The organism is Allobosea sp. (assembly GCF_051860145.1).
Lineage (GTDB): Bacteria > Pseudomonadota > Alphaproteobacteria > Rhizobiales > Beijerinckiaceae > Allobosea.
The window spans coordinates 1-55,656 of the sequence record NZ_JBHYEM010000003.1 but is presented as its reverse complement, the minus strand read 5'-3'; the positions used below and the strand labels follow the sequence as shown (position 1 = coordinate 55,656).

At 65.2% G+C, this 55,656-nt stretch carries 55 protein-coding genes (1 of these 55 only partly in view); 31 read left to right on the top strand and 24 right to left on the bottom strand.

Features of this window, described 5'->3' with window-relative positions; translation table 11 throughout:
• From parA to ACTIF2_RS05830, 20 genes are all read left to right on the top strand, one after another.
• Positions 1–112, top strand: the end of a protein-coding gene (gene parA / locus ACTIF2_RS05925; protein ID WP_439496119.1) for a ParA family partition ATPase. The gene continues 527 nt to the left of window position 1, outside the view; 112 of the gene's 639 nt are visible here — the last part of the coding sequence; its start codon lies beyond the left edge, outside the window; the stop codon is at positions 110–112.
• The gene (locus tag ACTIF2_RS05920) at positions 109–363 is read left to right on the top strand and encodes a ribbon-helix-helix protein (RefSeq protein WP_439496118.1); all 255 of its coding nucleotides are present in this window, start codon (positions 109–111) and stop codon (positions 361–363) included. Before parA ends, ACTIF2_RS05920 begins: the two co-directional genes overlap by 4 nt.
• A complete protein-coding gene (locus ACTIF2_RS05915; protein ID WP_439496117.1) occupies positions 360–866 on the top strand; it encodes a DUF2840 domain-containing protein in 507 nt (168 codons plus the stop codon). Before ACTIF2_RS05920 ends, ACTIF2_RS05915 begins: the two co-directional genes overlap by 4 nt.
• Positions 863–1,408 (top strand): S26 family signal peptidase, encoded by a 546-nt coding sequence (locus tag ACTIF2_RS05910; RefSeq protein ID WP_439496116.1) that lies wholly within the window; start codon positions 863–865, stop codon positions 1,406–1,408. The genes ACTIF2_RS05915 and ACTIF2_RS05910 overlap by 4 nt, the downstream gene beginning before the upstream one ends.
• A 45-nt stretch (positions 1,409–1,453) precedes the next feature.
• Positions 1,454–1,789 (top strand): DUF736 domain-containing protein, encoded by a 336-nt coding sequence (locus ACTIF2_RS05905; RefSeq protein WP_439496115.1) that lies wholly within the window; start codon positions 1,454–1,456, stop codon positions 1,787–1,789.
• Positions 1,790–1,792: 3 nt separating this feature from the next.
• Entirely contained in the window at positions 1,793–2,554 is a 762-nt protein-coding gene (locus ACTIF2_RS05900) for a lytic transglycosylase domain-containing protein (protein ID WP_439496114.1), read from the top strand.
• Between the two features lie 244 nt (positions 2,555–2,798).
• Positions 2,799–4,538, top strand: a complete 1,740-nt coding sequence (locus ACTIF2_RS05895) for a relaxase/mobilization nuclease domain-containing protein (RefSeq protein WP_439496113.1) — start codon at positions 2,799–2,801, stop codon at positions 4,536–4,538.
• 31 nt (positions 4,539–4,569) lie between these two features.
• Positions 4,570–6,555 (top strand): conjugal transfer protein TraG, encoded by a 1,986-nt coding sequence (locus ACTIF2_RS05890; protein ID WP_439496112.1) that lies wholly within the window; start codon positions 4,570–4,572, stop codon positions 6,553–6,555.
• Between the two features lie 7 nt (positions 6,556–6,562).
• Positions 6,563–6,997 (top strand): ribbon-helix-helix protein, CopG family, encoded by a 435-nt coding sequence (locus tag ACTIF2_RS05885; protein ID WP_439496494.1) that lies wholly within the window; start codon positions 6,563–6,565, stop codon positions 6,995–6,997.
• A 169-nt stretch (positions 6,998–7,166) separates the two neighbouring features.
• Positions 7,167–8,150: a P-type conjugative transfer ATPase TrbB gene (gene trbB, locus ACTIF2_RS05880; protein ID WP_439496111.1), complete on the top strand. Its 984-nt coding sequence runs from the start codon at positions 7,167–7,169 to the stop codon at positions 8,148–8,150.
• Entirely contained in the window at positions 8,147–8,479 is a 333-nt protein-coding gene (locus ACTIF2_RS05875) for a TrbC/VirB2 family type IV secretion system protein (protein WP_439496110.1), read from the top strand. The genes trbB and ACTIF2_RS05875 overlap by 4 nt, the downstream gene beginning before the upstream one ends.
• On the top strand, positions 8,479–8,760 hold the full coding sequence (locus ACTIF2_RS05870; RefSeq protein WP_150978936.1) for a VirB3 family type IV secretion system protein: 282 nt from the start codon (positions 8,479–8,481) through the stop codon (positions 8,758–8,760). The genes ACTIF2_RS05875 and ACTIF2_RS05870 overlap by 1 nt, the downstream gene beginning before the upstream one ends.
• Before the next feature lie 7 nt (positions 8,761–8,767).
• On the top strand, positions 8,768–11,206 hold the full coding sequence (gene trbE, locus ACTIF2_RS05865) for a conjugal transfer protein TrbE (RefSeq protein ID WP_439496109.1): 2,439 nt from the start codon (positions 8,768–8,770) through the stop codon (positions 11,204–11,206).
• Positions 11,203–11,964 (top strand): P-type conjugative transfer protein TrbJ, encoded by a 762-nt coding sequence (gene trbJ, locus ACTIF2_RS05860; protein WP_439496108.1) that lies wholly within the window; start codon positions 11,203–11,205, stop codon positions 11,962–11,964. Before trbE ends, trbJ begins: the two co-directional genes overlap by 4 nt.
• A gap of 22 nt (positions 11,965–11,986) precedes the next feature.
• Positions 11,987–12,277, top strand: coding sequence for a putative entry exclusion protein TrbK-alt (gene trbK-alt, locus ACTIF2_RS05855; RefSeq protein WP_439496107.1), 291 nt, complete (start codon positions 11,987–11,989; stop codon positions 12,275–12,277).
• A gap of 3 nt (positions 12,278–12,280) precedes the next feature.
• Positions 12,281–13,633 carry a P-type conjugative transfer protein TrbL gene (trbL, locus tag ACTIF2_RS05850; protein ID WP_439496106.1) on the top strand — a complete coding sequence of 451 codons (1,353 nt, stop codon included), beginning with the start codon at positions 12,281–12,283 and terminating at the stop codon, positions 13,631–13,633.
• Positions 13,633–14,316, top strand: a complete 684-nt coding sequence (trbF, locus tag ACTIF2_RS05845) for a conjugal transfer protein TrbF (protein ID WP_439496105.1) — start codon at positions 13,633–13,635, stop codon at positions 14,314–14,316. The genes trbL and trbF overlap by 1 nt, the downstream gene beginning before the upstream one ends.
• Entirely contained in the window at positions 14,313–15,338 is a 1,026-nt protein-coding gene (gene trbG, locus ACTIF2_RS05840) for a P-type conjugative transfer protein TrbG (protein ID WP_439496104.1), read from the top strand. Before trbF ends, trbG begins: the two co-directional genes overlap by 4 nt.
• Entirely contained in the window at positions 15,335–16,540 is a 1,206-nt protein-coding gene (locus tag ACTIF2_RS05835; protein ID WP_439496103.1) for a TraB/TrbI/VirB10 family type IV secretion system protein, read from the top strand. Before trbG ends, ACTIF2_RS05835 begins: the two co-directional genes overlap by 4 nt.
• 3 nt (positions 16,541–16,543) lie before the next feature.
• Complete coding sequence (locus tag ACTIF2_RS05830; RefSeq protein WP_081766895.1) at positions 16,544–16,804, top strand: DUF2274 domain-containing protein; 261 nt, start codon at positions 16,544–16,546, stop codon at positions 16,802–16,804.
• On the opposite strand, the gene ACTIF2_RS05825 is transcribed toward ACTIF2_RS05830, so the two are convergent.
• The 10 genes from ACTIF2_RS05825 to ACTIF2_RS05780 all read right to left on the bottom strand — a co-directional run bounded on the left by ACTIF2_RS05825 (position 16,713) and on the right by ACTIF2_RS05780 (position 29,535).
• On the bottom strand, positions 16,713–17,726 hold the full coding sequence (locus ACTIF2_RS05825; RefSeq protein ID WP_439496102.1) for a LysR family transcriptional regulator: 1,014 nt from the start codon (positions 17,724–17,726) through the stop codon (positions 16,713–16,715). The two genes, ACTIF2_RS05830 and ACTIF2_RS05825, sit on opposite strands and share 92 nt — an antisense overlap.
• A gap of 341 nt (positions 17,727–18,067) precedes the next feature.
• On the bottom strand, positions 18,068–18,982 hold the full coding sequence (locus tag ACTIF2_RS05820; protein WP_439496101.1) for a DUF6671 family protein: 915 nt from the start codon (positions 18,980–18,982) through the stop codon (positions 18,068–18,070).
• Positions 18,983–19,050: 68 nt separating this feature from the next.
• Complete coding sequence (gene cysC, locus ACTIF2_RS05815) at positions 19,051–20,976, bottom strand: adenylyl-sulfate kinase (RefSeq protein ID WP_439496100.1); 1,926 nt, start codon at positions 20,974–20,976, stop codon at positions 19,051–19,053.
• Entirely contained in the window at positions 20,976–21,908 is a 933-nt protein-coding gene (cysD, locus tag ACTIF2_RS05810) for a sulfate adenylyltransferase subunit CysD (protein ID WP_439496099.1), read from the bottom strand. Before cysD ends, cysC begins: the two co-directional genes overlap by 1 nt.
• A 161-nt stretch (positions 21,909–22,069) precedes the next feature.
• Entirely contained in the window at positions 22,070–23,791 is a 1,722-nt protein-coding gene (gene ilvD / locus ACTIF2_RS05805) for a dihydroxy-acid dehydratase (RefSeq protein ID WP_439496098.1), read from the bottom strand.
• 17 nt (positions 23,792–23,808) lie between these two features.
• On the bottom strand, positions 23,809–24,879 hold the full coding sequence (gene pyrC, locus ACTIF2_RS05800) for a dihydroorotase (RefSeq protein ID WP_439496493.1): 1,071 nt from the start codon (positions 24,877–24,879) through the stop codon (positions 23,809–23,811).
• Positions 24,880–24,881: 2 nt separating this feature from the next.
• Positions 24,882–26,309 (bottom strand): pyruvate kinase, encoded by a 1,428-nt coding sequence (locus tag ACTIF2_RS05795; RefSeq protein ID WP_439496097.1) that lies wholly within the window; start codon positions 26,307–26,309, stop codon positions 24,882–24,884.
• Between the two features lie 175 nt (positions 26,310–26,484).
• Positions 26,485–27,243, bottom strand: coding sequence for a tellurite resistance TerB family protein (locus tag ACTIF2_RS05790; RefSeq protein ID WP_439496096.1), 759 nt, complete (start codon positions 27,241–27,243; stop codon positions 26,485–26,487).
• 174 nt (positions 27,244–27,417) lie between these two features.
• Positions 27,418–28,479 (bottom strand): TerC family protein, encoded by a 1,062-nt coding sequence (locus tag ACTIF2_RS05785; RefSeq protein ID WP_439496095.1) that lies wholly within the window; start codon positions 28,477–28,479, stop codon positions 27,418–27,420.
• 207 nt (positions 28,480–28,686) lie between these two features.
• Entirely contained in the window at positions 28,687–29,535 is an 849-nt protein-coding gene (locus ACTIF2_RS05780) for a universal stress protein (protein WP_439496094.1), read from the bottom strand.
• 262 nt (positions 29,536–29,797) lie between these two features.
• On the opposite strand from ACTIF2_RS05780, the gene ACTIF2_RS05775 reads away from it, so the two are divergent.
• Positions 29,798–30,052: a helix-turn-helix domain-containing protein gene (locus ACTIF2_RS05775; protein ID WP_439496492.1), complete on the top strand. Its 255-nt coding sequence runs from the start codon at positions 29,798–29,800 to the stop codon at positions 30,050–30,052.
• A 47-nt stretch (positions 30,053–30,099) separates the two neighbouring features.
• Here the strand turns inward: ACTIF2_RS05775 and ACTIF2_RS05770 are convergent, their stop codons facing one another.
• The 4 genes from ACTIF2_RS05770 to ACTIF2_RS05755 are packed head-to-tail and all read right to left on the bottom strand — an operon-like array spanning position 30,100 to position 32,860.
• Positions 30,100–30,948 (bottom strand): universal stress protein, encoded by an 849-nt coding sequence (locus ACTIF2_RS05770; RefSeq protein WP_439496093.1) that lies wholly within the window; start codon positions 30,946–30,948, stop codon positions 30,100–30,102.
• 30 nt (positions 30,949–30,978) lie between these two features.
• A complete protein-coding gene (gene htpX, locus ACTIF2_RS05765; protein WP_439496092.1) occupies positions 30,979–31,917 on the bottom strand; it encodes a protease HtpX in 939 nt (312 codons plus the stop codon).
• 21 nt (positions 31,918–31,938) lie between these two features.
• Positions 31,939–32,529, bottom strand: a complete 591-nt coding sequence (locus ACTIF2_RS05760) for a hypothetical protein (protein ID WP_439496091.1) — start codon at positions 32,527–32,529, stop codon at positions 31,939–31,941.
• 7 nt (positions 32,530–32,536) lie between these two features.
• Positions 32,537–32,860, bottom strand: coding sequence for an HPF/RaiA family ribosome-associated protein (locus ACTIF2_RS05755; protein ID WP_439496090.1), 324 nt, complete (start codon positions 32,858–32,860; stop codon positions 32,537–32,539).
• Positions 32,861–32,982: 122 nt separating this feature from the next.
• Between ACTIF2_RS05755 and nhaR the strand changes: the two genes are divergently transcribed.
• Complete coding sequence (nhaR, locus tag ACTIF2_RS05750) at positions 32,983–33,897, top strand: transcriptional activator NhaR (RefSeq protein ID WP_439496089.1); 915 nt, start codon at positions 32,983–32,985, stop codon at positions 33,895–33,897.
• A gap of 49 nt (positions 33,898–33,946) precedes the next feature.
• Here the strand turns inward: nhaR and ACTIF2_RS05745 are convergent, their stop codons facing one another.
• Positions 33,947–34,303 carry a helix-turn-helix transcriptional regulator gene (locus ACTIF2_RS05745; RefSeq protein WP_024924672.1) on the bottom strand — a complete coding sequence of 119 codons (357 nt, stop codon included), beginning with the start codon at positions 34,301–34,303 and terminating at the stop codon, positions 33,947–33,949.
• A gap of 784 nt (positions 34,304–35,087) precedes the next feature.
• Between ACTIF2_RS05745 and ACTIF2_RS05740 the strand changes: the two genes are divergently transcribed.
• Complete coding sequence (locus ACTIF2_RS05740; RefSeq protein WP_024924670.1) at positions 35,088–36,083, top strand: sodium-dependent bicarbonate transport family permease; 996 nt, start codon at positions 35,088–35,090, stop codon at positions 36,081–36,083.
• A gap of 16 nt (positions 36,084–36,099) precedes the next feature.
• The gene (locus tag ACTIF2_RS05735; protein WP_210183956.1) at positions 36,100–36,411 is read left to right on the top strand and encodes a DUF190 domain-containing protein; all 312 of its coding nucleotides are present in this window, start codon (positions 36,100–36,102) and stop codon (positions 36,409–36,411) included.
• Positions 36,412–36,584: 173 nt separating this feature from the next.
• Here the strand turns inward: ACTIF2_RS05735 and ACTIF2_RS05730 are convergent, their stop codons facing one another.
• The gene (locus tag ACTIF2_RS05730; RefSeq protein ID WP_291854101.1) at positions 36,585–37,901 is read right to left on the bottom strand and encodes a bifunctional folylpolyglutamate synthase/dihydrofolate synthase; all 1,317 of its coding nucleotides are present in this window, start codon (positions 37,899–37,901) and stop codon (positions 36,585–36,587) included.
• A gap of 307 nt (positions 37,902–38,208) precedes the next feature.
• Between ACTIF2_RS05730 and tnpA the strand changes: the two genes are divergently transcribed.
• On the top strand, positions 38,209–38,628 hold the full coding sequence (gene tnpA / locus ACTIF2_RS05725; RefSeq protein ID WP_291854099.1) for an IS200/IS605 family transposase: 420 nt from the start codon (positions 38,209–38,211) through the stop codon (positions 38,626–38,628).
• 810 nt (positions 38,629–39,438) lie between these two features.
• Here the strand turns inward: tnpA and ACTIF2_RS05720 are convergent.
• Genes ACTIF2_RS05720 through ACTIF2_RS05705 form a run of 4 tightly spaced genes read right to left on the bottom strand, consistent with a single transcriptional unit; the run spans position 39,439 to position 43,378 of the window.
• Entirely contained in the window at positions 39,439–40,260 is an 822-nt protein-coding gene (locus ACTIF2_RS05720) for a sugar phosphate isomerase/epimerase family protein (protein WP_439496088.1), read from the bottom strand.
• Between the two features lie 15 nt (positions 40,261–40,275).
• Complete coding sequence (locus ACTIF2_RS05715; protein WP_439496087.1) at positions 40,276–41,814, bottom strand: tripartite tricarboxylate transporter permease; 1,539 nt, start codon at positions 41,812–41,814, stop codon at positions 40,276–40,278.
• A 51-nt stretch (positions 41,815–41,865) separates the two neighbouring features.
• Complete coding sequence (locus ACTIF2_RS05710; protein WP_439496086.1) at positions 41,866–42,387, bottom strand: tripartite tricarboxylate transporter TctB family protein; 522 nt, start codon at positions 42,385–42,387, stop codon at positions 41,866–41,868.
• Positions 42,388–42,403: 16 nt separating this feature from the next.
• The gene (locus tag ACTIF2_RS05705) at positions 42,404–43,378 is read right to left on the bottom strand and encodes a Bug family tripartite tricarboxylate transporter substrate binding protein (protein WP_439496085.1); all 975 of its coding nucleotides are present in this window, start codon (positions 43,376–43,378) and stop codon (positions 42,404–42,406) included.
• A 270-nt stretch (positions 43,379–43,648) separates the two neighbouring features.
• Here ACTIF2_RS05705 and ACTIF2_RS05700 point away from each other — a divergent pair, with 270 nt between their 5' ends.
• On the top strand, positions 43,649–44,299 hold the full coding sequence (locus ACTIF2_RS05700) for a GntR family transcriptional regulator (RefSeq protein ID WP_439496084.1): 651 nt from the start codon (positions 43,649–43,651) through the stop codon (positions 44,297–44,299).
• 83 nt (positions 44,300–44,382) lie between these two features.
• Here ACTIF2_RS05700 and ACTIF2_RS05695 read toward each other — a convergent pair whose 3' ends face one another.
• The 3 genes from ACTIF2_RS05695 to ACTIF2_RS05685 form a co-directional block, all read right to left on the bottom strand.
• Positions 44,383–45,918, bottom strand: coding sequence for an ABC transporter substrate-binding protein (locus tag ACTIF2_RS05695; RefSeq protein ID WP_439496083.1), 1,536 nt, complete (start codon positions 45,916–45,918; stop codon positions 44,383–44,385).
• Between the two features lie 97 nt (positions 45,919–46,015).
• Positions 46,016–46,909, bottom strand: a complete 894-nt coding sequence (locus ACTIF2_RS05690) for an ABC transporter permease (protein ID WP_439496082.1) — start codon at positions 46,907–46,909, stop codon at positions 46,016–46,018.
• Between the two features lie 7 nt (positions 46,910–46,916).
• Positions 46,917–47,858: an ABC transporter permease gene (locus tag ACTIF2_RS05685; protein ID WP_439496081.1), complete on the bottom strand. Its 942-nt coding sequence runs from the start codon at positions 47,856–47,858 to the stop codon at positions 46,917–46,919.
• Between the two features lie 204 nt (positions 47,859–48,062).
• On the opposite strand from ACTIF2_RS05685, the gene ACTIF2_RS05680 reads away from it, so the two are divergent.
• The 5 genes from ACTIF2_RS05680 (at position 48,063) to ACTIF2_RS05660 (ending at position 55,096) form a co-directional block, all read left to right on the top strand.
• Positions 48,063–49,091: a LacI family DNA-binding transcriptional regulator gene (locus ACTIF2_RS05680; RefSeq protein WP_439496080.1), complete on the top strand. Its 1,029-nt coding sequence runs from the start codon at positions 48,063–48,065 to the stop codon at positions 49,089–49,091.
• Positions 49,084–50,496, top strand: coding sequence for an amidase (locus tag ACTIF2_RS05675; protein ID WP_439496079.1), 1,413 nt, complete (start codon positions 49,084–49,086; stop codon positions 50,494–50,496). The genes ACTIF2_RS05680 and ACTIF2_RS05675 overlap by 8 nt, the downstream gene beginning before the upstream one ends.
• 141 nt (positions 50,497–50,637) lie before the next feature.
• Positions 50,638–51,894, top strand: a complete 1,257-nt coding sequence (locus tag ACTIF2_RS05670) for an aminopeptidase (protein ID WP_439496078.1) — start codon at positions 50,638–50,640, stop codon at positions 51,892–51,894.
• 82 nt (positions 51,895–51,976) lie between these two features.
• Positions 51,977–53,470: an amidase gene (locus ACTIF2_RS05665; RefSeq protein WP_439496077.1), complete on the top strand. Its 1,494-nt coding sequence runs from the start codon at positions 51,977–51,979 to the stop codon at positions 53,468–53,470.
• Between the two features lie 42 nt (positions 53,471–53,512).
• Entirely contained in the window at positions 53,513–55,096 is a 1,584-nt protein-coding gene (locus tag ACTIF2_RS05660) for an ABC transporter substrate-binding protein (RefSeq protein WP_439496076.1), read from the top strand.
• Positions 55,097–55,104: 8 nt separating this feature from the next.
• On the opposite strand, the gene ACTIF2_RS05655 is transcribed toward ACTIF2_RS05660, so the two are convergent.
• Positions 55,105–55,656, bottom strand: a 552-nt coding sequence (locus tag ACTIF2_RS05655; RefSeq protein ID WP_439496075.1) for a gamma-glutamyltransferase, incomplete at its 5' end; no start/stop codon positions are given.

Below are 55,656 nucleotides of genomic sequence, written 5' to 3'. Positions count from 1 at the left end.
CTTCGCCGACACAGCGCGATCCGGACGCCTCGTCTCCGAAATCAACGAACACAGCACAGCGGCGCGCGAGATCGCTGCGCTGTGCACCGAGGTCGGGAGGATCGCGCTATGACGGAGCGATCCCACAAACGTGCCTTCACCGCACGTCCAGCCGATCCTGAGAGCTGGGTCAAAGCCCCAGATCCTCGCTCCGCCCGCGGCGGCGACGCCGCGAATTTCACCGCCCGGCTCACCATCGACGTCACGCCCGACCTGCGCGGCCAGATCAAGATCGCCGCGTTCCAGCGCGGCGTCACTGTCGCCGACATGCTGCGTGAGTTGCTCGCCCGCGAATTTCCTCCGGCCGAAGGAGGTACGCCATGAACGGCGCTCCTGACTTGCGTCGCGCGGCGACGCCGACGGTGGTTGGTCTGACCCACGTCGAGCTGACCTGGCTTGAGAAGAAGGTCGAATACTGGATCAGGTTCGGCCAGGACGTCCACGAACAGATTCTCGACCGCCGTCGGCGCGTCGTCAGCTTCCCGCCCCATAGCGTTTTCGCCTTCGTCCGTTGGGCGGCCAACGACTTCGGGACGATCATCTCGCGCATCGACATCGTGCGCGCGATCTCGCCGGGCGAGCCCTATCAGACGCTCCCCTTCGTGCGCCCGGGCGGCGACATTCTGCTGAAGATGGACGGCTGGCCGAAGGTCGAGCGCGTCCTGCAGATCGTCGACGCGATCGAGTCGCTCGGCATCAATCCCGCCGACGTCTCGCCACATCATTGGCGACACGTTCACAATCGTCTCGCTGCCGGCCAAGAGCCGCGCAGCTACACGATCGAGCAGCACCGGGCCATCCTTCTGCGCCGGAAGCTCGAGCCATGACCCGCTTCGGCTACGTCATGACGACGTACTTCACCGTGATGCTGATCGGCGGCCTGTCGTTCATCCACATCACGCCGAGGCTGATCTGGAACGCCTCCGCCAGCACGCCGATCGGACTTTATTCGCTAGATCGGCCGCCACGCTTTGAAGTGACTGACCTGGTCGCCGTAGACGCGCCGGAGCCGCTCGCGTCATTCCTCGCCGAGCGCGGCTACCTGCCGCGCGGCGTCCCTCTCATGAAGCGTGTCGCCGGCCTTCCGGGGCAGCAAGTCTGCCGCACCGGTGCGCACGTCACCGTCGATGGCGTCGCCATGGGCGAGGCGCTCGACCGCGATCGCCTCGGCCGTGATCTGCCCATTTTGCAAGGCTGCCGGCGCATCGCCGACGGCGAGATTTTCCTCATGAACTGGTCCGTCGAGGACAGCCTCGACGGACGCTACTTCGGTCCGATCTCCACCCGCTCGATCATCGGCCGCGCAACGCCGGTGTGGACCGATGAAGACGGCAGTGGCCGCTTCGAATGGCGCGCCGCTACGCGGTGAACGACGCGCCTCTCCGACCTCACCGCACAGCAAAGGAGTCTTCCCATGCCGCAGATCGGCGAATTCACCCGCACGAAGAACGGCTACGCCGGCCGCATCCGCACTCTCTCGCTGGACGTCGAGATCGTGCTTATCCCCGCTGAGCACACCGAGGCCGAGAATGCGCCGGACTATCGTGTTCACCACGGCAACGATGACGGACCCGAGATCGGCGCCGGATGGAAACGCACCGGCGAAAAGGCCGGCGATTACGTCTCGTTGCAGATCGATGATCCCACGTTGCCCCAGGCGATCCGCGCGAACCTGTTCCAATCGACCGAGGACAAATCCGCCTGGAGCCTGCACTGGAATCGTCCGCCCAAGCGCGGCGAGCGAGACTGAACGATGTCCGGCCCGCGCCGTCAAACTGTTGTCGGGCGGCCAATCGCCGTCCGACTGACAGCCTTCCTTCTCCTTTCCGGCCTGCTCCTCGGTGCGCCGTTCAACGCCACGGCGAACGCTCAGAATGCACCGGCCACGCGCACGGCGCCGATCCATCCGTTCGCCGCCTACATTGAAGAGGCCGCACAGCGCTTCCGCATCCCGGCCGCGTGGATTCGCGCTGTCATGCACGCGGAAAGCGCTGGCGATGTGCGTGCGATCTCCTCTGCCGGCGCGATGGGCCTGATGCAGATCATGCCGGATACCTGGGCGGAGCTGCGCGTCCGCCATAGGCTCGGGCGTGATCCCTATGATCCGCGCGACAACATCCTGGCCGGCGCGGCGTACCTTCGCGAGATGTACGATCGCTACGGTTCGCCGGGCTTTCTTGCGGCCTACAATGCGGGACCAGGACGCTACGAAGAGTATCTCGCGGGCCGCCCGTTGCCTGCCGAGACCCGCGCCTATGTGGCCGCGTTGCTCCATTCCTTCGGCGGCGTTGACCTGCCGGGTGCAATCACCGTCGCCGCAGCCGATCCTCGCGCCTGGACTCGCGCGCCGTTGTTCATCACGCGCTCTGGCGGCATCACCGCTGTCGATCCAGCGCAGACGGAAAGCCCTCCGGACGACGCTCCGGCAGCAGCTCCGGCGCGCGAGACTTCCGCGATCGTCCCGCAATCCTCGGGCCTGTTCGTGGCGCGCCCGGATGGTGGAGGCCCGCGATGACGGCGCTTCGCCCGGATCGCGGTCTGGCGGGCTCCAGCGCATCATGGAGTGCGTGGAGGGGGAAGCAGGGCAACACAACCGCACGATGGCAGGATAAAGGGGCGCGATGTGCGCCTCGGTTCGGTTGTGCTTTTTCAAGGGCTTACGCTGCGAATTCGCGAGGTGCGCCTGACCGGCGCAGCCTGCGGCTTCCGCGATTCTCCAAGATTATCCGCGCCATCGCGCGATGTGCGACCGCGCGCCCATGAGCAGCGAGGACGATTTCCGCATCCGGCCAGGCCGCATCCGCTCAACGCGCGCGCAGCGCGCCCGACCCTTCATCGCGCAAGCGCTCGCGGCCGCCCAGCGCGCCGGTGGGTCGGTCTCCCGGAAAGGGACGATCGGTCCCGGCCATCGCTCTCGGTTCGGCCGCGGCCAGCGTGCATCGCTGCAGGCCAATCGGCTCATCACGTCGCGCTCGCGCGGCGCCGTGGTCAAGGCGCGCGTGGTCCGCCACGGCGGACGCAACGCGCCGCTCGCCACCCATCTGAATTATCTGCGCCGCGAGGGCGTCACCCGGGACGGAGAAAAGGCCCGGCTGTTCGGACCTGGCGCCGATGACACCGACCCGAAGGCGTTCGCGGAGCGGTGCGAGGATGACCGGCACCATTTCCGGTTCATCGTCTCGCCCGACGACGCCGTGGAGATGTCGAACCTCAAGACCTTCGCCCGCGACCTCGTCGGCCAGATGGACAAGGATCTCGGCACCAAGCTCGATTGGGTCGGCGTCGATCACTGGAACACCGAGCATCCCCACGTCCACCTGATCGTGCGCGGTGTGCGCGAGGACGGCGAGAACCTCGTCATCTCCCGCGACTACATCAAGGAAGGCATGCGCGATCGGGCGCGCGACCTGATCACCCAGGAGCTCGGCCCCCGCACCGATCAGGAGATCCGCCGCGCGCTCGAACGCCAGATAGCCGCCGAGCGCTGGACCAACCTCGACCGGCAGCTCGCGCGCGACAGCACCCGCACCGGCGTCATCGATCTCGCGCCGCGGCCCGACCGCCAGCCCGACGAATTTCATGCGCTCAAAGTTGGACGCCTGCGAAAGCTTGAGTCCCTCGGCCTTGCCGATCAGATCGGTCCCGGCCAGTGGGCGATTTCGGAGAACGCCGAGACGACGCTGCGCCAGCTCGGTGAACGCGGCGACATCATTAAGCGCATCCATCGCGGCCTGACCGAACACGGCATCGAGCGCGGTGCGTCCAACTATGTGCTCGCCGGGGAAAGCCTGGACGATCCCGTCGTCGGCCGGCTGGTCGCCCGCGGTCTCGACGATGAGCTGAAAGGTACGGCCTATGCCGTGGTCGACGGCACGGACGGACGGACCCATCACATCAAGCTGCCCGACCTCGACGCCGCCGGCGACAGCGCGCCCGGCTCCATCGTCGAACTGCGTAGGTTCGACGACGCGAAGGGGCAGCGTCGGGTCGCGATGGCAGTCCGGTCAGACCTCGCCATCGAGCAGCAGATCACGGCGAAAGGTGCGACTTGGCTTGATCGACAGGCGATCGCCCGCGAGCCGGTTGCGCTCGGCGGCGGGGGCTTCGGCGCGGAAGTGCGCGAAGCCCTGGACCGGCGCGCCGAACACCTGATCGGGCAAGGTCTGGCTGAACGTCAGAACCGCGGCGTCAGCTTCAGCCGCAACCTGATCGAGACGCTGCGCCGGCGCGAGCTGGACGCCGTGGGCGCCAAGCTCGCTGTAGAGAGCGGCCGCCCGTTCAATAAGGCCGCGGCGGGGGAATACGTCGCTGGCGCCTACCAGCGGCGCATCGCGCTCGCCTCCGGCCGCTTCGCGATGATCGATGACGGCCTTGGCTTCCAGCTCGTGCCCTGGTCGCCCTCACTCGAAAAGCAGCTCGGCCGTCATGTCTCCGGCCTCGCCCGAAACGACGGCGGCCTCGATTGGAGCTTCGGCCGCAAACGGGGGCTGGGCCTGTGAACAGCGCGCCTCATCAAGAAAGGACTCCGCTATGTCGGCCACCAAAATCCTCTGGGGCCAAATCCTTGTCGTCTCCCTGATTGTGCTCGCCACCACCTGGGCCGCGACGCAGTGGACGGCATGGCAGCTCGGCTTCCAGCCGCAGCTCGGCCGGCCATGGTTCGAAGTGTTCGGCTTCTCAATCTACTATCCGCCGGCCTTCTTCTGGTGGTGGTACTTCTACGATGCCTATGCACCGCACGTTTTTGTCGAGGGCGCCTATATCGCGGCATCGGGTGGCTTCATCGCCGTCGCGGTCGCCATCGGCATGTCGGTCTGGCGTGCGCGCGAAGCCAAGAATGTCGAGACCTATGGCTCGGCGCGCTGGGCACGCGCCGATGAAGTCCGGGCGGCCGGCCTGCTTGGACCCGATGGTGTGGTGCTCGGCAAGTTCGACGGCGCCTATCTTCGTCATGACGGGCCTGAGCATGTGCTTTGCTTCGCCCCGACCCGCTCTGGCAAGGGTGTCGGCCTGGTGGTGCCGTCGCTGCTGACCTGGCCCGGCTCCGCGATCGTCCACGACATCAAAGGCGAGAACTGGCAACTCACCGCCGGGTTTCGCGCCCGGCATGGCCGTGTGCTGCTGTTCGACCCGACCAACGCGAAGTCCGCCGCCTACAATCCGCTTCTGGAAGTCCGTCGCGGCGAATGGGAAGTCCGCGACGTCCAGAACATCGCCGACATCCTGGTCAACCCGGAAGGCAGCCTGGAAAAACGCAATCATTGGGAAAAGACCAGCCACGCGCTGCTGGTCGGCGCGATCCTCCACGTCCTCTATACCGAGGCGGACAAGACGCTGGCGGGCGTCGCCGCCTTCCTGTCCGATCCCAAACGACCGATCGAGTCGACGCTGGCCGCGATGATGAAGACCGCGCATCTTGGCGATGCCGGACCCCATCCGGTGATCGCCAGCGCTGCGCGTGAGTTGCTCAACAAATCCGACAACGAGCGCTCGGGCGTCCTTTCGACCGCGATGTCCTTTCTCGGCCTCTATCGCGATCCCGTTGTCGCAGAGGTGACGCGCCGCTGCGATTGGCGCATCACCGACATCGTCGGCGGAGCGCGGCCATCGACGCTCTACCTCGTAGTGCCGCCATCCGACATAGCGCGCACCAAGCCGCTGATCCGCCTGATCCTCAATCAGGTCGGACGCCGATTGACAGAAGATCTCAACGCCAATGGGCGGCGGCATCGGCTGCTGCTCATGCTCGACGAGTTTCCTGCGCTGGGGCGGCTCGACTTCTTCGAGTCCGCGCTCGCCTTCATGGCGGGCTACGGACTGAAGAGCTTCCTCATCGCACAGTCGCTCAATCAGATCGAAAAGGCTTATGGCCCCAACAACTCCATTCTCGATAACTGCCATGTGAGGATCAGCTTCGCTACCAACGACGAGCGCACCGCCAAACGGGTTTCCGACGCGCTCGGGACGGCGACCGAGATGCGCGCGATGCGCAACTACGCCGGACACCGGCTCAGCCCGTGGCTCGGCCATTTGATGGTGTCGCGCTCGGAGACCGCGCGCCCGCTGCTGACGCCGGGCGAGGTGATGCAGCTCCCGCCCGCCGACGAGATCGTCATGGTCGCCGGCACGCCGCCGATCCGTGCGAAGAAGGCGCGCTACTTCGAGGACCGCCGCTTTCAGGAACGCGTCCTGCCGCCGCCGGCGCTTGCGAAGCCAGCCGCGGGAAAGCCGGACGATTGGAGCACCCTTCCATTGCCGTCGCGGCCGCAACTCGATGCAGCCGCGCAGCAGGACGGTACCGGCGACGACGACTCGACCGGCTCCGAACGGCGTCAGCAACCGGAGCTGACCGGGGTGAAGCCTGTCGAAAAGAAGGCGCCGATCGACAACGAGTTCGACCTCGATGGTCGAGACGACGCGGATGACGACGCCGCCCGCGCGGGCCGGCTGAACCAAGTGATGCAGGGCGTCGCGCGGCAGGTCTCGCTCGATCCCAACGATGGTATGGACCTCTGAGCGTGCGATCATGAAGATTCCGAAGAAGCAGCGGCTCTCGGTCTATCTCGATCCCGACATCATGAAGGCGCTCGCCGCTTATGCCGCGCGTCGCGATCAATCGCGATCCCTGGTCGCGGAAGCGGCGATCGCATCCTTCCTGTCGCCCGACGCCGCCGAGCGCCAGGAAGCCGCGACCACCAAGCGATTGGACCAGCTCGACCGGCGCATGACGCGCATGGAACGCGACCTCGGCATTTCCGTGGAAATGCTGGCCGTTTTCGTCCGCCACTGGCTCACGACCAATCCGCCGCTGCCGGAGCCCGCTCAGGCCGCCGCACGCGCGCAGGCGGGCGAGCGGTACGACGCGTTCGTGGCCGCACTCGGGCGGCGACTCGCGAAGGGACCGAAAGTGCGTGAGGAGATTTCCGAAGACGTCACAGGCATCGCGAGCGCGGAATAACCATCGCGCAACGTGTCGCAAGAGTCCGGTAGTTCCGCCGTGTCCCTGTCTTTCTACGCCAGAGCACTACGCCCCCCTTCTGCTTGTTGTCATGCCCTGATTTCTGCCTCTTCTACTGATCCCCGATCCAGGGTCGCGTGTTTGCGGTCCCGCGCAGAACGGGGACGACATGGCGGTTTCTCACCAGCAATCAGAGGCGATCCTGCGAGGCGCGCGCATGTTGCGCACCGCCCTCGGCCCCGCCATCGCCGGATTCCTGGAAGACCCGTCGATCGTCGAGGTGATGCTCAATCCCGATGGGCGGCTCTGGATCGACCGGCTGTCCGAGGGGCTCTCCGACACCGGAGAGCGGCTGTCGCCCGCCGATGGCGAGCGCATCGTCCGCCTCGTCGCGCATCATGTCGGCGCCGAGGTTCATTCCGGTTCACCGCGGGTTTCGGCCGAGCTTCCCGAGACAGGAGAGCGGTTCGAAGGCCTCCTGCCTCCTGTCGTGATGGCCCCGGCGTTCGCGATCCGCAAACCCGCCGTCGCCGTCTTCACGCTCGCTGACTACGTCGCCGCCGAGATCATGTCAGGCGAACAGGCAGAGGTGCTCCGCCGCGCCGTCGCCGACCGCCACAACATCCTCGTCGCCGGTGGCACCTCGACCGGCAAGACCACGCTTACCAACGCGCTGCTCGCCGAGGTGTCCAAGACCTCCGACCGCGTCGTCCTCATCGAGGACACCCGCGAACTGCAATGCGCCGCGCCCAACCTCGTGGCCATGCGCACCAAGGACGGCGTCGCCTCGCTTTCCGATCTCGTCCGCTCCTCGCTACGCCTGCGCCCCGACCGCATCCCGATCGGCGAGGTGCGCGGCGCCGAGGCGCTGGATTTGCTCAAGGCGTGGGGGACGGGCCACCCGGGCGGCATCGGCACCATCCACGCCGGCACCGCGATCGGCGCGCTGCGCCGGCTCGAGCAGCTCATTCAGGAAGCCGTCATCACGGTCCCGCGCGCGCTGATCGCCGAGACCATCGATCTCGTCGCGGTGCTCAGCGGCCGCGGCTCGACCCGTCGCCTCGCCGAACTCGCCCGCGTCGAAGGCCTTCAGCCGGACGGCGACTACCGCGTCATCCCCGCAACCCAGCCCGTCTCAGGAGACCCCGCATGATCCGCCATGCCCCGCGCATTCGTCGTCATATCGCGACGGCCGTGTCCGTCACCGTCGTCAGCATGATGATGGCGCCGGCCGCCTACGCTTCCGGCTCGTCCATGCCTTGGGAAGCGCCGCTGCAGTCGATCCTCGAATCCATCGAGGGACCCGTGGCCAAGATCATCGCCGTGATGATCATCATCATCACAGGGCTAACGCTCGCCTTCGGCGATACATCAGGCGGTGCGCGGAAGCTGATCCAGATCGTCTTCGGTCTGTCGATCGCCTTCGCCGCCAGTTCCTTCTTCCTCTCCTTCTTCAGCTTTGGCGGCGGAGCGCTCGTCTGATGGCGAGCCTGATCGACAGCGCCAGCGAGGTGCCAGGCTACGCCGTCCCGGTCCATCGGGCGCTCACCGAGCACATCCTGCTCGGCGGCGCGCCGCGTTCGATCGCCATCCTCAACGGCACGCTGGCGGCGGCGCTCGGTCTCGGTCTGCGCCTCTGGCTCGTCGGTCTCGGGCTCTGGGCGATCGGGCATTTCGCCGCCGTGTGGGCGGCCAAACGCGATCCGCAATTCGTCGATGTGGTGCGCCGCCATCTGCGCATCCCCGGCCATCTGAGCGCGTGAGGCCCCAATGATGAACCTTGCCGAATATCGCAGGACCTCAACCCGCCTCGCGGATTTCCTGCCCTGGGCCGCGCTCGCGGGCGAGGGCATCGTCCTCAACAAGGACGGCAGCTTCCAGCGCACCGCCCGATTTCGCGGTCCCGACCTCGACTCCGCGGTGCCGGCCGAACTCGTCGCCGTCGCCGGCCGGCTCAACAACGCCTTCCGCCGGCTCGGCTCGGGATGGGCGATTTTCGTCGAGGCCCAGCGCCATGGCGCCGGAGCTTATCCGGCGAGCCGTTTTCCCGAGGCGGCGTCTGCCCTGGTCGACGCCGAGCGCAAGGCCGACTTCGAGGAAGACGCCTCGCACTTCGAGTCCAGCTACTTCCTGACCTTCGTCTACCTGCCGCCGGCCGAGGACGCCGCCCGCGCCGAAAGCTGGCTGTATGAAGGCAAGGCCGACAACGGTCTCGACCCTCATGAGGCGTTACGCGGCTTCGCTGATCGCACCGATCGCGTGCTCCAGCTCGTCGAGAACTTCATGCCGGAATGTGCATGGCTCGATGACGGCGAGACGCTGACTTATCTTCATTCGACCGTCTCGACCAAACGCCATCGTGTGCGCGTGCCCGAGACGCCGATGTATCTCGACGCGCTGCTGGCCGATCAACCGCTCACCGGCGGATTGGAGCCGCGCCTCGGCGACAAGCATCTCCGCATCCTGACCATTGTCGGCTTTCCGACCGCGACCACGCCCGGGCTGCTCGATGACCTCAACCGGCTCGCCTTCCCGTATCGCTGGTCGACGCGCGCCGTCCTTCTCGACAAGACCGACGCCACCAAGCTGCTCACCAAGATCCGCCGGCAATGGTTCGCCAAGCGCAAGAGCATCATGGCGATCCTGAAGGAGGTGATGACCAACGAGGCGTCGGTCCTCGTCGACACCGATGCGGCGAACAAGGCGGCCGATGCCGATCTCGCGCTTCAGGAACTCGGCGCGGACTATGCCGGTCAGGCCTATGTCACCGCGACGGTCGCCGTCTGGGACGCCGATCCACGCATCGCCGCCGAGAAGCTGCGCCTGGTGGAGAAGATCGTTCAGGGCCGCGACTTCACCGCGATGGCTGAGACGATCAACGCCGTCGACGCCTGGCTTGGCTCGCTGCCCGGCCATGTCTACGCCAACGTCCGGCAACCGCCGATCTCAACGCTCAATCTCGCCCACATGATTCCGCTGTCGGCGGTGTGGGCGGGGCCGGAGCGGGACGAGCATTTCGGGCAACCCCCCTTGCTTTATGGCAGGACCGAAGGCTCGACCCCGTTCCGGTTTTCCCTTCATGTCGGCGATGTCGGTCACACGCTCGTCGTCGGACCGACGGGCGCCGGCAAATCCGTGCTCCTGGCGCTGATGGCGCTCCAGTTCCGGCGCTATCCCGGTTCACAGGTCTTCGCCTTCGACTTCGGCGGCTCGATCCGTGCGGCCGCGCTCGCGATGGGCGGAGACTGGCACGATCTCGGCGGTGGCCTCACCGAAGGCGCCGCCGACAGCGTTTCGCTGCAACCGCTTAGCCGTATCCAGCACGTACCGGAACGTGCGTGGGCGGCTGATTGGATCGTCGCGATCCTGCAGCGCGAGGGTGTGACGATCGCCCCGGAGGTGAAGGAATACATCTGGACGGCGCTGACCTCGCTGGCGAGCGCGCCCGTGGGCGAACGCACGCTCACCGGACTCGCCGTCCTCCTTCAATCGAACGACCTCAAACAGGCGCTTCGGCCCTATTGCGTCGGCGGCGCCTATGGCCGGCTGCTCGACGCCGAGAGCGAGCATCTTGGCGAAGCCTTCGTGCAGGCGTTCGAGACCGAGGGCCTGATCGGCACGGCCGCCGCGCCCGCCGTGCTCGCCTATCTCTTCCACCGCATCGAGGACCGCCTCGACGGCAGCCCCACGCTGCTCATCATCGACGAAGGCTGGCTGGCGCTCGACGACGAGGATTTCGCGGGTCAGCTCCGCGAGTGGCTGAAGACCCTGCGCAAGAAGAATGCCTCCGTCGTTTTCGCCACCCAATCGCTTTCCGACATCGACAGCTCGGCGATCGCGCCCGCCATTGTCGAGAGCTGCCAGACCCGGCTGTTGTTGCCGAATGAGCGCGCGATCGAGCCGCAGATCACCGCGATCTACCGTCGCTTCGGGCTCAATGACCGCCAGATCGAGATCCTCGCCCGCGCGATGCCGAAGCGCGACTACTACTGCCAGTCCCGCCGGGGCAACCGGCTCTTCGAACTCGGTCTGTCCGACGTGGCGCTGGCGCTCTGCGCCGCCTCCTCAAAAACCGACCAGGCTGCGATCGAGCGCGTGGTGGCGGAGCACGGCCGCGAGGGATTTCTGTCGGCCTGGCTGCGTCTGCGCGGCGTCGCCTGGGCCGCCGACCTCATCCCCAACCTCAACAACCTGGAGACCCAGCCATGATCATCCGTCGCTCATGCGCGGCGCTTCTTGCCGCATCGATCCTTTCCGTCCCCGTGGCGATGTCGCCCGTAATGGTTCAGCCGGCTTTGGCGCAATGGGTCGTCTACGACCCGACGAACTACGTGCAGAATGTCCTCTCCGCCGCTCGCGCGCTGGAGCAGATCAACAATCAGATCAGCTCGCTTCAGAACGAGGCGACGATGCTGATCAACCAGGCGCGTAACCTCGCGAACCTGCCTTACTCCTCGCTTCAACGCCTGCAACAGTCCGTGCAGCGGACACAGCAGCTCCTCGGGCAGGCCCAGCGGATTGCTTACGACGTCCAGCAGATCGACCAGGCCTTCACGTCCACCTACGGCAATGCGTCGATGTCCGCCTCCGACCAGCAACTCGTGGGGCAGGCGCGCGAGCGCTGGCAGAACACGGTCGGCGGCTTGCAGGACGCCATGCGCGTGCAGGCCGGCGTCGTCGGCAACATCGACACCAACCGCGCCGAGATGTCGGCGCTCATCGGCCAAAGCCAGGGTGCGACTGGCGCCTTGCAGGCGGCGCAGGCCGGCAATCAGCTCCTCGCACTCCAGGCCCAGCAGCTCGCCGATCTCACAGCCGTCGTCGCTGCGAACGGACGGGCTCAAGCGCTGACCGAAGCGGAGCGCGCAGCGGCTGCCGAGCAGGGCCGCGAGCAGCGCCGCCGCTTCCTGACCCCCGGCAGCGGCTACCAGCCCGGCAACGCCCGCATGTTCCGGAATGGCAACTAAGGCCCCTCAAGAGGATCGTGTCATGGACGGCAAGCTCCTGGCGCGCCTCGGCGCCGTCGTCTTCGTCGCCGTCGCCATCACCGCGACGGCGATCGAGATGACCCGGAAAGAGGAAGAGCCGCCCGTCCAGGCGTCACGGCGAAGCGAGGATATGCCGGCCAATCCGCTGCGCGAAGCGCAGCGGCGCTGCCAACTGCTTGGTGACGCCGCCGCGCGGGATACCGAATGCCTGCGCACATGGGCCGAAACCCGCGACCGCTTCCTTGGCGTTGCGCCGGCGCCGACATCCCCCCAGCCTGACGACGGGCGGTGAACCATGGGCGGCACCGGCGTCATCGACCAATTCCTCGAGGTCTTCACCCGCTACATCGATAGCGGCTTCGGCCTGCTCGGCGGCGAGGTGGCGTTCATCGCCACCACGCTGATCGTCATCGACGTGACACTGGCCGCGCTGTTCTGGTCCTGGGGCGCCGACGACGACATCATGGCGCGGCTGGTCAAGAAGACGCTGTTCGTCGGCGTCTTCGCCTACATCATCGGCAACTGGAACAGCCTCGCACGCATCGTCTTCGAGAGCTTCGCGGGGCTCGGCCTGAAGGCGTCGGGCACCGGGTTCACCGTCGAGGATCTCATGCGCCCCGGGCGTGTTGCGCAGACCGGCCTCGACGCCGGCCGGCCGTTGCTCGATTCCATCTCCAACCTGATGGGCTGGATCGCCTTCTTCGAGAACTTCATCCAGATCGCCTGCTTGCTATTCGCCTGGGCCCTGGTGCTGCTCGCCTTCTTCATTCTCGCCGTCCAGCTCTTCGTCACCCTGATCGAGTTCAAGCTGACGACACTTGCCGGCTTCGTGCTCATCCCCTTCGGTCTGTTCGGCAAGTCCGCGTTCATGGCTGAGCGCGTGCTCGGCAACGTAATCTCCTCGGGCATCAAGGTGCTGGTGCTCGCCGTCATCATCGGCATCGGCTCGACCTTGTTCTCCCAGTTCACCGCCGGCTTCGGCAACCAGACGCCGACGATCGACCAGGCGATGGCGATCGTGCTCGCCGCGCTGTCTCTCCTCGGACTCGGGATCTTCGGTCCCGGCATCGCCAACGGCCTCGTCTCTGGTGGTCCGCAGCTCGGCGCCGGCGCGGCGGTCGGAACCGGACTCGCGGCGGGCGGGGCTCTGGTCGCGGCCGGCGCAGCTGGTGGAATGGCCCTGCGCGGGGGCGCCGCCGCTCTTTCCGGAACCGCCGCGGCCGCGCGCGGCGGCGCGGCAATGGCCGGGGGCGCTTCGACTGCCTACAGCCTCGGCGCCGCTGGTCAGTCGGGAGCGTCGGCCGTTGGATCCGGACTCGGTGGCGTTGCCCGCGCCGCAGGCGCGGCCGCCACGTCACCACTGCGTCGCGCGGCCACCCGCGCCGCCGACAGCATGAAGTCGAGCTTCTCCGAAGGCGCCAAATCGGCGTTCGCCGCCACCGGCGGCGCGTCGACCATGGGCACGATCGGCGGAAGCGCGTCCGAGGCTGCGCCGTCCGCGGCAACTGACGGGCCGCCGGCCTGGGCCCAGCGCATGAAGCGTTCTCAGGCCTTGAGCCACGGTGTGACCGCGGCCGCCCACGCCGTGCGCAGCGGCGACAGCCACGGCGGCGGCTCTTCCATCAATCTCTCCGGAGGCGACCGCTGATGTTCAAAAGACCCTCGACCCACTACGGCAAGGCTCCCGAACCCGAGACGCCTTACCAGCGCGCCGCTCAGGTCTGGGATGAGCGCATCGGCGCCGCACGCGTCCAGGCGAAGAACTGGCGCTTCATGGCGTTCGGTTCGCTGATCCTGTCCGCCAGCTTCGCGGCGGCGCTGGTCTGGCAATCGGCCCGCGGCACGATCGTACCCTGGGTCGTCCAGGTCGACAGGTTGGGCCAGGCACAGGCCGTCGCGCCCGCTGTCGCCGACTACCGCCCGACCGATCCGCAGATCGCCTTTCATCTCGCGCGCTTCATCGAGCAGGTCCGCTCGATTCCGTCCGACGCCATCATCGTCCGGCAGAACTGGCTGCGCGCCTACGATTTCACGACCGACCGCGGCGCGATGGCGCTCAACGACTACGCGCGGTCGAACGACCCCTTCACCAAGGTGGGCAGACAACAGATCGCGGTCGATGTCTCCAGCGTCATACGGGCATCGCCCGACAGCTTCCGCGTCGCCTGGGTCGAGCGCCGGTACGAGAACGGCCAGCTCGCCGAGACGACCCGCTGGACCGCCATCCTCACCATCGTCGTGCAGGTGCCTCGCAACGCCGATCGGCTGCGCGCCAACCCGCTCGGCATCTACGTCAACGCCATCAACTGGTCACGGGAGCTTGGGCAATGAAGCCGTCTATCGGTAAAGCTGGAAACCCGGCTTCTCGCACTTCCGCATTTGCGGTTCTCCTCCTGTGGACATCGGCGCTCGCCGGCTGCGCCACAGCGAACAGGCCGCCGGAGATCTCTTATGATGATGCGGTGCCGGCGGCCCTGAGCGCCGATCCTCCCGCTCCCGTCCGGGTGGTCGAGGTGCCGCGACCTCTGCCGCTTCCTGGTCAGATGAAGCCTGTCGAACCATCCCGCGGCACACCCGAACCCACCGATCCGACCGCGCGCGTCAATCAGGCCAACGCCGCCGCGCGCGTGCAGCCGGTCCGCGACGGCTTCATCAATGCCATGCAGGTCTATCCCTATACGGGCGGCGCGCTCTATCAGGTCTATACCGCCGTCGGCCAGATTACCGACATCGCTCTTCAGCCGGGCGAGCAACTAGTCGGCTCGGGCCCGGTCGCCGCCGGCGACACAGTTCGCTGGATCATCGGCGATACGCTGAGCGGTTCGGGCGCAACCAGCCAAGTCCACATCCTGGTTAAGCCGACCCGCGCCGACCTGATGACGAATCTCATCATCAACACAAACCTGCGCACCTACCACATGGAGCTGCGCTCGACCGAGCGCACCTATATGGCTTCGGTTTCCTGGCAGTATCCGCAGGATCAACTCATCGCGCTAAGGCGACAGAACGCGCAAGCCGAGGCCGCCAGTCCGGTCGCCACCGGCGTCGACCTCGCCAACATCAACTTCCGCTATGCCATCGAGGGCGACCGCGCGCCATGGCGGCCGCTTCGCGCCTACGATGATGGACGCCAGGTCTTCATCGAGTTTCCGCGCGGCATTGGTCAGGGCGAAATGCCGCCGCTGTTCGTCGTCGGCCCGGAGGGCAACACCTCCGAACTCGTGAATTACCGCGTCCGCGCCAACTACATGATCGTCGACCGCCTGTTCGCGGCCGCCGAGCTACGCTTCGGCGCCGGCGACCGCCAGAAGCGCGTTCGCATCGTCCGCACTGACGGGAGGCCGACGTCGTGAGCGATCCTGCAACCCGGAAAGAGGAAGACGATGCGCCGCTGACCGGGTCGGCCAGCGACGCGGCCGACCCGATGCGGCTCCGTGGTGAGGCGCCGCGTGTCACGCGGCTCTCGCGCAAGGTGCTTGCCGGCATCGGTCTTGTCGCGAGCGTGGGCATTGGCGGCGCGCTCATCTATGCGCTCCAAACACGCGACAGCGGCAAGTCCGCCGAGGAACTCTATTCGACCGACAATCGCTCGACCGCTGACGGCCTTGCCGGATTGCCACGAGACTACAGCAGCGTCCCGCAGCTTGGTCCGCCGCTCCCGGGGGATCTAGGGCGACCCATCCTGGGCGCGCAGAATCGTGGCCAGCCGTTGCCGAGCCAGCCCAATCCTGGCCTTAGCGCTGAGGAGCAGCGCCGTCTGCAGGAGATCGAGACCGCCCGCGTCAGCAGGCTTTTCACCGGGACAGAGAACCGGCCCATGGCGTCGACGGGCTCCGGCGGCGCGACGATCGCGCCACCGCCGGCGCCTGATTTGGCCGGTCTCGGGCTAGCGCCACAGCCTGCCACGCCGTCGGCCGAGGATCGGCAGCTCGCATTCCTCAATGCGGCCGCCGATCGGCGCACCGTCGCACCGGATCGCGTCGCCGCGCCAGCGTCGCCGAACATCCTGCAGGCGGGCGCGGTCATCTCCGCTGCGCTCATCACAGGCATACGCTCTGACCTTCCCGGCCAAATCACCGCGCAGGTGACGGAGAACATCTACGACAGCCCGACAGGCCGCATCCTCCTGGTGCCGCAAGGCACGCGGATCATCGGTCAGTACGACAACAACGTTCAGTTCGGCCAACGCCGTGTGCTGCTGGTCTGGAATCGGCTGATCTTCCCGAACGGCCGCTCGATCGTCCTCGAGCGTCAGCCCGGCGCCGACGTTGAAGGCTATGCGGGCCTTCAGGATGGCGTCGATTATCATTGGTGGGACCTGGCCAAGGCGGCGGGGCTGTCCACGCTGCTGAGCATCGGCGCCGAGCTTGCCACTAATGACGACGACCGCCTGATCCAGGCGATCCGTAACGGTGGGCAGGACACCATCAACGATGCCGGCCAGCAGATCGTGCGCCGCCAGCTCAACGTCGCGCCGACACTCACGATCCGGCCGGGCTTTCCGGTTCGCGTCATCGTCACGCGAGACTTGGTGCTCGAACCCTATGGAGGTTAAGCGATGGCCAAACTCAAGCTAGGGGCGCTCGAAGACGACAAGCCGGTGAAACTCTCGGTGGAATTGTCCGCTGCTCTTCACCGCGATCTCATCGCATACGCGGAGATCCTTGGCCGCGAAAGCGGCAAAGTCGTCGAGCCCGCCAAGCTCGTCGCACCGATGCTCGCGCGCTTCATGTCAACTGATCGGGGGTTCGCGAAACTCCGCCACGCGGCCCGTTCCCGCTCGCAACCGGCGGGCAGCGCTCCTCCAAAAGCCGGATGAAATGCTCCACTGCAGGGTTGTCGTCGTGGCCCTTCCAATAGGCGCGATAGACGATATGAGTCGAGCCATTGCCGTCGCGCGCTTCACGATGGACCACGCCCGCATAGTTGGCGCCCATGCAGGCTTCGCACATCACGCTGACGCCGCAGCCAGCGCCGACCAGGCTCTTGATAATCTCCAGACTAACATCGTGCCGAACGACCTTAGGCAGATCGCCGGGAGAAGCCAGCTTCGCAACAAGGATATCATAGATCTCCGGGCCGGGATCGCGCTCGCACAAGAGGAACCGCTCGCGCTTCAAGTCAGTCCAGTAGACAATCTCGTTGGCGGCGAGAGGATGGTCCTGAGGCAGGGCAACGATAATGCGCTCGCTCCACAGCATCATCGAGCGGTTGCCGTCCAGTGCGGGCTCGCCGGTAACGATGGCGATGTCGATTTTGCCGTTCTCGATTCCCTCGGACAGTCGTGCCCGCGAGCCTTCGACCGTGCTGATGTGCACCTGCGGAAAGCGCCGAGAATACTCGACAAGCGTGGCGCGGAGATTGCCCGCCGACAACGACGTATAGAATCCGATTGTGATGTGTCCGGCTTCGCCCCGCCCCACCGCCTTGACGCCATCGATCACAACCTCCAGCTCGTGGAGGACGCGCCGCGCTCCGTGAACGAAGTCGCGCCCAGCCGAGGTCGGTCGCACGCCGCCATTGGTTCGCTCGAAAAGCTTAACGCCGAGTTGATCCTCTAGATGCCTGATCCGGCGGCTCAGATTGGATTGCTTCAGTGCGAGCGAGTCCGCCGCCTTGCGGAAGCTGCCATGGTGTGCCGCCGCCTCGGCATAGCGCAGGTGCTTTAGGTCAATCGGCACGAAAGCAGTCGTTTCGCTGCGCGGAAACAGCGCTGTCGAAGAACGCACCGCGTTCCGCATACATCGGAAACGCTCGGTCGACGTCGTCTACGCATTTCATCATCTCTGTGACGCTCCTCAGGCAGTTCGATTGTCGCCCCCCCGATGGCTACCGGACTTGGAGACTAACGTAGCCGCTCATCTATGGCGGCTTGGGACTTCGCTCTCAAAAGCAAACATAGTATCTCCAAGTCATTCAGAAGGTGCTCTGGATCGCGGTCGACTGCGGTCCTAAGAGCGTCCTTCAGCCATTCGCTCATGCCAGGATGGGCGAGCACCCACGCAATCTGCTTTTCGGCTTCTAGGAGAGGCTCAATGGGAGATTGCGAAGCGGCCATTCCACACTCCCTTCGTTCCCTTGGTCACGGGTTGCACTCCCCACATTGTCCCGGGTCCGCTGTCGCCGCCTTCACCGCGCGCTCTTCCCGGTAACCGCACCCCTCACAACTATAGACATCAGCTTTCAGCGCGAGCGTTGGGCCTCCGCACCGTGAACATGGCAGGCCGGATAGCCGTTTGGTGATGGCAAATCCGGGTCGAGCGCAGATCGGGCACAGGCTCCGAAACCGGCGGACAAGGTCCAGCGTCGCGCGTTTGATGGTGCGCATTCGAGTGGGGTTGCGATGGGCGCGCATATCGGTCTCAACGAAGGCGGCGCCGCAGATCGCGATCACCTCCTCAATCGCCCTTTGCAGTTCGGCCCAATCGTCGATGTCCTTGATCAGCGCGCGCCCGGGCGTCGGCTGCTGATCGACGCAGCCCATGACGATCACCCCATGTCCGGGAAATCGCGCGCGTTCGGCGAACGCACTGGCGCCGGCCAGGTCCGTAACGACGGTGTGGCCAAAATTCGTCGACAGGCCCGCATAATGACCGATCAATTCGAGACCGCTGACGCGGTCCTTCATTACGACAATCTCGCGGGCAAGCGGGACGAAGGGAATTTGGGGATGTGGACCGAAGCTTCCCTCGCTTGCTATTGCAACACGTGTACTCGGGCCATGCTCGAAAGCCGCCGCGATCTTAGCTCGTGCGGCGTCAAGCTGCGAACCAGTCCGCGCGATCTCTCGCGTAAAGGTCCCGAAGCGGTCGGTATCGAAGGCCGATGGCACGAGGCAATCGAGGCCGAGCGCCTCCGCAAGCAAAGGGGCGATCACGCGTTCCTTGCCGTGCATCGTGGCGATCACCGTCCGTGCGCCCGCCAGATGGAATTGGTCGCCGCCGACCTGATCGGGAAGCGCGTAGGCGGGGGTGTCGCGGGAATCAGAGATCGGCATGGAGGCGCGACCCCGCGTCGATTCGGAAAAGGCTATCCGCTGTGCTGTACATTTTTGGCGAAAGCTCCCTAGTTATCGGTTACTTTGAGGGTGCGGCCGAGCTCCAGAAGATGGAGGACACGATCCGCCAGCGCCTCGGCCGGCACGTCGTGAGAAGCGAGGCGCAGTTCCGGCGCCTCAGGCGTCTCGTAAGGCGCGTCGATGCCGGGGACATGCGTGATTTTTCCAGCCCGGGCCTTCGCATAAAGTCCCTTGGGGTCGCGCGCTTCCGCCACCGTCAGCGGCGCATCGACAAAGATCTCATAGAATGGATGGCTGCCGGCGATCTCACGGGCGAGCGCCCGGTCGCGCGCGTAGGGTGAGATCACGCAGACCAGCACGACAAGCCCGGCATCGGCCATCAGCTTGGCGACCTCGGCCATGCGGCGGATGTTCTCGACCCGATCCACCTCGGTGAAACCGAGATCGCGATTGAGCCCATGGCGGACATTGTCGCCGTCCAGCACAAACGGATGGAAGCCGGCGGCCATCAGCTTGCGGTCGACAATGTTCGCAATCGTCGACTTGCCACCCCCCGACAGGCCGGTAAACCACAGGATCGCCGGACGCTGCCCCTTCGCTGCGGCGCGTGCATCGGGAGCAGTATCGAAGTCTTGCCAGGGGATATTGCCGGCACGCCGCAGCGCGAAGTCGATCATCCCGGCGCCAACCGTGGCATGGGTGATGCGATCGACCAGCACGAAGCCGCCCATTTCGCGATTTTCGGCATAAGGGTCGAAAGCCACGGGGCGATCGGCTGCGAAGTTCACCACCGAGAGGTCGTTCATTGCGAGCTGACGGGCAGCCAGATGCGCACGCGTGTTGATGTCGATCCGATGCTTTAGCGCTGTGATGCTCACCGGCACTTCGTCCGTGCCGAGCCGCATCAGGTACTGGCGGCCGGGGATCATGGGCGCCTCGCCCAACCACAGCAGATGCGCCTGACACTGATCCGCGATAATGGGCGGTTTATCGGCGGCAGCCAGCACGTCCCCACGGCTTACGTCCAGGTCGCGGTCGAGCACCAGCGTGACGGACTGCCCGGCGGTGGCCTGGGCGGGATCACGCTCCGGGATGATCCGAGCGACGACGGCACGCGCGCCGGAGCGGGCTACAAGCACCGAGTCTCCCGGGCGCACGCTACCGCTCGCAATCCACCCGGAGAAACCGCGGAAATCCTGGCCTGCACGACTGACCCACTGCACCGGCAGGCGGAACGATCCGATCTCAAACGCATCGTCGACGTTGACCGACTCCAGCCATCCGATGATCGTAGGGCCGTCGAACCAAGGCATCGCGGCCGAGCGGCCCAACGCATTGTCGCCCTTGAGCGCCGAGACCGGGACGGCAACCGCATCGGTGAAGCCGAGTGCTTCGGCGAGGTCGGCAATCTCGGCAGCATGACGCGCGAACGCAGTGTGGTCGAAGCCAACCAGGTCCATCTTGTTCACCGCCACGGCGACGTGGCGGATGCCCATCAAGGCGAGGATATGAGCATGACGCCGCGTCTGGGTAAGGACGCCCTTGCGTGCGTCGATCAGCAGCAGGGCGGCATCCGCCTGCGATGCGCCAGTGGCCATGTTGCGAGTGTATTGCTCGTGGCCCGGACAGTCCGCGACGACAAACTTGCGCTTGTCGGTTTCGAAGAAGCGCCAGGCGACGTCGATCGTGATGCCCTGCTCGCGCTCGGACATGAGCCCGTCGAGCAGCAGCGCGAAGTCGAGATCACCCTCCGGCACACGGCCTTTGCTGTCATTGAACAGGCGCGCGAGCTGGTCCTCGTAGACGCAGTCGGCGTCGTAGAGGATTCGCCCGAGCAGCGTGGATTTGCCGTCATCGACGCTGCCGCACGTCAACAGGCGAAGCTGCGACTTGGCTTGCTCGGCGGCGATGACGCGGGCGATTATGGCGTCCGGGCTTTCCTCTTCCGGAATCTGACGAGTCGTGTCGCGCATCAGAAATATCCTTCCTGCTTCTTGCGCTCCATCGATCCGGGTTGATCGTGGTCGATCAAACGTCCCTGACGCTCGCTCATGCGCGTCGACCGCATCTCGAGCAGGACGTCGGCGAGCGTGGCGGCGGTGCTTTCGATTGCCCCGGTGTAGGGATAGCAGCCGATCGAGCGAAAGCGGACCGACCGCAATTCGGGCTGTTCGCCGGGCTCGAGAGGCATGCGGTCGTCGTCCACCATGATCCAGGTGTCCTGGCGGCGGACGACGGGCCGGAGCTTCGCGAAATAAAGGGGGACGAGAGGGATGCCCTCGATCCAAATATAGTCCCAGATGTCGCGCTCAGTCCAATTTGACAGCGGAAATACGCGCATCGATTCGCCGGGGGCAAGGTGCGTGTTCCAAGCGTGCCAAAACTCGGGCCGCTGGGTCTTGGGCTCCCAGCGATGGGCGGTGTTACGGTGTGAAAAGATGCGTTCCTTGGCGCGCGACTTCTCCTCGTCGCGGCGAGCGCCGCCGATCGCAGCATCAAAGCCCCAGCGCGCCATCGCCTGCTTTAAGCCCTCGGTCTTCATCGCGTGGTTGTAGACGGCCGAGGAAGCGGTGAACGGTGTGATGCCGGCGCCCGCCGCTTCTCCGTTCGTATGAATCAGGAGCTCGAATCCAAGCAGCGCGGCGGTGCTGTCGCGGTGCGCGATCATTTCCCGGAACTTCCACCCGGTATCAACATGCAGCACCGGGAACGGCAGCGGTGCCGGGGCGAACGCCTTTTGCGCCAGATGCAACAGGACCGAGCTGTCCTTGCCGATCGAGTAGAGCAGCACAGGTCGTCGAAAGCAGGCGGCAACCTCCCGGATAATGGCAACGGACTCGGCCTCGAGCCGGCGCATGTGCGAGAATCGTGCATCAACCCGGCTGGGAGCTTTGATGACTGTCATATCAGCGTGGTTCTCCAACTCTCGACTTTGTGCGGCCGCCGAAGAGATGGCAGCTTCTTGAGCTTCCAAGTGCCACTTGCAGAGACGGCGCGCGCGGCCAGGTCGCCACGACACGGCGCGCGCAGCCGCGCATGGCCGCAGGCATTCGCTTTGCCCGGCTTTCAAATGTCGGCATAGGTGTGTGTCTCTGCGGCGGCGCCAGGGTGGGTGACCGCGCCTTTCGATGCCGGCCCCACGGTCTGCGCAAATTTCCATAGCGCTCCGGACTGGAAGTCGTGACGGCGAGGTCGCCAGTCCTTGTGTCGGATCGCTAGTTCCTCGGCCGAAAGCTCGACATCAAGCGTGCCCAGTTCGGCATCGATAGCGATGATGTCTCCGTCCTTCAGCAATGCGATCGGGCCGCCAACTGCTGCTTCCGGGCCGACATGGCCGACGCAGAAGCCACGCGTGGCGCCGGAGAAGCGCCCGTCTGTGATCAGGGCCATCCTGTCGCCCATGCCCTGGCCGTAGAGCGCCGCCGTGGTCGCCAACATCTCGCGCATGCCGGGGCCGCCCTTCGGCCCTTCGTAGCGGATGATGATGACCTCGCCCGGCTTGTACTCGCGGTTCTGCACGGCGCTGAAGGCCGCCTCCTCGGAGTCGAAGCACCGGGCCGGCCCGCGGAATTTGAGGTCCGTCATGCCAGCCACCTTGACGATCGCGCCCTCCGGGGCGAGCGTTCCGCGCAGACCGACCACGCCGCCGCTGGTGGTGATCGGGTCGGAGATCGGGCGAACGATGTCCTGGTCGGTCGGGAAGACTACGTCGGCCAGGTTTTCGGCGATCATCTTGCCTGTCACCGTGATGCAGTCGCCGTGCAGGTAGCCGCCGTCGAGCAGCGCCTTCAGGAGCACCGACACACCGCCGATCTCGAACAGATCCTTGGCAACGTAGCGCCCTCCAGGCTTGAGGTCGGCGATATAGGGCGTGCGCCTGAAGATTTCGGCTACCGCGTGCAGGTCGAAGTCGACGCCCGCCTCGTGCGCGATCGCCGGCAGATGCAGCGCCACATTGGTCGACCCGCCGGAGGCCGCCACTACGGCGGCGGCATTCTCAAGTGCCTTGCGGGTGACGATGTCGCGCGGCCTGAGGTCGCGAGCCAGCAGGTTCATCACCGCCTTGCCGGACGCTTCGGCGAAGGCGTCGCGGCTCTCGTAGGGCGCCGGCGCCCCGGCCGAACCGGGCAGTGCGAGCCCAAGCGCCTCGGAGACGCAGGCCATGGTATTGGCGGTGAACTGGCCGCCGCACGAACCAGCGGAAGGGCAAGCGACACATTCGAGCGCGTGTAGTTCGTCCTCGGAGATTTGGCCGGCCTGGTAGCTTCCCACCGCTTCATAGACGTCCTGCACGGTGACGTCCTTGCCGCGGAAGCGCCCCGGCAGGATCGTTCCTCCGTACATGAACACGCTGGGCACGTTGAGGCGGACCATGGCCATCATCATGCCGGGCAGAGATTTGTCGCACCCAGCAAGGCCCACCAAAGCATCGTAACAATGGCCGCGCATGGTGAGTTCGACCGAGTCGGCGATCACCTCGCGGCTTACCAGCGACGACTTCATGCCTTGGTGGCCCATGGCGATGCCGTCGGTCACGGTGATGGTGGTGAACTCGCGCGGGGTGCCGCCAGCCGCCTTGACGCCCAATTTGACAGCCTGCGCCTGGCGGCTGAGCGTGATGTTGCACGGCGCGGCCTCGTTCCAGCAGGTGGCGACGCCGACAAAGGGCTGGGCGATCTCCTTTTCGGTCAGCCCCATGGCGTAGAGGAACGAACGATGCGGCGCCCGCTCAGGGCCGACCGTCGTGTGGCGGCTCGGCAGTTTGGATTTGTCGTAGTGATGTGCCATGGGGTCGGCCTTTCGCTTTACACGTCGATCAATTTCTCGCAGGCTGCCGGTTCGAGGAGGCGCCAACGAGCCACGCTCTCCGGACAGAACACACGCACGCGATCTCCGTCTCCAACCGGCAGCGATTCTGGCGGCTGCCACGGAGATTGCATGAGCGTGATTGTCTCGGTGTTTGGCGGCAGGCCGTAAAACCGGGCGCCGTTGAGAGACGCGAAGGCCTCGAGCCTATCGAGGGCTCGTTCCTCCTCGAAAACCTGGGCGTAGAGCTCAAGGGCAAGGGGCGCGGTGAAGATGCCGGCGCAGCCGCACGCCGACTCCTTGTCCCGGACCAGGTGCGGCGCCGAATCCGTGCCGAGGAAGAAGCGCGGATCGCCGGAGGTCGCGGCGTCCCTTAATGCGAGACGATGGCCCTCCCGCTTGGCCACGGGCAAACAGTACATATGCGGCCGGATGCCGCCTGCGAACATCGCATTGCGGTTGATCATGAGGTGGTGCGCCGTGATGGTGGCGCCGATGGGACCCTCGGCGTGCTGCACGTAGTCCACGGCTTCGGCGGTCGTAATGTGCTCCAAGACGATCCGCAGCGCGGGGAAATCGGCTTGCAGCCGGACAAGCACCCGGTCTATGAACGCCTTCTCCCTGTCGAAAACGTCCGTCTCCTGATCGACCACCTCACCATGGATCAAAAGTGGCATGCCGACGCCCTGCATCCTCTCCAACACGCGGTAGACCCGGCGAATGTCGGTCACGCCGGCGGCGGAGTTCGTGGTGCTGCGCGCCGGGTACATCTTGACCGCCGAGACAATCCCTTCGGCGAAGCCTTGTGCGACGTCTTCGGGATCGGTCTCTTCGGTCAGGAAACACGTCATCAGCGGCTCGAACCTGGAGCCGTCGGGCAGTACGCGCCGGATCCGATCGCGATACGCCGCCGCCTGGCTGGCCGTCGTTACCGGTGGATCGAGGTTCGGCATGACGATGGCGCGCCCGAACGCGCGTGCCGTCCAGGGCAGCGCCATGCGCAGCATATCGCCATCGCGAAGGTGCACGTGCCAATCGTCGGGTTTGGGGAGCGTTATCTCATTTACCAGGGTCACGTTCGCCCCGCTTCCCGCGCCTGACGCGCACCTTGCGGTTCTATCCAGAGCTCCAGCGGCGTGAGCCGCGCCGACTTCTTCGACTGGTGGCGATCCATGCGGCGGAGCACGTTGTCGAGGAAACGCACTGCCTCGACGATGAATGGTCCTTTGTTGAGCATCACGCATTCGGCGCGCTGCCCCATGGTCGCGTCGGTCACTTCCGCCCTGCTGGGTGCTCCTTCTTTCACCATCCCGGCCAAGACCTGGGTCGCCCAGATGACCGGCACATGGGCCGCCTCGCAAAGCCATAAAATGTTCTCTTGGACTTCGCCGATCCGTTCGAAACCAAGTTCGACCGCCAGATCTCCACGCGCGATCATGACCGCCAGTGGCTGTTGCCCGGCGCCATGCACGATCAGGTCGGGAAGGTTCCTGACGGCGAGCGCGGTTTCGATCTTGATCACTAAAGGCTGCACGGGACGTCCACCGCGTCGTGCTGCCAATTCCCGCTGAATAAGCGTGATGTCCGACGGACGCTGAACGAAGGAGAACCCGACGAGATCGGCATTCTCCGCAACGAAATCGAGATCGCGGAGATCCTTCTCGGTCAGAGGCGGAAGATCGAGCGCCGTATCTGGAAAGTTCAGTCCCTTTTTGCGCCTGAGCTTCTCCCCCTTGCTGCGCGCCTGCTCCACCCGAAGCATCGCGCCGTCGGGTTCGATCCTTTCGACGCGCGCTGCGATGCGGCCATCGTCGATGAAGATCCGTGCGCCGACCTCAAGCTGATCAAGAACTGCCGGGAACGTCACGCGGATGACGATATCGCCAGCCTCTACCTGCGCGGGCATGCGACCAGCCAACATGAGAAGATCGCCTCGGTAGAGCCGCGTCTTCTTCGGCGCGAAGACTTCGGCAATCCGGCATTTCGGGCCGGCGATATCCATGAGAATCCGGCAGGCTTTGTTTTGATCGGCCGCCGCAGCGCGGCTGTTTTCGATCATGGCCGCCCAGGTCTCCGGTCTCCCATGCGCGCAGTTGATGCGTAGGCAATCCGCCCCAGCACGAATGATATCGGCGACCAGGGCGCGATCTTGACTGGCTCTGGTCGGCAACGTGACCATGATCCGCGTACCGGGCCCGTGCGGATCGCTCCCAAAGATCCTGGCCTGCTCTCGCCTCAAAATCCGCCTTCCGTGCCGGAAGGCTAAGGGGGTGGAATGAGACACCGCGGGCTGACCGGCCATTTCGGTCAGCCTCGCGCAGACGACCTCAAGTGTTGCGATAACGCGGCCCTCACTCCGTCCGAGCGAAGTTAGTCCAAGCGCCGAGAGCTGATGCTGGAGATCGCTCAGATCATGGCGACGAAACGCCAGATACTGCGCAAGATTGATCGCTCCAGGCAGAAAACTCCGCCGCGCCACCTTGGGGGTCCAGTCGTCCACAATGGCTTGGCTCTCCTGAATGACGGCAGCTCGGATGCGAACCATCCTCGATAGGAGGCGCTTCGCGGATACTTTCCGGTCTGCCTCACAGGAGCGACCCGCAGCAGGACGTTTCAAGCTCGAAACTTGGATCGCATTCAGCGTCATTGGTTCTCCGATCGCGCGCCTCACATGATCACGCGGTACCGCGGCCGGCGGCCTCGATGTTCCTGCGCAGGGCCGGATCAAGTTCAAGCTTGTTGGCAAGATCATCGAGCCAGGCCGTCTCGGCCGGGGTATCGGCATCGATGGCGATAAAAGCCGCCAGATAGACTTGCGCGGCCGCCTCTGGACCTCGCGCAGCCGCCGCAAGCTGGTCCGGTGTGTCGGCGCGCGCGATCAGGGACTCAAGATAACGTCGTTCTTCGCTTGAGAGGCCGCTGGCTTCGACGCGCTCGATCAGACGGGCGCGCTCGGTTTCGTCAAAGCGACCGTCGGCCATGGCCGAAGCGATCATCGCGCGTAGCAAGAGCGTGGCGGTGCCATCCCGTGGCATCGCATCCGGAGGTGAGAGAAAGCCGCGCGAAGCTTCTTGCGGCGCACCGGCCTGACCCGGAATGAGGCCACCAAGCATGTCGCTGACGCTTTGCGGTATCAGCGGCTTGCCGGCACGGTAATTGCTGTACGCCTTGTAGGCGAGCCCACCGAGCAGGGCAGCACCGCCGATTTGCAGAGCGCCGCCGGCAAACTTCCGCGCGTGCTTCGAGGTCAAGAGCGTACCGGCCAAACCGCCTGCGAGCGCGCCGGTGCCGAGCGCACCCACATTGGCACCGAAGAAATCGCCGAGGCCCGCTCGTCCGCCACGATCGGCCGGTTGAGCACCTTCCACACCGCTTTGACCTGTCGTCGGGCTGCCCGACAGCACGGTGGTCAACAGCTTGTTCACATCGATCATATCGTTCTCCTGTGATGGACTGGCAGGTTCGCGCCTATCGGCATCCTGCGGGTTACCGTCGAGCGCGCTGCGGCGGGCGATGACGTTTCACGAGTGTCGGCATCGATGCACCAGGCGGGGGCGGCGAAGGATGCAATGATGTGCGCGACGGAGCAGACGGGACATCAATGGTCATTAATCGTCTCCTGCAGGGCGAGTGGAGGGCCGTGTTCCAATGGTATCCGGGAGCGGAGCTGTCAGGCCGTGGCTGGCGGCTTCGTCTGTCGCGGCCGTGCGAGTTTTCCATAGCGAGAACAGGACGCCGCCCGCGATGAGGGACAAGGTTACGCCGAGCGAGATCGCGGGGTCGGCCTTGCCGACGATCTGGTTCCAGAAAATCTTGGCGCCGATGAAGACGAGGACGATGGCGAGCGCGTATTTCAGATACTCGAAGCGGTGCACCATGGCGGCGAGGGCGAAATAAAGGGCGCGCAGCCCGAGGATCGCCATGATATTGGCCGTGAACACGATGTAGGTGTCGGTCGTGATGGCGAAGATCGCCGGCACCGAGTCGACCGCGAACACGAGGTCAGCGATGTTGATCACGACGAGCGCCAGGAACAGGGGCGTCGCGAAGCGCGCGAGCTTGCCCGTCTCCGGATCGGGCTTGCGGACGAAGAAGTGCGAACCGTGCAACTCAGCCGACACACGCATGCGCTTGGACAGGAAGCGCACGATCGGATTCTTCGACACGTCCTGCTCGTTCTCTCCCATGACGAGCATCTTGATCCCCGTGGCGATCAGGAAGGCGCCGAAGATATAGAGCACCCACTCGTACTGCTGCACGAGCGCCGCACCGAGCCCGATCATGATGCCGCGCAAGACCAGCACCGCGAGGATACCCCAGAGCAGCGCCCGGTACTGATATTTGGCGGGAATGGCGAAATAGCTGAAGATGAGCGAGATTACGAAGACGTTGTCGATCGAAAGCGCCTTCTCCAAGGCATAGCCCGTGAAATACTCCATGCCCGAGGTCGGGCCCATGGACCACCACAGCCAGGCGCCGAACACCAGCGCGATCGCGATGTAGAACGCGGACAAGATCAAGCTTTCGCCGACACCGAGTTCTTTGTCCTGCTTGTGGAGAACGCCGAGGTCGAAGGCGAGCAACGCGCCGACGATGCCGAGGAAGACGAACCAGAGCCAGACAGACTTGCCGAGGAAATCGCTGGTCAGGAAGTCGGCGAGCAGTTCCATGGTAATCCTTACTTTTCGGGTGTTTAGGAGCACCCGTTGGATGCGTCACAGGCCTAAGATTGCGTCCATGCTCAACTGCCAGCAGGGCCCGGACCTTTCGGGAGCGGCTGAGACGGTGGCGAGCGGCCCCAATTGCGATTGCGCCAATGGCTCTTGTTGGCGTTGTCGTCCTGGTTCTCGCCGTTGCGCAGCGGTGAAGGCAGCATCTCAATGCGAGAGCAGCACTGGCAGCGGCGGGTTGGCGACAATAGTCTTTGTCGCGCCGCCCAGGATGAAGTCGCGGATGCGCGAGTGCCCGTAGGCTCCCATGACGAGCAGGTCGAGGCTGCGCGCGGTAGCATAGTCTTCGAGAGCCTGCTCGATTGTCCGGCCGGCGGCCTCTTCTTCCTCGAGAACAATTTCGATGCCATGACCGGCGAGATGCTTCGTCAGTTCCGCGCCTGAGCTCTTCGTGTCCATCGTTTTTATTGGGGTGATCGTCACCACCCGCACGGTTTTGGCGCGCTGCAGGATCGGGAGGGCATCCGCCACGGCCCGTGCCGCGGGTCGACTGAAATCCCACGCCACGCCGACGATATCGAGGGAAAGGGAGTTGCTGCGTTTGGGCGCTTCCGGGAAGACGATCGTCGGTCGTCCGGAGCCGAAGATCACGCACTCGGCGACATATTGCTGTTGCTCTGCCTGCTCGCCGATCGGGATCATCGTGACGTCGTGCATTCTGGCGCGTGCAGTCACGATGCCCGGGATCTGCAAGGTGGTGCATGACACCATGATCGGCTGGTGTACAATGCCGCGCTTCGTCGCCATGCTTTCGAACGCACCGAACAGATCCCGGGCATTCGCCACACTTTTCTGCCGCTCGGCCGCAATCATCCCCGGGATGTCGAGCAGCTTGTTCGCAAGCACGTTGCCGACATTCGGAATCTCTATTTTGAAAGTCAGCGCCGAGATACTCGCGCCCAGCGCCCCAGCAAAGTCGACCGCTTGCTCGACCGCCGCAACTGGGGTGGGTTCGGGATAGCTGCTCAACTGAAGCATGACGTCGTTGAAAGCCATTCTCTCAACTCCCAGCGGGTCCTGATGGTTCGGGACGGCACCGCCCTGTTGCGCCGTCGTTGTTCGTCAGCCCACATGGTGTCTGTTCTTCCCCGTCCCTTTGGCCATGCGCGGATTGCTGAGCATGTGCGGAATGTGGGCTCAATTGATCATCAAAAAAAGCAGATTATTCGCAGTGCTTTGATCCAAAAAAACTGCGGATGGGAATGGCCGGTCGTGTTGAATTACAGGTCGCTGCATTATCTCTGGAGGGTCATAAAGACTGGCAGCATCGCTGCTCGCCGCCGAGCAGCCGCGCCTCGCGCCGCCGACCATCAGCGTCCAGATCGGAAAGCTCAAAGAAGCGCTCGGAACCGCGTTATTCCACCGCGCGAGGCGACGACTGGAGCTGACCGTGCCAGGCCAATTGGCTCTTGAACCGAGTCTTCGTTTCGATACCTACGACCACCTCATCGAGGCAGCGTGCCAAGCTTGGAACAACCTCATCGACCAGCCTATAGCCGTTGATGGTTGTTGACCGTGTATTCTTGGTTCTCGCCGTTGCGCAGCCGTGGAGGCAGCATCTCAATGTGAGAGGAGCACTGGCAGCGGCGGGTTGGCGACAATGGTCTTTGTCGCGCCGCCCAGGATGAAGTCGCGCATCCGTGAGTGCCCGTAGGCTCCCATGACGAGCACGTCGAGTTCGCGTGCAGTTGCATAGTCTTCGAGAGCCTGCCCGATTTTTCGGCCGGCGGCCTCTTCCTCTTCCAGGACAACCTCGATGCCATGACAGGCGAGATGCTTCGCCAGCTCCGCGCCTGAGCGCCTCGTATCGATCGTCTTCTCCTCAGTGATCGTCACCACCCGCACGGTTTTGGCAAGCTGCAGGATCGGGAGGGCATCCGCCACAGCCCTTGCGGCCGGCCGGCTGAAATCCCAGGCCACACCGACGACGTCGAAAGACAAGGGATCGCCGCGTTTCGACACTTCGGGAAAGACGATCGTCGGTCGTCCGGAGCCGAAGATCACGCACTCGGCGACATATTGCTGGAGGTCCGCCTGCTCGCCGATAGGGATCATCGTCACATCGTGCATCCTGGCGTGTTCCGTCACGATGGCCGCGAGCTGCGACGTCGGGCAAGACTCGATGATCTGCTCGTGTGGAACGCCGCGCTTCGTCGCCATGCTTTCGAACGCGCTGATCAGAGCCTGGGCAATCGCCACGCTTTTCTGCCGCTCGGCCGCAATCATTCCCGGGACGTCAAGCAGCTTGTTCGCGAGCACGTTGCCGACGTTCGGAATCTCGATTTTGAAAGTGAGCGCCGAGATGCGCGCGCCCAGCGCGCCGGCGAGGCCGACCGCTTGCTCGATCGCCGCAACCGGGGTCGCTTCGGGATAAGTGCTCAATGGGAGCAGGACGTCCTTGAAAGCCATTCTCTTTATCTCCTCAATTGCTCTGCTGTGTCACATTGACCGCGTCAGGCGGTTTTTCTTGCGTCCGTCGTCATTTTCGCCTGGCAGAGTTTCTTTATCTGCGTTTTCCAGCGCCGCGATCCGCTCTTTCAACGGCGGGTGAGTCATGAACAGGCGCTTCAATCCGCCGCCAGCGCCGCCCGCAATGCCGAAGGCTGCCATTTTGTCGGGAAGAGGCCCCGGGTGCAGCGCTGCCAGGCGATGAAGGGCGGCAATCATGGGCCGCCGGCCGGCGAGCTCGGCGCCGCCCCGGTCGGCGCGGAATTCCCGGTGACGGGAGAACCACATGACGATGATCGATGCGAGGATGCCCAAGAGCAGTTCGGCAGCGATCATGGTGACGAAAAAAGCCGGGCCGTGGCCGCGTTCGGTCTTGAACACCACCCGATCCACCAGGTGGCCGATGACCCGGGACAGGAACATGACGAAGGTGTTCACCACGCCTTGGATCAGCGCCATCGTCACCATGTCGCCGTTGGCGGCGTGCGACACCTCGTGCCCCAGCACCGCCTCGGCCTCTTCCCGGCTCATCTGCTGCAGCAGCCCGGTGGACACCGCGATGAGGGAGGCGTTCTTGCTCATGCCGGTGGCGAAAGCGTTGACCTCCGGCGACTCGTAGACGGCAACCTCCGGCATCCTGATGCCGGCGGCCTGGGCCTGGCGGGCGACGGTCTGCACCAGCCATTGTTCCGTCGGCGTGCTCGGCTGGGTGATGACTTGGGCGCCGACTGCCCTCTTGGCGGTCCATTTCGAGAGGGCCAGGGAAATGAAGGCGCCGCCGAAGCCGAAGACGGCCGCGAAGATGAGCAAAGCATTGAGATTGAGGCCCTGTTCATTGAGGTAGGGCTCGACCCCCAGCAAGCGCAGGGTGACCGACAGCACCAGCACCACGGCCAGATTGGTTGCTAGAAAAAGCGCCGTGCGTTTCACGCCATACTCCTCGCCAAATTCCTACTGGGCCGAAACCGTCAAACGAATCTCCACACGCCCCTCCACCTGGCGGAACAGCAAGAGATCGATTGCCTCACGGCCCTTCTTGAAGCGGTGATGCTCCGCCTCGGGCGAGGCCTCCTTCACCTCCCCGGCGTATCCCGCCGCCGCGAATCCTTGAACGTAATGCGCGCGCACCGAATCGAACGCGGCGCGCCCCGCGTAGCGGACCTCGACCGTCTCTTCGCCGCGCGCAAAATGGCTGCGCACCAAGCCGGGAAAGCGCGGTACCGGCCCGGCATCGGCGCCGCTCACGTCGCTGGCCGGCGGTGCTTCGACGAGCCCCGGCACCCACTGGCCGACCTGTTCTTTCAGGCCGGGCGCCACCTGTTCGATCTGTGCCATAGTCTCGCCGGCAAGGCGCCTGCCCGCCTCGGTCGCCGCCGGAAACTGCCCCCACAGCCAGGACAGCAGCGCGATCCCGGCCCAGGTAAACAGACCGAGGATTCCGAGAACGGCGGCGCCAAGGATCAGCCAGGTGCGCGCCCGCACCTTGCGCAGCGCCGAGAAGGCCCGCGCCGAGAACCGGCGCTGATGGAGGGGGCTGCGCATCACCACCTCACGGAGCCCGTTCAAAGGTGTCGCGCACGCGCCGCTGGCGGCGGGCCAGAGTCCGCTTGGCCCGATCCGAGGCACGATTCACCGCGACAGGAAAGTCCGCTTCGGTTTCCTCGATGACGATGTCGGGCAGCCCGTTCAGCCGCACGCGCAGATGGCAGCATTTGTCTATCCCGCCCTTCGGTCCGTTGACATCTGACAGGCGCACGACCACGCCGCGAATGCGGTCCTGAAATTGGGACAATGCGAATCCCAGCCGATGCTCCACATGCCCGCGCAGGCCGTCGGTGAGTTCGACGCCATGCGCCTGAATATCGATCTTCATCAATCCTCCACCGACCCGGATCCTGAGCATGTGCGGAATATGGGCTTGATTGATCACCTAAAAAATCAGATTATTCAGTGTTCTTTGATCGGAAAAAACTGCGAATTGGATAGCCAGTCGTGTTGAACTACAAGCAGCTGCACTATTTCTTGAGGGTCGCGAAGGCTGGCAGCATCGCGCGAGCCGCCGAGCAGCTGCGTCTCGCGCCACAGACCATCAGCGCGCAAATCGGCACGCTGGAGGAAGCGCTCGGAACAGAGCTGTTCCGCCGCGCCGGGCGGCGACTGGAACTGACCGCAGCGGGGCAGTTGACCCTCTCCTACGCCGACGAGATTTTCCAGATCGGGAGAGAGCTGGAAGAAACCGTGCGCAACCGCGCTGGCCGCAGCGACCTGCTGTTTCGGGTGGGGGTGGCCGATGTGGTTCCCAAGTCGATCGCCTATCGGCTGCTGGCCCCGGCACTGGGTAGTGCCGGGCGCGTGCGCCTGATCTGCCGGGAGGACAAGCTGGAACGGCTGTTCGCGGAACTCGCCATTCACAAGGTGGACCTGGTGATCGCCGACCGGCCGCTGCCCTCTGAATTGGGGGTGAAAGGCTACAGCCACTCTCTCGGGCGCACACCTATCGCCTTCTATGCCGTGCCCGGACTTGCCGCGCGCTATCAGGAGGGCTTTCCGCAATCCCTGGACGGCGCACCCATGCTGATCCCAAGCGATGGCGCAACAATGCGGGGGGCGCTCACGCGGTGGTTCAGCGAACATCAGATCGAGCCGCACATTGTCGGCGAATTCGACGACACCGCGCTGATGAAGGCCTTCGGCAAGGCGGGCGCAGGCATTTTCCCTGCACCGGCAATATTGGCCGACGAGATCCAAGAACAGTACGCAGCCGAGATCATTGGCCGTGCCGACAGCGTCGCAGCGAGATATTATGCCATCTCGGTTGAGCGCAAACTGACCCACCCTGCCGTCGTCGCGATCAGCGAAGCAGCGAAGACGGACCTGTTCGTCGACGACAAAGCGCCAGCCAGGTCTTAAGCAGGTCCGCTCGCTGCTATCGTCACCACGAAGACAAAGATAGATGCCGTCAGGCGCGGCGAACGCCTTTGCGGGAGGGTTCGGCGCGCCTTCGCGTTCCAATCACCATCTCGATCAGTTCGGCGATCGTGCAATGACTTTCGACAGGATGCCGGAGGAACAAGTCCTCATGGACGATGTAGCGATTGGCGCGCCCCTCACGCATACGGCTGAGATAGCCTGCCTCCTCCAATTCGGCGACGATGCGTTGCACGGCGCGCTCCGTGATCCCGACCCGGGCCGCAACCTCCCGCATTCTCGCCTCCGGGTTCTCGACCAGGCACAGCAGTACATGAGCGTGGTTGGTCAGAAACGTCCAGCTGGCCGAGGAGGGTGCGTCAGATTTGGATTTTGCCGTTGCCTGCATTTACGAGAATCCCTATATGAACATACGACACATGTTTCGTGTCTTTCATATCGTAACATGGAGTTCGCATCTATGGGAGTATGCGGGGGTTAATCGTATCCCGACCACCCGTGTTCAGAAGGGGATGCGGCAACCTGGAGGCGCCGGACGCATACGAACTGCCCGGCTCCGGAGGCCGACGAAGGAGTGCTGCCGGTGTCAAACTGCTTTTTGCTCCTGGTCCGGTCCAGCGATGACATTCCCCGCGCTTGCCGGGACGTTGGAGAGTTTCTGGCATTTCAGCGGGCGCGGCTTCCAACGGGGCATGCGGAACAGGACCGCAGGCTGGTTGGAATATGGTTGGACCCGTTGATGGTGGACCCACCTCCCGAGGTATGGGGATCCGTCTCGGTTTCGAGCCCGCGCCCGTTCCGGATCCGCGAATCCGTCGGCCTGGGCGGAATATGGCAATTGTGCTGGCTTGACGCTGATCATGAGAGAGAATCCGCTGACCTTCACATTATACGCGAAACGCTGGTGTCTGCCCTGATCAAGGAGCGGCCACCACGCCCACACCCCGGAACTCCGCAGTTTGTTCCAGTCTTCGATGCGAACGATGGGCATCTCTCCATTATTTTTCATACCCAGCGGCTGCGAGAGCTGTTTCCGGGCCAGATCGGTGACCCCAAGACGTGGAACAGGACGACTGGAGCATTCGCAACTCTCACCGGAGCTGGCGAATGCGATAGATCGCTTTGAACCACTCCGGTTTGCATTTCAACTCCATGGCATCAGGACAATACTTGTGGATACACTCCTCCAGCTTGCCATCGGCAATCTTCTCTCACCGATGGTTTTGTTTTTCGGCTTGGGCGTCGCGGCTGGCTGCCTGAAATCCGATCTCGCCATACCCGAGGCAATCAGCAAGGGTTTGTCGCTCTATCTGATGCTGGCGATCGGATTCAAGGGCGGCGCCGAGCTCGCCTCGAACGGCGTTGCCGGCGCAGTCGCAGTCGCCTTGGTCCTGGCGCTCGCGCTCAGTTTCAGCTTGCCCCTCCTAGCCTATGCCCTGCTACGCGCCGCCACACGGCTCGATATTCCAAACGCAGCCGCCGTAGCGGCGCACTACGGTTCCGTCAGCATCGTGACCTTCGTTGCGGCGACCGGCTTTCTGGGATACCGAGCCATACCGTATGAAGGTTACGTGGTGGCGATGCTCGCCCTCATGGAGACGCCGGCCATCGTGACCGGCCTTCTTCTCGCCCGTCGCTCTAACGCTGCCGGACCGACCGCGTCGCGCGCGCCTTTCCTTTCGAGAGAAGTCGCCCGCGAGGTGTTCCTGAGCGGCGGCGTCGTGCTGCTCGGCGGCAGTTTCGCGATCGGCTGGATCACAGGCGACAAGGGCATGGCGGTAATGGCGCCGGCAATTGTCGATCCGTTCAAGGCCGTGCTTGCCGTCTTCCTTCTCGACATGGGCCTGCTGGTTGGCCGCCGGCTGCACGACTTCAGAGCGGTGGGCTGGCCGGTGGTGGCGTTCGGCCTCTACATGCCCCTGATCGGAGCCATGATCGGGCTGCTCGCAGCCCATGCGATCGGCCTGTCTTTGGGCGGCATGACGCTCGTCGCCGTACTCGCCGCAAGCGCCTCCTATATCGTGGTTCCGGCGGCAATGCGCCTGTCGCTGCCGCAGGCCAATCCGGCGATCTACATTCCCTTGTCTTTGGCCGTCACCTTTCCGTTCAATTTGATTGTCGGTATCCCGCTTTATTACGCTGGCGCGCAATGGCTCGTCGCACTGTGATCGAAAGGACTGTCCCGTGACGCAACTCTACCGGAAGAAGAGGATCGAGATCATCGTGGAAGCGGCGCGCGCCCGCGCCATCATTGAGATGATCGAGGCGGTAGGCGCCAAGGGCTACACCATCGTGCCCAATGTCTCTGGCAAAGGCAATCGCGGCATACGTGACGAGGCTCACCTCTCCGATGTGTTTCGCAACGTCATGATCATCGTGGTTGCCGCGGAGGAGATCGTGCGCCGCATCGTGGAACAATCCCAGCCGCTTCTCGAAAACTACGCCGGGATCGTGGTGGTTTCCGACGTCGAGGTCATTCGTGACGAGCATTTCTAACCACGCCGGGACGGCCATATACTTTTCTCTTTACCGTCCGCGTGCTTGTTAGGCAGCTGAATTACGTTGCTGCGTTTCTTCATAACCGGCGTGAACAAATCACGCTTTACGGGAAAAGCAACCAATTCTCATGGGTGTCGATAAGGTATGCCATTAGGACCGCGCGTATCAGATTAGGTCGGCAGCGTACGGTTTGCGGCAAGCACCTCTCCGGCGAGATAGAGCGAGCCGGTAATGAGGATTCGGGGGGCCGGATCGAGGCCAAGCGCGGAGATGGTGGCAAGCGCGTCCCCGACACTGTCGCTGGTCTCGGCCGGGATGCCGATGCGGCGGGCGACTTGTGCGATCTCCTCGGACGGCAGAGCCGCGTCTTGCTGGATCGGCACCGCGATGACACGGCAGATGCGCACGGCGAAGTTCATGAGAAAGCCTTCGCAATCCTTGTTCGCGAGCATGCCGACGATGAGTATGAGCGGCCGCGGACCGCGCTTCTCAAGATCGGCAAGCGCGCCGACGACCGCACGGCCGCAGTCTGGATTGTGGCCGCCGTCGAGCCACAGCTCGCTGCCTTGCGGCGCCAGTTCCACCAGCCGGCCGTGAGCGAGACGCTGCATGCGCGCTGGCCATTCGACCTTGGCGACGCCTTGCTCGAAGGCCGCGTGCGGAATCTGCAGTTCAGGGATGCAGCGCAAGGTGGCGATTGCGGTACCCGCGTTGTCGAACTGGTGACGGCCAGACAGACGAGGCGCCGGCAGGTCGATGAGCCCGTGCTCGTCCCGGAAAACCATGCGGCCGCGCTCGGGCGTCACGACCCAGTGCTTGCCAGCTATCCGAAGCGGCGCGCACATGCGCGCGGCCTGCCGCTCGATCACCGTGAGCGCCTCCCGCGACTGCGGCGCCGTTATCGCCAGCACATTGGGCTTGAGGATACCCGCCTTCTCGGCCGCGATCAGCTCGATGGTATTGCCGAGAAAGTCCTGATGGTCGAGCGAGATTGGAGTGATCACGCTCGCAAGCAAGCGTTCGATCACGTTGGTAGCGTCGAGCCGGCCACCCAGGCCGACCTCGAGCAGCAGCACATCGGCGGGATGGCGCGCGAACAGCAGGAAAGCCGCGGCGGTGGTAATCTCGAAGAACGTGATTGGATCGCCGGCATTCAACCGCTCGCAGGTCGCAAGTGCATCCGCGAGTTCGTCGTCCTCGACCAGCGCGCCGCCGCCCGGTCGCGCAAGACGGATGCGCTCGTTGAAGCGCACGAGGTGGGGCGAGGTGTAGACGTGCACGCCGCGCCCGGCCGCTTCCACGATCGCGCGGAGAAAGGCGACGGTCGAACCCTTGCCATTGGTGCCAGCGACGTGGATCACCGGCGGCAAGCGTCGCTCGGGATGGCCAAGCCTGTCGAGAATGCGCCACATGCGGTCGAGCGAGAGATCGATCCGCTTGGGATGGAGCGCGAGCAGGCGCGCAAGAATAGCGTCGACTTGGACCATTATGCTTCGCCAATTTCTGTCCTGCTCAGGAAGATACAGATTTGGTGGTTGGACCGGGGCTCCCAAGCTCGCCTTTGCCGAAATCACAACCCGAGGGGCCGCTTTGCGGGTACGAGCCTGTTGCGCGTGATTATCAGAGGTAGCATCGTCGCGGCACGGTTACCATTTAGAGTCCCACTCGGGGAGTAACCCCTCCGACTTCAGTCGGATACCGGCTTCAGCCCGAGACTCGCTCGATAGCCTGTAACCTCGGGAAAGTGAGACCGCCTGAAGGGCGTGAAGTCTCACTTTCCCGAGGTTACAGGCTATGGGCTACAAGAGCGGTTGTCACACGACATTCCATCATCGCTACCATCTCGTCTGGGCGCCGAAGTACCGGTTCAAGGTCCTGCACGGTGAGGTTCGCCTGCGGGTGCGCGAGATCATCCGGCAGGTGTGCGACGAGATGGGCGTGACCATCATCCATGGCGCTCTGTCACGTGATCACGTTCACATGTTCGTCGAAGTCCCTCCGCACGTCTCGGTCAGCGATTTCGTGCGCCGGGCCAAGGGCCGCTCATCGCGCAAGATCCAGCAGGAGTTCGAGCACATCCGCAAACGCTACTGGGGCCAGCGATTCTGGCAGAGAGGCTACTTCTCCACCACCTCCGGTAACATCACCGACGACATCATCATGCGCTATCTCGACCGCCACACCCACAAAAACGGCTTCAGCCCCTCCGCCTGATCCTACCGGCGTCAGCCGGTCAGTCATTCAGATCGCGTACATCAAGTTCAGTAAGGACGCGACCGAGTGGCCTGTCATGCAAGCCCCAGGGGACGGCACGAGACCGCGCAGACAGCTGGGCACCTCGATTTACCGGTGTTTTTGGCCTGAACTGACAGCGGTGGCCGGCGCGGCGTAGCGAGCTTGGCAAATGGAATTTCTGGGCGGCGTTTCGGCGCATTCGCGGCTGGTTGGGAGCCCCGACCTGGAGCGCAGCGCGCTTCCGCACGGCCGGAACACTACGACGTCTTCTCGAAAGACACGGCTGACCGTCCGCGACACACGCGGAGCGATATTTTATGCGCCCTTAAGGTCTCACCGCATCGCTCCTGGCCCGCCTCGATCCATGGCTTGGCTGACGCACCACCTTCGGTGCCGCCTTCGTCGCGCTCGGGGCGATTAAGTCCTGAAATTCTATGCGTTTGTGGGCTGCACGATCATCGTAGTGGAAACGCGGGGAATCTCGCAATTCCGGTTGTTTCGTGGAGCAGTAGGCTGCAATTTCATAGCGCTCCAGCGGAAACGTAGTTATCAGTTTCATCCACGCTGGGGCGCCATTCCACTATATTGAAATCGCTATAGTTATTTGATCCGCGCCGCACGCCATGCCGGCGCGGTTTATTATGCGCGCAAGAGCTGCGTAAGCAGGTGGCCAGTTTATCGGGCCGCTCAAAGGTCAGAGCAGCGCCGATGTCCCGGACATCGAGAGGCAGGCTGCGCGGCCGGGCGCGGCGCTGAATTTCACAGCACCCGACCGCGCGCGACGCTGGTTCAGTCGACGGATTGCGCCATGCCCGCCAGCATCTCGCGGCCGTCGATCATGTCCTGGAGCGAGCCAAAGGCATTCATGTAGTGTCCCTCGAAACCCAGCTTGTCGAGGCGCCGGAACAGGTCGGGGAAATCGAAGTCGCCCTCGCCGGGCTTCAGATGAACTTCCTTGCCGTTTCGCCAGCAATCGGCCAGCCGGACCTCGTCGCAGCGGCGAATGTCCATATTGGCCAGGAAACCCTCGACCCCTTCCTCGACCAGATGCGCGTGGTTGGCGGTGAAGGCCCAGCGCAGGTGGGGCGATTTGAGGCGATCGAAATAATACAGCGTCTCCTCGAGATTATGCCCGAGATAATGCACCTCGGCGTCGTCCGGCTCCCAGTTCATGTTCTCGAGCAGCAAGGTCAGTCCGATTGTCTCGGCATATCCGCTGAGGCGTTTCAGGCGCTCGAGGCCGGCCTCCATGCGCATCTTCACATCCGAGGTAAAATGGTAGCCGGCATGAACCACCATCCACTCGCCGCCGAGCGCCTTGCAGGCGTCCATGTGGCCGGTCAGGTATCGGTCGACCCCGTCGCGCACATGGGGAGCGACTTCCGCCACGTTCACGGCGGACATGGTGTGGACACCGACATGGATGTCATGCGCCTCGCAGACTGCCCGGATTCCGCGGATGCGGTCCGGCGTGAGCGTCTCGATGGCGTTGGGCGCTACGTCGATCTTGAGATCGAGGAACTTGATTCCATGCGTGACGGCAGCGGCAAGCCCGTCCTCGATCTTGTTACGCTGACCGAGGTCGACGCCGATTCTGTCTCGTAGGTTCATCGTGTTGTCTCCTGGTCAGATGTGCGAGGAATTGATGGCGGCGGCATTCGCCGCGCCTGCGTGGATGCTCATGGCGGCGCGCTCGCGCCGGCGTTTGCGGATGCCCATCACGATCGACAGGCCGATGAAGGCGACGGTCAGGCCGAGCAGGGTCGCCGAGATCGGGTCCTGAAGGAAAATGGCGTGCTCGCCGTAGCCGAGATCGACCGCTCGCCGATAGTTGCGTTCGACGATGCCGCCCAGCACGAGGCCGAGCACCAGCGGCAGCACCGGGAATTTGAAGACCTTCATGACGTAGCCGAGGACGCCCATGCCGATCATGATGCAGATGTCATAGACATCCGCGTTCACCGAATAGACGCCCGAGGACACGAGGGCGATGATGAAGGCCATGAGATAGGCCTTCGGCCGGTTCACCAGCCAGATGCAGGGCGGCAGCATGACGAAGCCGAGCACCATCTGCGACAGGTTGGCGATGAACAGGCCGCCGAACAGGCCGTAGATGAATTCCGGGTTCTTGGTGAGCAGCGCGGGGCCCGGCTCGATGCCGTGCAGGATGAGCCCGCCGAGCAGCACCGCGGTCGATCCCGAGCTCGGGATGCCGAAGGTCAGGGTCGGGATCAGTGCCGTGGCGGCGACGGTGTTATTGGCTGCTTCCGGGGCCGCGATGCCTTCCGGCGAGCCTTTTCCAAATTCCTCGGGATGCTTCGACCAGCGCTTCGCCTCGTTATAGGAGAGGAAGGAGGCGAGCGTCGAGCCGCCGCCCGGCGTCACCCCGTCGACCGTGCCGATCGTGGTGCCGATCAGGGTGGGGATCGAGATGCGCTTCCACATCTTCAGACCGGGCAGCTTGATGCGGGTGCTGTGGGAGGTCTTGTCCCAGTCCGGCATGTTGGTCTGGATGAAGAGCTCGGCCATGGCGAACATGCCGATCATGACGAGGATCGGCTCGATGCCGCCGAGCAGTTCGGCGGAGCCGAAGGTGAAGCGCTGCACGCCGGAGAGCGGGTCGATGCCGACGGTCGAGATCGCAAGGCCGAGAATGGCCGCCAGGAAGCCCTTGACCACCGAGCCTTCCGACAAGGCCGCGATCAGACTGAGGCCGAAGATTCCGAGCGCGAAATAGGCCGGCGCGGTGAAATACAGCGCGATGCGCGAGAGCGGCTCGGTGAGGCCGACCACGAGGACCATGCCGATCAGGCCGCCGACCACGCCGGCCATGAGCGAGATGCCGAGGGCTTCGCCGCTCTTGCCCTGTTTGTGCATCTCATAGCCGTCGAGGACGGTGGTGATCGCGGCGCTGGTGCCCGGCGTGCGGATCAGGATCGCCGGAATCGAGCCGCCATATTCGGCGCCGACATAGGTCGAGGCGAGCAGGATGATCGCCATGGTCGGGTCCATGCCGAAGGTGAACGGCAGGAGCAGCGCCATCGTGATCGAGGCCGAGAGGCCGGGCAGGGCGCCGCCGACGATGCCCCAGGCGACGCCCGCGAACGCATAGAAGACCGCGGGCGTGGCGAAGATCGTGTGAAAGGCGATATTCAGTCCGGTCATTGTCGCGCGCTCGCCTTGTGTCGGTCGCGTGGAAGTCGGCAGACGTGACGGTCAGACGGGGAGCGCAGGCGCGAGAAGCGCGGCCGCGCGGCTCCAGATGCCGAGCGGCATGTGAATTCCGAGGAAAACCATGAAGAAGAGCCAGAAGAACAGGGCGCCGCCGACGGCGACGGCGACCGAAATCCATGACAGCGGGCAGCCCTGGTAGACCGAGACGGCGAGGATCAGCAGCGCGACGGCAACCGGGTAGCCCAGGATTTTCAGCGCCAGGACGAACAGGCAGACGATCGCGAGCAGGCCCAGTGCCCGCAGATGCGGTTGCCAGTTCACGCTCTGGGGCGCCTCATGCGCATCCGAGCCGGGCGAGGTGGCGGGCTCCGACCGATAGGCCAGCAGGCCCTGCACGATCAGCGCCAGGGAGAACACCGCTCCCGCGATGCCGAGCAGCTTCGGGAATGCCGCCGAATTGACGGTCGTGTCCAGAATGCTGGTCGGCATGCGGGCAGCCGCCAGGTAGTAGCCGACCGAAAGCGCGAGAAGGACGGTTCCGGCGGCGATGTTCTTGAGCATCATCCAGGCCTCCCGAGGCTCAGTTCTTCTTGATGCCGACCTGGCGGAAGAAGGCGTCGAGATCGGCGGCGAAGGAATTGGTCAGAGCGTCGAAATCCTTGGCCGAGAGGTAACCCGGGATGCTGTGGTTCTTCACGTAGAAGGCCTTGTACTCAGGGTCCTCCAGCACGAGCCCGATCGCCTTCTCCCAGGCTTCGGTGACCTGCGGCGGCGTTCCCTTCTTGACGACGAAACCGCGCCAGCCGATCGCCGTGACATCGGCGCCTTGCTCATTTGCGGTGGGCACATCGGGAAAGTTCGGCAACCGCTTCTCGGTCACGGCGGCGAGGATGCGGATCTTGCCGGCCTCGACCTGGCTGGCGACTTCCTGGGCATCGCCTGAGCCGATATCGACGGCTCCGCTCAGCACGCTCAACGTGAGCTGGCCGCCGCTGTCATGCGTGGCGACCACCATGTTGAGACCCTTCTTCACCTTCAGCGTCTCGACCACCATGCGGTCGATCGAGGCTGCGGTGCCGGCACCGAACTTGAGCTTGCCCGGATTGGCCTTTGCGAAGGCCATCACGTCGCCCATGGTCTTGAACGGGCTGTCGGCCCGCACGAAGAAGATCGGTGAATCGTAGAGCGCGTTCACCACCGGCTGCATGTCGGTGTATTTGTAGGGCGGGTCGCTCAGCACCGTGACGACGACATGCTGGGTGGAGACCCCGTAGAGCAGGGAGCCGTCATTCGGCCCTTCGACGATGCGGCGCATGGCGTTGGCGCCGCCGCTACCGGGCACGTTCTCGACGACGAAATTGATGCCCCAGCGCGGGCCGAGCACCTTGACCAGGTTGCGCAGGAAAACGTCGCCGCCGCCCCCCGCGCCGGAGCTGGTGATGAGCGTGACGGTCTTATGAGGATAGGCCGGATAGGGCGGGTTGGCGCTGCCCGGCGAGGCGAAGCCCAGCGCTGCGCAGAAGGCCAGGGCCCCGGTGATCTTGCTGATGTACATGCGTCCCTCCCAGGACTGCCTTTGGCGGCTTTGCGCATTTTCAGGCGATCCAGTCGAGTGGATAGCCCGTGCCTCGATCATTCACCGGCAACCAACTTTGTCAACAATAAGAAAACGCTGCTGTTTCCTAATTGAGGTCAAAAATTCCTATAGCGCTGAAATTGCTATAGAAAAAAATATTGCCATAGGTTAGAGAAGAGCGCGGTCCGGTTCGGAGGGATATTTTTGTCAACAATCACCTCGTTAGATGGCCTGACGCATAGTGACCGCGTGTTCGAGGCGCTCGAGCTCGAGATCGTCAGCGGCCGCTTGCCCATGGGCTCCAAGCTGGGCGAGGAGGCGCTCGCGGCCCGGTTCGGCATGAGCCGCGGACCGCTGCGGGAAGCCCTGCGGCGGCTCGAGGGCCGCGCCCTGGTCGAGCGGACGGCCCATGCCGGCGCGCGGGTCGTCTCGCTCGCCGAGACGGATCTGGTGGAACTCTACGAGGTGCGCGAGATGCTGGAAGGGCTGGCTGCGCGGCTCGCAGCCGAGCGCATGACCAATGAGGAACTGGACAGCCTGCGCCAGCTGCTGCGGCAGCAGGCGGATGTGGCCGGCAAGGAAAGCGACATGGCCTATGCGCAGGGCATCGGCGATGCCGACTTCCATTTCCGCATCGCGGCGGGCAGCGGCTCCGCGCGCCTCCAGAAACTACTCTGCGGCGACCTCTACTCGCTTATTCGCCTCTGCCGTTTCCGGACCTGGGCCATACCCGGCGAGCGGAAATCCCAGCGCGATCACGAGCGCATCTTCGAGGCCATATACGAACGCGACGGTGGGCTAGCGGAAACCCTGATGCGGCGCCATGTGACGGCGGCCAAGAATCGGTTCCTGGCGGCCGAACCGGTTTCGAGGCGCTCGGCTTTCGCGCGCGAGATCTGAGCTGTGCAGCCGGACTAACGGTCCGGGCAGGCTTTGGCCTGCCCGGACCCCAGGCAACAGCGCTCGCGCGCCTGGTCAACCGGTCACTTCGAGACGTTCCAGTAGACCGGCACGCCCGGCGAGAGCAGCCCCTTCAGGCCGGCCTGATGGCCTCGCACCAGCCAGAACTGGCCGACCGAGACGTAAGGTACCGTCTCAAGCGCCCGTTCCTGGACCTGCTGCGCGATCGTCTTGCGGCCCTCGAGGTCGGGGGTGCTGGTGAAGGAGGCGCGGAGCGTCTCGATCGTCTCGTCGCAGGGCCAGCCGAACCAGGCCTTGTCGCAGTTTGAGCGCAGGGCGAGATGGCCGAGCGGCTCCGACATGTCGGGCGCGGCCGGGCCCGAGAGGAAAGCCGACCAGCCACCCTGGTCGACCGGGTTCTTGCTGGTGCGCCGGCTCGACAGCGTGCCCCAGTCCATCGCCTGATAATCGACGTTGAGGCCGATATCGCGCATCATCTGGGCGACGACGAGGGTGTGCGGGCTGAGCGCGGTCTCGGTCGCGTCGAGCAGGACGATCTTCTCGCCCTTGTAGCCGCTCTCGGCGATCAGCTTCTTGGCGGCGGCCGCGTCCGGCGCGGGCCAGCCCGCCTTGGTGAAATAGGGCGAGTCGCACATGTAGAAGGACGGGCAATTGGTGTAGAGCGCCTTGTCGTCGACATAGGCGCGGAGCGTCTGCTCCTGGTCGACCAGGCGCAGGATCGCCTGGCGCAGCTTCTGGTTGTTGAAGGGCGGCTGCGACTGGTTCATCCGGAAGACGCCCTGCAGCGCGGCGAGCTTCGAGATCGCGATCTTCGGGTTCTTCCTGGCGATGCCGATCATGTCGGGCGGCAGCTCCTCGAAGATGTCGATCTCGCCGGCCTGGAGGGCGTTCAACGCGGTCTGCGCATCGGGCATGATCAGCCATTCGACGCGGTCGACATTGGCCTGCTTGCCGCCGGCGAGCCCGTCGGGCGCTTCCTTGCGCGGCTGGTAGGTCGGCGCCTTGGCATAGACGATCTTGGCGCCGGGCGACCATTCCTCCTTGACCAGCATGAAGGGGCCCGAGCCGGTCGCGTCGGTGATGTTCTGGTTCGAGGGCGTGGCGGCGATGCGCGCCGGCATGATCACCGGCAGCATCGAACTCGGCTTGCCGAGCGCCTCGAGGACGAGGCCCCAGCGGTCCTTCAGGGCCAGCGTCACGGTTTTCGGGTCGGTCGCGGTCAGCGAGGCGGTGTGCGCCATGAGCTGCTGGCCGAGCCCGTCCTTCTCGCCCCAGCGCTTGAGCGAGGCGACGACGTCGGTCGCAGTTACCGGCTGGCCGTCATGGAACTTGAGGCCGTCGCGCAGCACGAAGGTCCAGGTCAGGCCGTCCGGCGCGGTGGTGTAGCTCTCGACCATCTGCGGCTTGATCGCGCCGGTCGAATCCTGCGCGAACAGCATGTCGTAGACCATGTAGCCGTGGTTGCGGACCATGTAGTCCGAGGTCGTCATCGGATCGAGCGTGCGCAGATCGCCGAAGGGGCGGACCTTCAGCACGGTCTGGGCCATGGCGGGCCAGGCGACCACCGTCATCGCCATGGCCGCGGCGGTGAGCGTCATTCGTCTCGTGAAACGCATGTCATTTCCCTCCCTGTGATCGTCTCAAGCATCCCGCCTTCGGCGGTGTGTTCGTTGGCCGCGCGAGGCGCGGCATGGGTCAGGCCCTCAGCTTGCGGGCGAGGCGCGGGTCGATCGCGTCCCGCAGCGCATCGCCGAGCACATTGACCGTCAGCACCAGGAAGGCGAGCGCGACGCCTGGAAAGGCGATCATCCAGGGCGCGCGCTGCATGAAGGGCCGGGCCTCGGCCAGCATGTTGCCCCAGCTCGGTATCGTCGGTGGCGTGCCCGCGCCGAGGAAGGACAGGATCGATTCCACGATCATCGCCGAGGCGAAGACATAGGTCGCCTGGACGATGACCGGTGCCGCCGCATTGGGCAGGACGTGCAGGAGCAGCAGGCGCGGCAGGCTCGCGCCATTGGTGATCGCCGCCTCGACATAGGTCTGCTCGCGGATGACCAGCGCCGAAGAGCGCACGATGCGCGCCATGCGCGGGATCTCGGCGACGCTGATCGCGATGATCACGTTCTGGACGCTGGAGCCGAACAGCGACATCAGCGCGATCGCGAGCAGGATGCCCGGGATCGCCATGATGCCGTCCATGATCCGCATGACGAAGCCGTCGAGCCGGCGGATGAAGCCGGCGGTCAGGCCGATCAGCAGGCCGAAAACGACGGTGACGACGGTGACCAGGGCGCCGACGGTGAGCGAGATCGCCGTGCCGTTCAAGGTGCGCGAGAAGGTCGAGCGGCCGACCTGGTCGGTGCCGAACAGGTGATCGAAGCTCGGCGGCCTGAGGCGCTGGATCGGATTGAGTCGAGCAGGATCGACCAGGACATGCGGCGCGATCAGCGCGATCGCCGCGAAGACCAGGATGACAGCGAGTCCGCCGAGGATCACGGGGTTGGCGCGCAGGAAGCGCCATGCGGTCCCGGCCTGCCGCGGGCCGCCCGGCTTCGTGGTGACGCCCGATCCGGTCTCGGTCATCGCCATGGCGCCCTCAATAGCGGATGCGCGGGTCGAACAGCACATAGCTGAGATCGACCAGGAGGTTGACGACGACATAGATGACCGAGAAGACCAGGATCAGCCCCTGCACGACGGGGTAGTCGCGGCGCAGGATGGCGTCGGTGGTCAGCCGGCCGAGGCCGGGAATGTTGAAGACCGTCTCGGTGACCACGACGCCGCCGAGCAGGGCGGCGATGCCGACGCCCAGCACGGTCACGATCGGGATCGCCGCATTCTTGAGGGCGTGGCGCAGGACGACGCGCCCGCCCTGCAGACCCTTGGCATGCGCCGTGCGGACATAGTCCTCGGAGAGGACTTCGAGCAGGCTCGCCCGGGTGATCCGCGCCAGCAGCGCCGCATAGAGCATGGCGAGCGCCAGCCCCGGCAGGATCAGGCTGTTCAGGCAGGGCCAGAGCCCTTGCGCGAGCGGCACATAGCCCTGGGTCGGGAACCAGCCCAGCGTCAGCGCGAAGACATAGACCAGGAAGAAGGCGACGACGAAGACCGGCGAGGAGAAGCCGAGCATGGCGAAGGCCATGACGGCGCGATCGAAGCCGCTGCCCGCCTTCACGGCCGCGATCGTGCCGAGCGGCAGCGCGATCGCCAGCGCCATCACCAGTGCGACCAGTGCCAGCATCGCCGTGGGCTCGACGCGCAGGCCGATCAGCCGCGTCACCTCCATGTCCGAGAAGACCGAGCGCCCGAGATCGCCGCGGGCGAGCTGCCCGGCCCAGGCGATGAGCTGGTCAAGAAGCGGGCGGTTGAGGCCGAGCTGCTCGCGGATGGTCTCGATCTGCGCCGTCGTCGCCTGGTCGCCGGCGATGAGCACGGCCGGATCGCCGGGCGTCAGGCGCAGCAGGAAGAAGACGAACAGCGCCACGAAGACGAGCACAGGCACCGTCGCGGCGAGCCTGCGCAGGACATAGGGCATCATCGCCGGCGCACCGGCTGTGGGCCTGGCCCATGACCTGTCGGGTGCAATGCTTCCTCCCCCGGAACGCTTTTATGAAACGTTTCAATCCAAGCTCTCACAGAAGCATTCCGCCTTCAAGCGCTATCTGACGCGACGTTACCGCTTGCAAACCGGAGGGCGTTTCGCGAGACTGCGGCAGGATTTGAACCGTTTCATCGAGGGCGTATGGCGACGATACGAGACGTGGCGCGGCTGGCGAACGTATCGGTGGCGACCGTATCCAATGCGCTGAACAGCGCCGATCGCGTCAGCCCGGAATTGCTGGCCCGGGTCCGCGCTGCCGTCGAAAAGCTGAGCTATGCCCCGCATGCCGGCGCCCGCTCGATGCGCAAGCGCTCGAGCGGGCTGCTCGGCCTGATCGTCGGCGACATCACCAACCCGTTCTTCTCGGACCTGTTCGAGGCGGTGGAGGATGCCGCGGCCGCGCGCGGCTATCTCGTGCTGCTGTGCAATTCCAGCGAGCGCAGCGAACGCGAGGAGGCGCATCTCAAGATGCTGCGCAGCCAGCGCATCGACGGGCTGATCCTCGCGCCCACCGGGGCGGCCTCGATGAACCGCGCCTCGCTGCTCGCCCAGCTCGAGGTGCCGGTCGTGCTGGTCGACCGGGCGATGGACGGGCTCGGCTATGATTCGGTGGTGCTGGACAACCGCAAGGCCGGCTTCGAGGCGACGAGCCACCTGATCGGCTGCGGGCACCGGCGCATCGGCCTGATCAACGGGCCGGAGATCCTGCGCACGGCCGCCGACCGCATGCAGGGCTATCGCGAGGCCCTGCTCGCGGCGGGCCTGCGCTTCGACCCTGCGCTCGTCCGCGAGGCCGGCTTCCAGGAGCAGCCGGCGCATGAGGCGGCGCTCGATCTCATGGCCCTGCCCGAGGGGCCGACTGCGCTCTTCGCCACCAACAACCTGATGACGGTCGGCTGCGTCAAGGCCGTGGCCGACCGGGGCCTGTCCTGCCCGGAGGATGTCTCGCTGGTCGGCATCGACGACCTGCCCTGGGCCGATGCGGTCTCACCTCGCCTGACCGCGATCGCGCAGCCCGTGCGCGCGATGGGGGAGACGGCGCTCACGCTCCTGGCCGAGCGCATCGCGGGCACCCGCCTCGGTGCCGGGACGACGACCGTGATGGCTCCCCGGCTGATCATCCGTCGCTCCTGCGGAACGCCGGCTCCCGCAAAGGCTGCCCATGTCTGATCTCTTTCGCCGCGACGCTTTGGCCGTGCGCGATCTGCTCAATGCCGGCGAGGTGACGTCCGTCGATCTGGTTCATGCCGCCAGCGCGCGCCTCGCGGCGGTCGAGCCCGAGGTGAATGCCGTGCCGACGCTCTGCCTCGAGCGGGCGCTGGAACAGGCAAGGGCTGCGGACGAGGCGAGGCGCGCCGGCAGTCATTCGCTGCTCGGCGGTATCCCGATCGTGGTGAAGGACAACAACGACGTCGCCGGCGTGCGCAACACCGGCGGCACCTCGATCTTCCGGAACCGGATTTCCGAGAGCTCGGACCGCACGGTCGCGCTGATGGAAGCGAACGGCGCGGTCGTGCTCGGCAAGTCCAACCTGTCCGAGCTCGGCGGCGCGCAGACGACGAACAGCGTCCATGGCGCGACCCGCAACCCTTACGACACGCGGCTCACTTGCGGCGGCTCGTCTGGCGGCTCGGCGGTGGCGCTCGCGACCGGCGAAGCCTGGCTTGCCCATGGCAACGATTATGGCGGCAGCCTGCGGATCCCGGCCGCCTTCTGCAATGTCACGGGCTTGCGCCCGACGCCCGGCCGCGTGCCGCGCAAGCGGCTCTCCGACCCGTTCGACACGATCTTCGTGGAGGGGCCGATGGCGCGCAATGTCGCCGACCTCGCCCTGTTCTTCGACGCGATGACTGGCTTCGACCAGGGCGATTTCCTGACCGCTGCGCAAGGCGAGCCGTGCTTCCTCGACGCCGCGCTCAATCCCACCAGGCCCGCCCGCCTGGCGATCTCCGCCGATCTCGGCGTGCTTGCGGTGGCAGCACCGATCCGCGAGGCGATCGAGGGTTTTGCAGCGACGATGGCGCAAGCGGGCGTTGCGGTGCGGCGCGAGGCGCCGGCCGTGGGCGGCGCCATGGAGGCCTTCCGGACCTTGCGCGGCGAGAGCTTCTTCGCGACCTGGGAGCCGCTGCTTGAGACGCATCGCGCGCAGTTCCCCGAGCCTGTGATGGCGGACATCCTGCGCGGCCGCGACCAGCCCGGCCGCGCGATCGTCGCCGCCAATCGTTACCGGAGCGACCTCTATCGCCGGGCGGTGGATTTCCTCGACGGGAACGATTTCCTCGTCTGCCCGGCGACGCAGGCGCTGCCCTTCCCCATCGAGACGCTGTTCCTGACCGAGATCGAGGGCCAGGCGATGCAGGATTATCTCGACTGGATCGCGATCACCGCGATCTGGTCGATGACGGGTCTTCCCACGATCTCGATCCCGATCGGCTTCTCGCAAACCGGCCTGCCGATCGGCATCCAGATCCTGAGCCATGGCGGGCGCGAGGCCGACCTGTTCCGGCTGGCCGCCTGGATCGAGCGCGAGCTCGCCTTGCCCAAGGCGCCGATCGATCCGCGGCCGGCGGCATAGGCCAGAGCCGCCCAGCACGATATCGGGCCGGCGTCGACATCCGTTGACCGCAAGGCCGGGGTAACGAGAAGGGCTGGCTAGGTCGTTCGCGGCGCGCTTATCATGCGGGCCGTGACGCAGAGATTTTCAGGCCGAACCCCCATGACCACGCATCAACGCGATATCGCCGCCTCGATCGATCCGGTGAAGCTCGACCGCCTCGCCGAAGCGGCCGTCAGGGTCGGGCTGAACCTCCAGGCCGGGCAGGACCTGTTCCTGACCGCGCCCGTCGCGGCGCTGCCGCTGGTGCGGCGGGTCGCCGAGCATGCCTACAAGGCCGGAGCGGGTCTGGTCACGCCAATCCTCTCGGACGAGGAGATCACGCTGTCGCGTTACCGCTTCGCGCCCGAAGCGAGCTTCGACCGCGCGCCGGGCTGGCTGCATGAGGGCGTCGCCAGGGCCTTCGCCGCCAATACCGCACGGCTCGCCATCGTCGGCGACAACCCGATGCTGCTGGCCGGCGAGGACCCGGCCAAGGTCGCGCGCGCCAGCAAGGCCAATTCGATGGCCTATCAGCCGGCGCTGGAGAAGATCGCCGGGTTCGACATCAACTGGAACATCGTCGCCTATCCGAGCGCCTCCTGGGCCAGGCAGGTCTTTCCGGACGAACCGGAGGACGTCGCCGTGGCCAGACTGGCCGAGGCGATCTTCGCCGCCTCGCGCGTCGACCTGGACGATCCGGTCGCGGCCTGGGCGGCGCATAACGCGGCGCTGCGCAGCCGTAGCGCCTGGCTCAACGGCCAGCGGTTCCAGGCGCTGCATTATTCCGGCCCGGGCACCGAGCTGACGATCGGGCTGGCCGACGGCCATGAATGGCAAGGCGGCGCCTCGGCCGCGAAGAACGGCGTCACCTGCAACCCGAATATCCCGACCGAGGAGGTCTTCACCACGCCCCATGCCAGGCGGGTCGAGGGCCATGTCGCCAGCACCAAGCCGCTGTCCTACCAGGGCTCGCTGATCGACGGCATTTCGGTCCGCTTCGAGGCCGGGCGTATCGTCGAGGCGAAGGCGGCGCGCGGCGAAGAGGTGCTGAACAAGGTGCTGGACACCGACGAGGGCGCGCGCCGGCTCGGCGAGGTGGCGCTGGTGCCGCATTCCTCGCCGATCTCGCAGGGCGGCATCCTGTTCTACAACACGCTGTTCGACGAGAATGCCTCCTGCCATATCGCGCTCGGCCAGTGCTATTCGAAATGCTTCCAGGGTGGTGCGACGCTGACGCCGGAGCAGATCGCCGAGCAGGGCGGCAACAAGAGCTTCATCCATATCGACTGGATGATCGGCTCGGACCGGATCGACATCGACGGCGTCCATGCCGATGGCAGCCGCGTGCCGGTGTTCCGCAAGGGCGAATGGGCCTGACGCCTGCCGGAAGCGATCTCCCTTACCAGTCCCGCGAGGCACGGCATTTGCCTGCCGCGCTCCCGTCAGATGGAAGGCCGCCGTGACCGAACCCTGTGATCTCAGCGCCGTTGAGGCGCGCGCCCTGATCGGAACCAAGGCGCTTTCGGCCAGCGAATTGCTGGAGAGCTGCATCCGCCGCGTCGATGCCGTCGACCCCGCCGTCAACGCCATGGTCGCGCGCGACGATGCGCGGGCGCGGGTGGTGGCGCGCCAGGCCGACGAGGCGACGATGCGCGGCGAGCCGCTCGGCGCGCTGCACGGGCTGCCGGTCGGGATCAAGGATCTTGAGAATGTCGCCGGGCTGCGCACCACCTATGGCAGTCCGCTCTTCCGCGATTTCGTGCCGGAGGAGGACCAGCTCATCGTCACTTCGGTGCGCAGGGCGGGCGCCGTCATCCTCGGCAAGACCAACACGCCGGAATGGGGCGCCGGCGCCAACACCCGCAACGCCGTCTATGGCGTCACCGGCAACCCGTTCGACCCGTCGAAGTCGGCAGCCGGCTCCTCGGGCGGCTCGGGGGTCGCCCTGGCGACGGGCATGGTGCCGATCGCGACCGGCTCCGACACCGGCGGCTCGCTGCGCAATCCGGCCGCCTTCAACGGCATCGTCGGCTTCCGGCCGTCGCCGGGGCTGGTGCCGAGCGAGAAGCGGCCCTTCGGCTGGAATCCGCTGAGCGTGCTCGGCCCGATGGCCCGCACGGTGCCGGATCTCTGCCTCCTGCTCTCGACGATGGTCTCGGACGACGCGACCGACCCGCTGGCGACGACGATCTTCGGCAAGAGCGTGCGCCGGCCGGAGGATTTCGCGCGGCCGGCCGAGATCGACCTCGCCTCGCTCAAGGTCGCGCTCACGCCCGATTTCGGCTTCGCGCCGACCGAGCGGCATATCCGCGAGGTCTTTGCCGAGAAGACCGGGCTGTTCAGCCATCTCTTCGCGTCGGCAGAGGAGGCTGCGCCGGATTGCGCCGGCACGGACGAGACCTTCGAGGTGCTGCGCTCGCTCTCCTTCCTCGCCGGCATGTATGAGCGCGTCCGCGACACGCCGGATCAGGTCGGGCCCAATGTCCGCGCCAATGTCGAGGAGGGGCTGCGCTACAACGCACTCGACATCACACGGGCCTTCAAGCAGCAGACCGTGCTCTACAAGAACTGGCAGAGCTTCTTCGCCAGCTTCGACGTCATCCTGTCGCCGGCAGTCACCTTGAGCCCGCGGCCCTGGAGCGAGCTCTACCCGGCCGAGATCGACGGCAAGCCGACGCGCACCTATTTCCACTGGCTGGCGCTCGCCTATGCGGTGACGGTCGTCGGCCATCCCGCGATCTCGCTTCCGGTCGGGCTGGACCGCAACGGCATGCCCTTCGGCCTGCAGATCGTCGGGCCGCGCGGCGGGGACGCCAAGGTGCTCGCCGTCGCCGCTGCGCTGGAGCGCGTCCTCGCCGGCGATGCGCGCACCGCGCGGCCGAGCCCGGATATCGCCGGGCTGACCAAGGCGCCGCCCCTGAGCGGCAGCGCCGGCTTCATGGGTTTCGATTGAGTCGATCGCGTACGGCATCCAGCGTCGCAGGGGAGAATTTCGATGAAGCGTCGTACGTTCCTGAAAGGGGCGGCCGCGGGCCTGATGGCCCCCGCGCTGGCCGCGCCGGCTTTCGCCCAGGGCGCGAAATCCACCCTGCTGAAATTCGCGCCGCAGGCCAATCTGAGCGCGCTCGACCCGATCTGGACGACGGCGACCGTGACCAATAATCACGGCTATTACGTCTTCGACACGCTCTATGGCGCCGATATGGATTTCAAGCCGCAGCCGCAAATGGCGGAGGGGCACGAGGTCGCGAACGATGGCAAGACCTGGCGGATCACGCTGCGCGAAGGCCTGACTTTCCATGACGGAACGCCCGTGCGGGCGGCCGATTGCGTCGCCAGCCTGAAGCGCTGGTGCCAGCGCGACAGCTACGGGCAGCTCCTCGCCAAGGTGGTCGAGAACTGGCAGGTCGTCGACGAGCGCAACTTCGAGATCCGCCTGACGCGCGCCTTTCCGACCATGCTCGATGCGCTGGCCAAGGTCGATTCCCCGCCCTTCATCATGCCCGAGCGCCTGGCGGCGACCGACGCCGCCAAGCAGGTGCCCGAGATGGTCGGCTCCGGCCCCTATCGTTTCGCGGCCAGCGAATATGTCTCCGGCAGCCGCGTGGTCTACGAGAAATTCGCCGGCTACAAGCCGAGGGCGGAGCCGCCGAGCCGCAATGCCGGCGGCAAGACCGGGCATTTCGAACGGATCGAGTGGCAGGTCCTGCCCGATCCCGCCACGGCTGCAGCCGCCCTGATGAAGGGCGAGATCGACTGGTGGGAGCGCCCGCTGACCGACCTGCAGCCGATGCTCGCGGCCAATCCCGAGATCAAGCGCGAGGCGACCGACATGTCGGGCCGCATGGCGATCATGCGGCTCAACCATCTCCAGGCGCCGTTCGACAATCCGAAGGTGCGCGCCGCCGTCCGCATGGCGGTGAACCAGGAAGACTACATGCGGGCGACCCAGGGCGACGACACCTCGCTCTGGCAGACCTGCCGCAGCCTGTGGCCGCGCGGCACGCCCTATTATGCCGGCGAGCAGGAAGACCTGATGCCGCAAAGCCTCGACAAGGCGAAGGCGGCGCTGGCGGCGTCGGGCTATAATGGCGAGAAGGTCGTCGTCATCAATCCGACCGACTTCCCCGATATCGGGCCGCTCGGTCAGGTCACCGGCGAGCTGCTGCAGCGGCTCGGCATGAATGTGCAAATGGCCGACAGCGACTGGGGCACCGTCATTCAGCGCCGCGGCAGCCGCGAGAGCGTCGACAAAGGCGGCTGGAGCATCTTCCACACCACCGGGCCGGCCTCGGGCTGGAGCAATCCGGCCCTATCCGTGCTGGTCCGCGGCCAGGGTGCGAAAGGCTGGTTCGGCTGGTGGGACAGCGCCGGCGCGGAAAAGCTCGCCGAGGAATGGCTCTACGCGTCCGACGAGGCGGGGCAGAAGAAGGCCGCCGTCGCGCTCGCCCGGCTGGCGCTCGAGAATGTCGCGACGATCCCGCTCGGCCAGTTCGTCATCCGCACGGCCTATCGCGCGAACCTGACCGGCATGCTGCCGGGCTCCGCGCCCTATCCATGGGGATTGCGCCGCGCCTGACGGGGCGATCAGGCCCTTGGCCCGGCCGCGACCGCGGCCGACCAGGGCGAGACCACGTCGCTGCAGCCTTCCGCGCCGTCCTTGTCGACGCGGATCAGGTTGGGGCAGGCGAAATTGATCGGCAGCACGCCGTGCTCGACGACCGAGACGGGACCGGCCGCGGCGAGGGCGTCCAGCACCTCGTCGGGCAGGCGGCAATCGGCGCTGGCTGAGTCCGGGCTGGAGACATCGATGCGCGGCGCGTGCGCGGCGGTCTCGACATCCATGCCGAAATCGAGCGTCCAGGCCAGGCTCTGATAGATGCTGGCGAGGATGCGCCGTCCGCCTGAGGCTCCGGCGGCAAGGCGCGGCCAGCCGCCATCCTTCGGCGTCACCACGACGGGGCACATGTTGCAGAGCGGGCGGGCGCCCGGCGCGATCGCGTTGGCGCTGCCGGGGCGCGGATCGAACCACATCATGCCGTTGTTCATCAGCACGCCGGTCTCAGGCAGCACGACGCGGCTGCCCATGGAGGAGAGCAAGGTGGTGGTGACGGCGACGAGTTTGCCCTCGCCATCGAC

Excerpts from the sequence above, each read along its gene's own strand:
- ilvD (WP_439496098.1), bottom strand. The coding sequence starts at position 23,791 with ATGGCACATCACTACGACAAATCCAAACTGCCGAGCCGCCACACGACG.
- trbB (WP_439496111.1), top strand. The coding sequence starts at position 7,167 with ATGGCGGTTTCTCACCAGCAATCAGAGGCGATCCTGCGAGGCGCGCGC.
- ACTIF2_RS05715 (WP_439496087.1), bottom strand. The coding sequence starts at position 41,814 with ATGACCGGACTGAATATCGCCTTTCACACGATCTTCGCCACGCCCGCG.
- ACTIF2_RS05720 (WP_439496088.1), bottom strand. The coding sequence starts at position 40,260 with ATGAACCTACGAGACAGAATCGGCGTCGACCTCGGTCAGCGTAACAAG.
- trbF (WP_439496105.1), top strand. The coding sequence starts at position 13,633 with ATGTTCAAAAGACCCTCGACCCACTACGGCAAGGCTCCCGAACCCGAG.
- ACTIF2_RS05760 (WP_439496091.1), bottom strand. The coding sequence starts at position 32,529 with ATGCGCAGCCCCCTCCATCAGCGCCGGTTCTCGGCGCGGGCCTTCTCG.
- ACTIF2_RS05910 (WP_439496116.1), top strand. The coding sequence starts at position 863 with ATGACCCGCTTCGGCTACGTCATGACGACGTACTTCACCGTGATGCTG.
- trbK-alt (WP_439496107.1), top strand. The coding sequence starts at position 11,987 with ATGGACGGCAAGCTCCTGGCGCGCCTCGGCGCCGTCGTCTTCGTCGCC.
- ACTIF2_RS05825 (WP_439496102.1), bottom strand. The coding sequence starts at position 17,726 with ATGCGGAACGCGGTGCGTTCTTCGACAGCGCTGTTTCCGCGCAGCGAA.
- cysD (WP_439496099.1), bottom strand. The coding sequence starts at position 21,908 with ATGACAGTCATCAAAGCTCCCAGCCGGGTTGATGCACGATTCTCGCAC.
- ACTIF2_RS05905 (WP_439496115.1), top strand. The coding sequence starts at position 1,454 with ATGCCGCAGATCGGCGAATTCACCCGCACGAAGAACGGCTACGCCGGC.
- ACTIF2_RS05920 (WP_439496118.1), top strand. The coding sequence starts at position 109 with ATGACGGAGCGATCCCACAAACGTGCCTTCACCGCACGTCCAGCCGAT.
- ACTIF2_RS05710 (WP_439496086.1), bottom strand. The coding sequence starts at position 42,387 with ATGATGCTCAAGAACATCGCCGCCGGAACCGTCCTTCTCGCGCTTTCG.
- trbJ (WP_439496108.1), top strand. The coding sequence starts at position 11,203 with ATGATCATCCGTCGCTCATGCGCGGCGCTTCTTGCCGCATCGATCCTT.
- ACTIF2_RS05690 (WP_439496082.1), bottom strand. The coding sequence starts at position 46,909 with ATGGCGATGACCGAGACCGGATCGGGCGTCACCACGAAGCCGGGCGGC.
- ACTIF2_RS05820 (WP_439496101.1), bottom strand. The coding sequence starts at position 18,982 with ATGCCGATCTCTGATTCCCGCGACACCCCCGCCTACGCGCTTCCCGAT.
- ACTIF2_RS05670 (WP_439496078.1), top strand. The coding sequence starts at position 50,638 with ATGACCACGCATCAACGCGATATCGCCGCCTCGATCGATCCGGTGAAG.
- ACTIF2_RS05745 (WP_024924672.1), bottom strand. The coding sequence starts at position 34,303 with ATGCAGGCAACGGCAAAATCCAAATCTGACGCACCCTCCTCGGCCAGC.
- ACTIF2_RS05675 (WP_439496079.1), top strand. The coding sequence starts at position 49,084 with ATGTCTGATCTCTTTCGCCGCGACGCTTTGGCCGTGCGCGATCTGCTC.
- ACTIF2_RS05895 (WP_439496113.1), top strand. The coding sequence starts at position 2,799 with ATGAGCAGCGAGGACGATTTCCGCATCCGGCCAGGCCGCATCCGCTCA.
- ACTIF2_RS05875 (WP_439496110.1), top strand. The coding sequence starts at position 8,147 with ATGATCCGCCATGCCCCGCGCATTCGTCGTCATATCGCGACGGCCGTG.
- ACTIF2_RS05680 (WP_439496080.1), top strand. The coding sequence starts at position 48,063 with ATGGCGACGATACGAGACGTGGCGCGGCTGGCGAACGTATCGGTGGCG.
- trbG (WP_439496104.1), top strand. The coding sequence starts at position 14,313 with ATGAAGCCGTCTATCGGTAAAGCTGGAAACCCGGCTTCTCGCACTTCC.
- ACTIF2_RS05890 (WP_439496112.1), top strand. The coding sequence starts at position 4,570 with ATGTCGGCCACCAAAATCCTCTGGGGCCAAATCCTTGTCGTCTCCCTG.
- ACTIF2_RS05770 (WP_439496093.1), bottom strand. The coding sequence starts at position 30,948 with ATGGCTTTCAAGGACGTCCTGCTCCCATTGAGCACTTATCCCGAAGCG.
- ACTIF2_RS05730 (WP_291854101.1), bottom strand. The coding sequence starts at position 37,901 with ATGGTCCAAGTCGACGCTATTCTTGCGCGCCTGCTCGCGCTCCATCCC.
- trbE (WP_439496109.1), top strand. The coding sequence starts at position 8,768 with ATGATGAACCTTGCCGAATATCGCAGGACCTCAACCCGCCTCGCGGAT.
- ACTIF2_RS05660 (WP_439496076.1), top strand. The coding sequence starts at position 53,513 with ATGAAGCGTCGTACGTTCCTGAAAGGGGCGGCCGCGGGCCTGATGGCC.
- ACTIF2_RS05915 (WP_439496117.1), top strand. The coding sequence starts at position 360 with ATGAACGGCGCTCCTGACTTGCGTCGCGCGGCGACGCCGACGGTGGTT.
- ACTIF2_RS05870 (WP_150978936.1), top strand. The coding sequence starts at position 8,479 with ATGGCGAGCCTGATCGACAGCGCCAGCGAGGTGCCAGGCTACGCCGTC.
- ACTIF2_RS05695 (WP_439496083.1), bottom strand. The coding sequence starts at position 45,918 with ATGACGCTCACCGCCGCGGCCATGGCGATGACGGTGGTCGCCTGGCCC.
- ACTIF2_RS05685 (WP_439496081.1), bottom strand. The coding sequence starts at position 47,858 with ATGATGCCCTATGTCCTGCGCAGGCTCGCCGCGACGGTGCCTGTGCTC.
- ACTIF2_RS05780 (WP_439496094.1), bottom strand. The coding sequence starts at position 29,535 with ATGGCTTTCAACGACGTCATGCTTCAGTTGAGCAGCTATCCCGAACCC.
- trbL (WP_439496106.1), top strand. The coding sequence starts at position 12,281 with ATGGGCGGCACCGGCGTCATCGACCAATTCCTCGAGGTCTTCACCCGC.
- ACTIF2_RS05830 (WP_081766895.1), top strand. The coding sequence starts at position 16,544 with ATGGCCAAACTCAAGCTAGGGGCGCTCGAAGACGACAAGCCGGTGAAA.
- ACTIF2_RS05785 (WP_439496095.1), bottom strand. The coding sequence starts at position 28,479 with ATGGAACTGCTCGCCGACTTCCTGACCAGCGATTTCCTCGGCAAGTCT.
- ACTIF2_RS05705 (WP_439496085.1), bottom strand. The coding sequence starts at position 43,378 with ATGTACATCAGCAAGATCACCGGGGCCCTGGCCTTCTGCGCAGCGCTG.
- ACTIF2_RS05790 (WP_439496096.1), bottom strand. The coding sequence starts at position 27,243 with ATGATCGATGTGAACAAGCTGTTGACCACCGTGCTGTCGGGCAGCCCG.
- cysC (WP_439496100.1), bottom strand. The coding sequence starts at position 20,976 with ATGCGCGACACGACTCGTCAGATTCCGGAAGAGGAAAGCCCGGACGCC.
- tnpA (WP_291854099.1), top strand. The coding sequence starts at position 38,209 with ATGGGCTACAAGAGCGGTTGTCACACGACATTCCATCATCGCTACCAT.
- ACTIF2_RS05755 (WP_439496090.1), bottom strand. The coding sequence starts at position 32,860 with ATGAAGATCGATATTCAGGCGCATGGCGTCGAACTCACCGACGGCCTG.
- ACTIF2_RS05900 (WP_439496114.1), top strand. The coding sequence starts at position 1,793 with ATGTCCGGCCCGCGCCGTCAAACTGTTGTCGGGCGGCCAATCGCCGTC.